The organism is Brucella lupini (genome assembly GCF_002252535.1).
Lineage (GTDB): Bacteria > Pseudomonadota > Alphaproteobacteria > Rhizobiales > Rhizobiaceae > Brucella > Brucella anthropi.
Genome location: NZ_NNRN01000030.1, coordinates 57,672 through 115,342 on the forward strand (window position 1 = coordinate 57,672; position 57,671 = coordinate 115,342).

Genomic DNA, 57,671 nt, shown 5'->3' on the forward strand with positions numbered 1-57,671 from the left:
TGGAAACCGAAAAACGCCCGGTCAATGCGGTCGCGGACAATAATGAGGTCAAATCGGTCAGGGCTGTTACCGTGCGGGAAGCACCGAACAGCCAGGTGGCCATCCTCTTTGATCGAAATCATTCCTGGGACGAGCGCATCTTGACAGAACAGTTCAGGCATTAGGTTCAGCGTATAAGTGGCGCGTAATTCAGCTACGCAAATGCTCTTTGGCTTTTGATAATTTGAGTAAATTTGTTCAAGTTCCGCATTGATTTCGATTGTCGCAACACAATTGAAGCAATTTGATATCTTTCGATGGTATTTTGGTTGACTTTTGCACGCTGTGGACGTACGCGATGCTGCAAGAAAACGCATATTGCGTTGCAGACGCCTTATTCTGCCTTCGTTCCTGCGCCCGATGACGCGGCTGCAATGACAGGATGGGTGGAAATCATTTCCAAACCAAGAGAGCTGCGCCTCCATTGACGACATTTGCCGAACTCGGTCTTTCCCCGAAAGTGCTCGCTGCTGTAGAAGCGGCGGGATATTCTGCGCCCACACCCATTCAGGCAGGAGCCATTCCTCCAGCCCTTGAACGCAAGGATGTTCTCGGTATCGCGCAGACGGGAACCGGAAAGACTGCGTCTTTCGTGCTTCCGATGCTCACGCTTCTGGAAAAGGGTCGGGCGCGGGCGCGCATGCCGCGTACGCTCATTCTGGAGCCGACCCGCGAACTCGCAGCGCAGGTCGAGGAGAACTTCACCAAATACGGCGTCAATCATCGGCTGAACGTGGCCCTTCTGATTGGCGGCGTGTCGTTCGATGAACAGGAGCGCAAGCTGGAACGCGGTGCCGATGTTCTCATCGCGACACCCGGTCGCCTGCTCGATCATTTCGAGCGTGGCAAGCTGCTCCTGACCGGTGTTGAAATTCTCGTCATCGACGAAGCAGACCGTATGCTCGATATGGGCTTCATCCCGGACATCGAACGCATCTGCAAGCTCATTCCGTTTACGCGTCAGACCCTTTTCTTCTCGGCCACCATGCCGCCGGAAATCACCAAGCTGACCGAACAGTTCCTGCATTCGCCAACGCGCGTTGAAGTTGCAAAGGCTTCGTCTACGGCCAAAACCGTGACCCAACGCCTGGTGAAATCCAGCAAGAAGGATTGGGACAAGCGCGCGGTTCTGCGCGATCTCGTCCGTGCGGAAGGCGATACGCTCAAGAACGCGATCATCTTCTGTAATCGCAAGAAAGACGTATCCGAACTGTTCCGCTCGCTGACGCGGCACGAGTTCAACGCTGGCGCTTTGCATGGCGATATGGATCAGCGCGCGCGCATGACCATGTTGGCGAACTTCAAGGAAGGCAAACTGCAGCTGCTGGTGGCTTCCGATGTTGCCGCGCGCGGTCTCGACATTCCCGATGTGAGCCACGTTTTCAATTTCGACGTTCCGATTCACTCGGAAGACTATGTTCACCGCATCGGCCGTACCGGTCGCGCGGGGCGTTCTGGCAAGGCATTCACTATTGTGACGCCTTCCGATACAAAGTATCTTGCAGCCATCGAAAATATGATCGGCGAGAAGATCGAATGGCTCGATGGTGATCTGTCCACCCTGCCAGCCTCTGATGAGGCAGACGATCCGCGCAAGAGCAAGAATGCACGCGGCAAAGGCAAGGATGCCAAGGGCAAGGACAAGCCGAAAGACAAGGCAAAGGCGAAGCCTGCCGAAGTTCTCGATCCTGCCGAACAGCCGCAACCAGTCATCGAAGCCAGCGAGCGCCGTGATGCGATCCGCGCTTCCAATGACGAGCGCCGCGGCAAGCCGCAGCACGAACAGAAACGCCGTCGTGATCGTGACGATGACGGCCCGACGCCTGTTGGTTTCGGCAATGACATTCCGGCCTTCATGCTGATTCCGACTGGAATCTGACCGAAGCAGTAAAAAAATGAATCAATCGGCTGCGAGGCTAGCGCTTCGCAGCCGATTTCTTTTTGGGCTTGGTTTTTTCGCTTCGTAGCGCTGCATCATAAGCAAGGCGCGCCCAATGCGTCATCACTTCCGGATCATCGAAAGCTTCACTTGGCACGCTCCAGTAAGGCATGGCGATTGGATCACCGCCCTTGCGACCTTCATAGGTCCATTGGGTGGCGCCTGCGTCAATGAAATCCGGGATGGTTATTTCGTCAGCCTTGAAGAGCAACTCGTCGCGAACGACGAGTGCAAAGATCAGGCCCTGATGATAGATGCCCTTGCCGCCAAACATGCGGCGGATGCTGATGGGGCCGAAGTCCTGCAACAGATCGCGAAGAGCTTCGTCATCCATTAGCTGACGGACCTTGTCTTGAGTTAGGCTGCGCCCTGCATCTGGCGGAGGCTTTCCGGGGAGGCCGCTTTGATTTCGACGGATTCGCCGCAGCCGCAAGCCGATGTCTGGTTCGGGTTGTTGAAGACAAACCCCGTCCGCAGCGTCGTTACTTCAAAATCCATCTGGGTGCCGAGCAGGAAAAGAACGGCTTCAGGCGCGATGAAGACTCTCGCGTCATCCTTCTCGATCACATCGTCGCCTGCCTTGGCTTCCGTGACGAGATCGATGGTGTATTCCATTCCGGCGCAGCCGCCTTTCTTCACACCCACCCGGATACCAAGAGCGCCGTCCCGCGATGCGATGATCTCGCGAACGCGATCAGCTGCCTTGTCAGTTAGCGTAATGACTGCGAAACGGCCCATTTTCTCTCTTCCGGTATCGTGCTGGCATATGGACGGAGAATCGTCCAATCATGTCGCAACAGGCTGAGTTTCCTCTGCGCCTGCCACGTTTTCACTATAGTTAGTGTTGTAACATCATTACTGCAATACACCAAATCGGGAGCGCCCTCGACGCGTTCCGCAAAAACTTTGCTAGGAAGAGGAGAAGCGAATGTCGAATGACCGGATGAAACCTCTGATGCTGGCTGCTGTGATCGGCCTTCTGGGCACGGGGCTTGCAGGCATTTCGGCTGACAGCGCTTTTGCGCAAAATCCGCCGAAGGCTGCGCCCGAAGAAACGCCGAGAAACGTTCAGGAAAAGCATGACAATGCTTCCAAGCCTGTGGAGGAAACCAAGCCTTCCGAGCAGACGCAGGATGCTGCCGGAGGCGTGACAGTTCCCGATTATCGCGACGATCGCTCGACGCCACAGGCCCTGATCGAATCCTATTACAATGCGATCAATCGCAAGGAATATACCCGAGCCTACGGTTATTATTCCGAGGAAGGGCGCGAGCCGGATTTCAAGACCTTTGTAAAAGGCTATGAGAATACCAAGAGCGTGAAAGTCGCGCTGCGCAAGACTGATCCTGATCCAGGCGCCGGACAGATCTACTGGAGCCAGCCACTGGCCATCGAAGCCGAAACGGCGGATGGCAAGAAGGAAGTCTTTACAGGCTGCTACACGATTCACCTCACAAATCCGGGCATGCAGGAAGAGCCGCCGTTCAAGCCGATGCAGATCATGACAGGGTCTTTGACCAAGTCACCGCTGGCATTGGAAAAGAGCGTGCCGGAGACCTGCGAAGCGCCATAAGAAGAATGGCAGAATAGCCCTTGACCTTACCACGATGGGAAGCCCCATCTTATGTTCAGTCCTAGTGGTCTGATTCCGACATTTGCATCCCTCGGATATGAGTGCTGAGCAAATGTCGGAGCAAAAAGACCACTAGTAACTTTGTGAATCTAGTGGGTTTTTCGAATTTGACGTTTGAAACGGGATTAATATCGGACGGATATCAAACGTCAAATTCAATCCACTATAAGGAGTGACTGAGTTGATGAAGTTTTCCATTCCCAAGATGAAGTGCGGCGGTTGCGCCGATAGCGTTACCGTCGCACTGCGCAAGCTCGATGCAACCGCACCAATTGAAATCGATCTCGACAAGAAAGAGGTCGAATTCGGCGGCAAGGTTTCGCAGGACGCCGTTCTTTCTGCACTGGCTGAGGCCGGTTATCCGGCATCGAACGCTCAATAATGTGATTTGAGGGGCGCTTGTTTCAAAGTGCTGCGAACGATAGAGCCCATCCCGAAAAGCGTAAAACGGTTTCGGGCAGGCTGTGTGTCAAAACAGGCACCGAGATGCCGGGACTCGGAAGGCTTTCCGGCATCTTCATATCCAGATGCCGACAACTGTAGTGGGTATCAGTGAGCATAAATGCCGCAAATGCTGTGTTTCATTGACTGGACCCCCGATTTTTGCCACATCAACGGCAAATCTCGTTTATGGTGCTCTTTGTGCGTCCAAAAGGATGCACGGCGCTCCAATGGCATGAAACATCGCATTCCGCGACAAGGAAGGGTTTAGGGCTATGGCAGCCGATTTCCAGGATCTTCGCACAAAGATGGTCGACAACCAGATCCGTACGACGGACGTAACCGATCTGGCAGTTATCGATGCTTTCCTGACCGTCCCGCGCGAGGCTTTTGTTTCCGCAGCCCGTCAGGTTCTCGCCTATATCGATGAAGACCAGCTTCTGGAAAGCGAAGGCAAGCAGCCTCGCTACCTTATGGAACCTTCGCCATTCGCCAAGCTCGTGCAGCTCGCCCGTATCAAGAACACCGACGTGGTTCTCGATGTCGGTTGCGGCACCGGATATTCGGCAGCCATCCTCTCCAAGCTTGCTGGCTCGGTGATCGGTCTGGAAAGTGATTCCGTATTGTCGGCTGCTGCGACTGCCCGTCTCGCTGAATTCGGCTATGACAATGTTGTGATCGTTTCAGGCGAACTGCAGGCAGGCTATCCGTCGGAAGCGCCTTACGATGTGATCGTCATTGAAGGCGCTGTCGATTTTGTTCCGGACGCACTTCTCAGCCAGTTGAAGGACGGCGGACGCCTCGTTGCCGTTGAAGGCCGGGGGAACGCCGGAGTTGCGCGGATTTACGTTAAAGAAAATGGTGTTGCATCGGGACGCGGTGTGTTCAACACTGCGGTTCGTCCGCTACCGGGATTCGAGCGCGTTCCGCAGTTCGAATTTTAATTTTAGTGGATGATACAATTCTGCAACGCTGCGGAATTTGTTTGTGCAAGCTCTGGCGGGGGCAATGGAAATAACCGAATTTAGAGGTTATTAGGATTTGCCCGAACCGATCGGTTCGATAGTTGGATTCGTTTGTTCTTAATATGAGGTACCCGGTGTTCAAAACGTGCAAAGGACTGGTAGCGGCCGCAGCATTGTTGTCTGGCACCATTTTAACGGGGCAGGCGGCGTTCTCGGAGACGTTAACCGGCGCTCTCGTGAAGGCCTACAAGAACAATGCTAACCTGAACTACTCCCGCGCAGGCGTCCGCGTCACGGATGAAGGCGTGGCCATTGCCAAGTCCGGTTATCGTCCGCAGATTACCGGTTCTTATAACGTAGGGCGTGGCAAGACACCTTCAAGTCAGGGTTATCGCACAACAGGCACGTTCGGCATCGAGCTGAACCAGATGCTGTTCGATGGGTTTCAAACCAAGAACAATGTCGCCGCCGCAGAAACACAGGTCTTCGCCCAGCGCGAAAATCTCCGCAACGAAGAGCAGAACAGACTCTATGAGGCGGTAACAGCCTATATGGATGTCTATCAGGCTCGCCAGATCGCTGTTCTGCGTGAACGCAACCTTGCAGCTTTGAACGAACAGGTTCGTGCGGCTCGTGCCCGTCTCGACGTGGGTGAAGGTACGCGTACCGACGTTGCGCAGGCAGATGCCAGCCGTTCGACCGCTGTAGCGGCGTTGAATTCCGCACGTGCGGATGTCAAGTCGGCAGAAGCAACCTATGTGCAGGTTATCGGCGTTCAGCCGGACAAGCTTGCGACCGCAGCCGCAGCCAAGAACCTGCCGAGTTCGCCAAATCAGGCTTTCTCCATTGCGACTGCCGGACACCCGGGCATTCTTGCGACCCAATATGCCGTTAATGCCGCTGGATATAACGTGAAGGCCAAGGAAGGCGCTCTGCTTCCGTCCGTCGGCCTTACGGCAAGCGCCAGCCACCTTGATACTTATTCCGGCGAGGGCGGCTCGCAGACCGATGGCAACTCGGCGTCCATCGGCGTCGGCGTCAGTATCCCTATCTATACCGGTGGCCGTAGTTCGGCTCAGGTTCGCCAGTCCAAGGAACAGCTCGGTCAGGCACGTATCGAAGTCGACGTCGTTCGCGATCAGGTTCGTCAGGCAATTGGTTCGGCATGGTCGCAGCTTGAAGCTGCCCGCGCATCGGTCAAGGCAAATCGTGACGGTATTTCCGCCGCACAGCTTGCTCTCGATGGCGTCATTGAAGAGCGCAAGGTTGGACAGCGCACGACGCTGGACGTTTTGAATTCGCAAAACGATCTGATCAATGCACAGATCGCTCTGGTCGAATCCGAGCGTAACGTTATTGTCGCCAGCTATGCTCTTCTTAATGCGACCGGTCGCATGACTGCCAGCCAGATGGGCTTGCAGGTCGCTCAGTACAAGCCGGAAGAGCATTACGAAGCCGTCAAGGACAAGTGGTTTGGTCTGCGCACACCGGACGGTCGGTGATTGCTTGCAAGCATAGTGAGAATTGAAAAGGCACCTTCGGGTGCCTTTTTGTTTGCTGCGATTCGATTTTGCAGCGCCCGCAATTCTTAACAAATCCATAAAGCTGTGAGTTTGATCCAGCTTGCCTTGGCCGGGGATTCTCAAACGGAGGATCGTCCGCTACCCTTAATCCATTGATTCTCTGTCTTTTGCAGACAATGTCGCAATACAGGAAAGCGGATAGTAGCCATGGCACAGACATCCAGCGCAGCGCGTGAACCGTCGATGGAGGAGATTCTCGCTTCCATCCGCAGGATCATTGAAGACAGCGATGTCACCCGTCAGCCAGCGCCGGTGGCAACGGCCTCTCCGGCTCGTGGAGAGGTTGCGGAGTTCCGTCGCCCGGTTGCCGAGCAACCTGTCGCACAGCCGGAAAAGCCAGCAATGATGCGCAACGTGTTCCAGGACGAACCGACATTGCGCGGCCCGATTGGCGAACCGGCGCAGGCAGCGCCGGAACCTGAAATCGAAGCCGATGACGAGGATGAAGTTGTTCTCAATGCCGAGAATGACGATCATTCTCACGCCAAGGCCACGCAGTCTTTGGAACTGCCTGCAGAGGCGGACATATCTCTGGAAGAAATCGACCTTTCCGTTGAGGCGGAAATCGCCGAAGCAGTCGACGCCTTGCTCGAACCGGAACTCGATGCGGACATGGAGCAGGAACCTGCAGCTATTGCCGAGCAGGAAACCCCGGTTCAGCCCGAGGCGGTAGCGCCAGTTACTGAGCCCGCTGCAAAGATGCAGCCTGCTGCTCATATGCTGTCGCAGATTGCCGAACGTCAGGTAGCTGCCGCATTTCAGGATTTGAACCATGTGGTTCGGGCCGAGCCACGCCGTTCGTTCGACGATATCGCTACGGAACTGTTACGTCCGATGCTGCAGGACTGGCTCGACAATAATCTGCCGACGCTTGTTGAGCGGCTTGTCCGGGAAGAAATCGAACGTGTGGTGCGTGGCGAGCGATAAATGGTATCAAGCCGATCCATTGAAATATTACCCGCCTGTGCAGCAGGCGGGTTTTCACTTTTAAAGTGACCGAAAGTGGTGCTGTCACTTTTAAAGTGATTTGTCTGCTGTTAGTTGCTATTGAGCCTTCAATCCATTCATCGCGCATAAAGACCGGATAATTCCATGCTTGAGAAGACCTATGACGCCGCGGCGATAGAGCCGAAAATTGCTGAACGCTGGGAAGAAGCGGGTGCATTCAAGGCGGGTGCAGGCGCGAAGCCGGGAGCCGATCCGTTCGCAGTGGTCATTCCTCCGCCGAACGTTACCGGATCGCTGCATATGGGCCACGCGCTCAACAACACGATCCAGGACATTATGGTTCGCTTCGAGCGTATGCGCGGCAAGAACGTGCTGTGGCAGCCCGGCATGGACCATGCGGGCATTGCAACGCAGATGGTTGTCGAACGCCAACTGGCTGAACGGCAGGAGCCAAACCGCCATACCATGGGCCGCGAGAAGTTCATTGAGCGCGTCTGGCAGTGGAAGGCCGAATCCGGCGGCATGATTTCCAACCAGCTGCGCCGTCTTGGTGCCTCGTGTGACTGGTCACGCGAGCGCTTCACCATGGACGAAGGACTGTCGCGCGCGGTTCTGGAAGTTTTTGTCTCGCTCTACAAGCAAGGTCTCATCTATCGCGATAAGCGTCTGGTCAACTGGGACCCGAAGTTGCTGACGGCAATTTCCGACATCGAAGTCGAGTCGCGCGAAACGAAAGGTCATCTCTGGCATTTCCGTTACCCGCTTGAGAACGTTCCATTCGATCCAGAGAACCCGCATACCTACATCGTCGTTGCGACGACGCGCCCGGAAACCATGCTGGGCGATACCGGCGTTGCGGTTAATCCGAAGGACGAGCGCTACCACGCTCTGGTTGGCAACGATGTCGTGCTGCCGCTTGTCGGTCGCCATATCCCGATTGTTGCAGACGATTACGCTGATCCGGAAGCCGGTTCCGGCGCTGTCAAGATCACGCCCGCGCACGATTTCAACGATTTCGAAGTGGGCAAGCGGAATGAGCTGCGCGCTATCAACATTCTGACGACGAATGCGTCGATCACGATCAAGGACAATGTTGATTTCCTCGAAGGGCTGCAGCTGACGCCTGAATTGAAGGCGCTGATCCACGAACTCGAAGGGCAGGACCGCTTCGCAGCCCGCAAGCGCATCGTCGAGCTGATGGACGAGCGCGGTTATCTGGAAAAGGTCGAGGACCACACGCACGCCGTCCCACATGGTGATCGCGGCGGCGTTCCGATCGAGCCTTATCTGACTGACCAGTGGTATGTAAACGCCGGCGAACTGGCCAAGCCAGCAATGGCGGCGGTGCGCGAGGGCAAGACAAAGATCGTCCCGACGAATTGGGAAAAGACCTATTTCGACTGGATGGAAAACATTCAGCCATGGGCGGTTTCACGCCAGCTCTGGTGGGGACATCAGATACCGGCCTGGTACGGTCCAGATGGCCAGTATTTTGTCGAAAAGAGCGAAGAGGAAGCGAAAGCCGCCGCACGCGCTCACTATGGCGAAGACGTTGCACTTGAGCGCGATACTGACGTTCTCGATACGTGGTTCTCGTCGGCGCTTTGGCCGTTTTCGACGCTCGGCTGGCCGGACAAGACGCCGGAACTCGCAACCTATTATCCAACCAGTGTTCTGGTTACGGGTTTCGACATTCTGTTCTTCTGGGTTGCCCGCATGATGATGATGGGCCTCCATTTCATGGACGAAATCCCGTTCCATACGGTCTATCTGCATGCTCTCGTTCGTGACAAGCACGGCGCGAAGATGTCGAAGTCTAAGGGCAATGTCATCGATCCGCTCGAGCTGATGGATGAATATGGTGCTGACGCGCTGCGGTTCACCCTTGCCATCATGGCTGCTCAGGGTCGTGACGTTAAGCTCGATCCGGCGCGTATTGCCGGCTATCGCAATTTCGGCACCAAGCTCTGGAACGCAACGCGCTTTGCCCAGATGAATGGCGTGAAGCTTGATGCCGGTTTCAAGCCGGAAAACGCCAAGCTTGCCGTCAATCGCTGGATTCTGACGGAACTGACCAAGGCAACGCGAGCCGTGACGGAAGGTATCGACACCTACCGCTTCAATGAAGCTGCGGGTGCTGCCTATCGCTTCGTGTGGAACCAGTTCTGCGATTGGTATCTAGAGCTGCTGAAGCCGATCTTCATGGGTGACGATGAAGCTGCGAAGGCAGAAGCACAAGCCACGGCAGCCTATTGTCTGGATCAGGTTTATAAACTTCTGCATCCGTTCATGCCTTTCATGACCGAAGAGCTTTGGACCCTGACTGCAGGTGAGGGACAGAAGCGCGATACGGTGCTGGCGCTTGCTGCCTGGCCGGAACTGTCGTTTGAGGACGAGGAAGCCGCGGCTGACATCAACTGGCTCGTTGATCTCGTCACTGGCATTCGTTCTGTCCGTGCGGAAATGAATGTGCCCGCCGGTGCGATTGCCCCGGTTGTCGTGCTGGATGCCAACGCGACAAGCGTAGAACGCTTCGCTCGTCACGATGCTGCCATCAAGCGCCTTGCCCGCGTGGAGAGTGTCTCGTTCGAGGCACAGGCTCCCAAGGGCTCAGCCCAGATGCTGCTTGGTGAGGCGACAATCTGCATCCCGCTAGGCAATCTGATTGACCTCAAGGCTGAAGCAGCACGTCTCGCCAAGGAAGCCGGCAAGATTGCCGCTGAAATGGATCGTATCGAGAAGAAGCTCTCCAACGAAAAATTTGTTGCGAACGCGCGCGAGGAAGTCGTTGAGGCAGAGCGTGAGCGGTTGGCTGAGCTGAAGGAATCGGCGCAGCGTGTAGCAACTGCTGAATCACGCATCCGTGATGCAGGCTGATTTGACCTGACATCAGAAAACGACTCCCTATCGAATCAAACGCCCGACAGTGCATTTCACTGTCGGGCGTTTTTCATGCGGCTGGACGGAGTTTGGACCCGTTTCAAGGGTTGGACCGGTAGATCGAACTCTGGTTTCGATTGTTTTCGACCAATGTTGCGCTTTCGCAACAAGGCAAAAAAGAGGCGGAAAATTGGCCGATTTGGGCCTGATTTGCCATGTGTCGGGCGATTTTTGCTAATGAAGTGGCACGATATTTGATGTTTTAGCCATTTTTGACGAATGCTCCGAAAGTACGATGATGCTAATCCAAATTAATGCGACTTGCGGCCTGAATCCTTCCTGATTTACGTTTCCGTCAACGTTAATACCGTTGCTGTTTGGGAGGACATTATGAGTGTACAGCGCGTGAAAATGGCAGGAATGGTCGCAGCTCTCCTCGGAAGCGCGGTTGCTGCCAATGCAGGCGGCTTTGAGCGTAGCTCGCAGGATTTCGATATTCTCTTCGAAAAGGGAACAGCTGTCGAAGCTGGTGCGACGGTAGTTATGCCTCAGCGTAAACTGAAAAATATTCGTGCGAACCCCGGTGTTGCGACCCCGCCACTCGTTCCTTATGGACCGGATCGGGGCAAGCCTTGGTCAACTTCAGTCGACGAAGCGAAGACTTACTGGGTACCAAAGGTATCTGCCAAGTTCGATTTGACCGACGATCTGGCTTGTGCCGCCCAATACCGGGAGCCATGGGGAATCGAGACCGATGTAGGCCTCAATACCCTTCGCTCCTTCACTGCGATTGAACAGAAAATTTCGTCGCGCGACTTTGGCTTAAACTGTTCGTACCGGTTTGCCGTCGGCGAAAAGTCGTATTTCAGAATTCTGGGCGGCGTTAGCTATCAGGAACTTAAGGGCTATCAAACTCGCCTGATCCCTCCGACGACCGCATTCAGAGGCAATTTCCGCGTCGCTACACTTGATGTAGAAGACGGCTCGGTTGGCTGGCGTCTGGGCGCGGCCTACGAAATCCCTGAATATGCGATGAGAGCGTCTCTCGTCTATCAGTCTGAGGTCAAGTACAACCTCGACGGTACGATTGACAATCTCATGCTGAACCCGCTCACAGGACAGGGCGTACCCTTGAATGTGACGAACGATATTGCTGCTCCACAGTCGGTTGAATTCAAGTTCCAGACGGGTATCGCACCAGATTGGCTAGCTTTTGGTTCGGTTAAATGGACCGACTGGAAGAGCATCCAACAGGCGACCTTCGTTTCGAATGGTAATCGCGGCCTGCCGGATGGAACCAAAATCACCTCGCTGGATCTGTACTATCAGGATGGCTGGACCGTTTCGGGCGGCGTGGGCCACAAGTTCAATGAACAATGGTCGGGTGCAGCAACCGTGACGTGGGATCGCGGCACCAGCACGGGATGGACATCTCAGACCGACGTTTGGCTGTTTGGTTTGGGAGCCAACTACAAGCCGAATGACGTCGTTGATGTGCGTTTGGCTGGCGCTATCGGTTGGCTCGGCTCAGGCGAGTTGAGAGATTCGATCAGCACCGGCGATTTCGGTAATGATCTAGTCAGCGCTCTTTCGCTCACTGCAAAGGTCAAGTTCTAAGCTTGATGCATAGAAAACGAAAAGCCCGGCATTGCCGGGCTTTTTTGTTTAGGATCGTTTGTCTCAGGGCTGTTCCAGCCGCGCAAGCAACGAAGATGTGTCCCAGCGGCTGCCACCGATCTTCTGCACTTCCTTATAGAACTGGTCCACGAGGGCGGTCACAGGCAGAAGCGCGCCATTACGGTCAGCTTCCTCAAGGCAGATGCCAAGGTCTTTGCGCATCCAGTCGACGGCAAAGCCGAAATCATATTTGCCCTGGTTCATGGTGCCGGACCGGTTTTCCATCTGCCAGGAGCCAGCGGCGCCTTTCGAGATCACCGAGATCAGTTTTTCGATATCGAGACCAGCTTTCTTGCCGAAATGGATACCTTCGGCCAGTCCCTGAACGAGACCGGCAATGCAGATCTGGTTGACCATCTTGGCAAGCTGGCCCGAGCCGACCGGTCCCATGAGGCCGACCATACGCGCATAAGCATCGATAACTGGCCGGGCCCGCTCGAAAACGGCTTCCGGCGCGCCGACCATTACCGTGAGAATGCCGTTCTCGGCGCCGGCCTGACCACCGGAGACGGGGGCGTCGATGAAATGAAAGCCGCGCTTCTGTGCTTCGATATCCAGTTCACGAGCAACCTCCGCAGAGGCTGTTGTGTTGTCGATGAAGATCGCGTCCTTCTTCATGGTTGAGAAGGCGCCATCTGGGCCGATGGTTACGGAACGAAGGTCATCATCGTTGCCGACACAGGCAAAAACAAAATCTGCATCGCGCACGGCTTCGGCAGGTGTCGCGGCAAAGTTGCCCCCGAATTCCTTGGCCCATTTTTCGGCTTTTGCCGTCGTGCGGTTATAAACCGTGACGTCGTGACCGCCCTTGTTCTTGAGGTGAGCTGCCATGGGATAACCCATGACACCCAGGCCCAGAAAGGCGACTTTAGCGGATGTCGTCATTCGTTCATTCCTCTGGATATTTCTAGAAATCAGGTGAGAGGCGTCATAACGGCCGCCTGATAGGCCGGACGCTGTTTGAGGCGGCCATACCAGTCTTCAAGATGCGGAAGAGATGGGCGCTCAATTGGAAACTCAAACCAGGCATAGGCGTAGCATCCGGTGGGAATATCACCGATACCGAAGTTCTCGCCCGAGAACCAGGGAGCTTCCTTCAAGCCCTCGTTGGCAATCTGCATTGATTGCGCAAGGCCCTGAAGACCTTGTTCCAGAATGGCTGGATCGCGTTCAGCTTCCGGCAGCCGGATCAGATGCTTCATGACGTTGCTGAAATTGGTGTAGAAGGATGCGGAAGCCCAATCCATCCATTTTTCGGCCTGCGCGCGCTTGGCTGGATCTTCGATCCACAGTGTGCCTTTGCCGTAAGCTGCCGCGAGATACCGCGTGATGGTATTGGATTCCCACAGCACTGTGTCGCCGTCTTCCAGCAAGGGGATCAGCCCATTCGGATTGCGTGCGAGGTAAGCCGGATCTTTCAATCCACCGAACTGGCCACCGACATTGATCTGTTCATAGTCGAGATTGAGTTCGCGCGCTGTCCAGAGCGCCTTCTTCACATTCGTGGAATTGATACGACCCCAGATTTTCAGCATGACTCAACCTGTTACCTTACTGTTGGAAGCTGTATTCTAGAGCGCATCCCGAAAAGTGTGAAACGGTTTTCGGAAAAGATGCGCGTTAAAACAAATATTTAGAGCGCCGATCTGATCCAATCAGATCGAAATGCGCTCTAAACAGATCGCCCCCGGAAGCTGCAAGACTGCCGGGGGCGATATTTTGGTTTTATGCCGGTTTAGTGATCTCTAACGAATGAGATGGCGGGTCAGCCTTCGTTCGAGGAAATCCCAAACGTGCCGCAGGCATTCGACGATAAGCAGATAAATGACTGCAGCCCAGAGATAAGTCTGGAAATCGAATGTCCGCGAATAGGCGCGGCGCGTTTCACCCATCAGGTCAAGTACGGTGATGATAGCTACAATGGCCGAGCCCTTGATCATCAGGATGATTTCGTTGCCGTAAGGACGCAACGCCACGATGAGCGCTTGCGGAAGAATGACCTTCCAGAACGTCACACGCTTCGAAATGCCAAGCGCTGCAGCGCCTTCCCATTGGCCCAGCGCCACACTCTGGATAGCGCCGCGCAGGATTTCAGCCTGGTAGGCTGCCGTGTTGAGCGAAAACGCCAGAATGGCGCAATTCCACGCATCGCGGAAAAACACCCAGAGCCCGATGCTTTCCAGAAAAGGACGGAAGGTGCCGAAGCCATAATAGATAAGGAATGTCTGCGCCAGCAGCGGCGTGCCGCGGAAGAAATAGACATAGCCGAAAGCAATTCCGCGCAGCCAGCGATTGTTGGACATGCGCGCAGCCGTGATCGGTAGCGAGAGCAGGGCGCCTATGACAATCGATACGGCAACCAGTTTCAGCGTTATCAGAAGCCCGGACCAGTAGCGTGGCCCATAGGTTTCAAACAGATCGATACGCCATGCATTGTAGAGATAGATCGCAAGGCCAGCGAAAAGAAGGAACCAGAAGGCAACGATGATATGGCCGGCAACGCGCATCCGCGTCCATTGCTTGATGACGGGTGGCGGAGCCATCGCGGGAATTGTCGTAGTGGAAACAGTCTGGCTCATATCATGCACCTCGCGACCGGTTGGCGCCCGCATCAGCCCAGCGGGCAATGCGATTGATGAAGTAGGACGAGATGATTGCGAGAACCAGATAGAGCAGGCAGGCTATGCCGAAGAACAGAAATGGTTCCTTGGTCACGCGTGCCGCGATGGAGGTTTGCCGCAGAATATCGGACAATGTGATAACCGAAACCAGCGACGTATCCTTGAGCAGCACCAGCCAAAGATTGGCAAGGCCGGGCAGGGCGATGCGGATCAGCTGCGGCAGGATGACCTTGCGCATGGTCTGCCAGTGCGACAGGCCAACTGCATAACCGCCTTCATACTGCCCGCGCGGAATTGCGCGAAACGCCGAAAGGAAGACTTCGCTCGAATAGGACGAGAAGACGAAGCCCAGCGCAACCATACCGGCGCCGAACGCATTGATTTCCACATTCGCTTCGATGCCGAACAGACTGAGAAGCCGTTGCAACCCGAGAGAGGCGCCGAAATAAACGAGAAAGAGGGTTAGAAGCTCAGGCAAACCACGAAAGATTGTCGTGTAAATGTTTGAAGCGAGCCGGATCGATGGTTCGGTGGACTGCTTGCCGATAGCAACTAGAAATCCGAGTGCGAGACCAACGGGGAGTGTTGCGAGAGCCAGCGAGACGGTTACCAGAAGCCCCCAGGCAATACTGGCACCCCATCCGTCGGGGCCGAAACTCAACAAAGTGGCGTAGTGTTCCATGCGCCTATTCTTTTTCCTAAAGGCATTTGCCTATGTTTTTATCGCCTGCGAGGTTTTTGCCCGGCAAGGCTTGTACGGCATGCCCATACAAATGTTTTGCGCCGATTTGCGGAAAGCAAACCGGCGCATAGGTGTCAGTTTTGATTAATTTTCGGCGCCATAAGCATCGAAGTCAAAGTACTTGTCGTTGACTTCCTTGTATTTGCCGTTTGCGCGGATCGCCTTGATGGCTGCGTTGAATTTTTCAACCAACTCCGGACGGCCCTTCTTGAAGGCAACGCCAGCGCCCGGACCGTGGATCTCGATAACCGGCGGGAAAGTGCCGACCATCTTGCAGCAGGCGCCATCCGGCGACTTCAGCCATTCGGCCAGTGTCACGCTATCGTCGTTGACGGCGTCGAGACGGCCATTGGCGAGATCAAGACGGTATTCCTCAGCAGTCGGATAGGCCTTGATCGTGCTGTCGGTAAAAGTCTTTTCCGAGTAGTTGGAGTGTGTGGTGGAAACCTGAACGCCAATGGTCTTGCCAGCGAGGTCTTCCTTGGTCACACCCTTGATGACGGTATCCTTGGGAGCTGCGATGCCGGGAGGTGTGTTGTAATATTTGTTGGAGAAGTCGACCTGCTTCTTGCGCTCGTCCGTGATGGACATGGAGGCGATGAAGGCGTCGAACTTGCCAGCCTGAAGGGCAGGAATAGCGCCGTCCCATTCCTGGGTGACGAATTCGCACTGCGCTTTCATTTCTTCGCAGAGCGCCTTGGCGATATCGACGTCGAAGCCCGAGAGGGTGCCGTCTGGCTTGATGAAGTTGAATGGAGGATAGGCGCCTTCGGTGCCGATCTTGAGCTTGAGTGGCTCTTCTGCATTTGCAACACCGGCAGTCATGCTACCGATCGTAATTGCCAGCGCTGCAACAGATGCCGCAGCGGCGATACGCTTCAATACGCGCATTTTCAGTCCTCTCGTTTTGTTCTGGCTGGTTCCCTGATTATTTCTTCTGGTTCAGCCGCTTAAGGGGTAGTCACGACCGTGAAACTTTAAATTGCACGTTTGGTAGCGGATTCCCCCCGGCCACTACCAATAGATGGTTGAGCCGATCATGCGCAATATTTTTTCGCGCTTCCGTCCCCACCATCAGATCTGCAAACGATATTCCCACCATTTTGAGACGATTGGCAAGATGGTCTGCGTAATTAAATTGTGTGTCCAAGGGGGGAATTCCTCGGCGTTTTCTGCATGCCTTCACCGGAAAGCGGTGAATTGTGTTGTCAAAGAGGAGAATTATAGAGAGTCTCTCAGAGACCCATAACGCCTTCGATGAAATCGGCTATTTGCTCTATTTCATCGATGCCGAACACCGGCACTTTTTCGCCGGGTTGCTGCTGGTCGCTGGCAATGGCGACGATGGCGGGATCGTCAACGGAGAGAGCTGGCCCGGCATGGCCGCCTTCGCGACGCAGTTCGATTTTCTTGTGCGTTTCCCGCTTGTAGCCCTCGACCAGAATCAGATCGCAAGGCGCCAGCTTGGCCGCAATCTCCCACAGAGAAGGTTCTTCTTCGCCGAGACCTTCATGCATGATTGCGTAGCGCTGCGACGAGACGATAGCCACTTCCGCTGCTCCGGCCTTTCGATGACGCCAGGAATCGGTGCCTTCATGGTCGATATCGAAATTATGATGGGCGTGCTTGATGGTGGCGATACGGTATCCACGTGCCGTAAGGCATGCGACCAGACGTTCGGTCATTGTCGTCTTGCCGGAGTTTTTCCAGCCGGTAATGCCGAAAAGCTTCTGGTTCATTCCATTGCCTCAACCAGTTTTCGGGCGGCGACAAGATCGTCGGGCCGATTGATATTGAAGAACGGATCATATGTTTCCGGGCTATCGCCAACGAAGGCAAGCGGAAAATCGACGGTTTCAAATCCGATATGTTCGGCGAATGCGAAGACGCTGGCCCTGCTGGTATTGGTAAGCCAGACGGTGAGTTCGTCAGCCAGTCCGGTTTCCCATAGTCCGAAAATCGGATGGACCCGGTTAAGGGAACTGGCGAGAACGATCCGCGCCCCGGTTTGGTTCCGACGTGCAAGAAGGCGGTCCGCGAGGTCGCGAGGCAGGAATGGCGTATCGGCTGCTGTCGTTAGCAGCAATGAGGACTCTTGTGCCTGCGTCAGCGCGGTCAGAATGCCGATCAGCGGGCCGCCATGTTCCGCTGGCAGGTCCTTGATCACCGGCACGCCGAGATCAGTCAGGCGGGGATCATCGCTATTCGCATTGATGACGAGCGCTTCGACCTGCGGTTTGATCCTTCTGACGACATGGGAAATGATAGTGCCGGTGCTGCCGAGCGGCTGAAGGAATTTGTCACCCGCAACGCCGCCTTGCTGCATGCGGCTGGAGAGCCCACCAGCGATGATTGCGCCTGCAATCATGAGGGTTCCACGCCGGTCGGGATCGTCGCCAATGTGCTTTTGTTGCGCTCCCGCTTCTTCAACACGTTTTCACGATAGACCATATAGACGCCACTTCCGACCACCAGAACCGATCCCATGATCGTATATATGTCGGGCGCTTCGCCAAAAATCAAAGTGCTGAGGCCGATCGCCCAAAGCAGGCTGGAATAGCGGAACGGGGAAACAAACGATACTTCACCTTCGCGCATGGCCAGAATGATGAAGTGATATCCGACGAGGAGAAGGACAGCGGCAATGGCCATGGCGCCGACTGCTGTAATTCCAACGGGCTGCCATCCACCCATTGGAACGGTCAGCGCGCCGCCGGTCAATGTTATCGCGCCTGCGGTCAATGTCGAGAGATAGAGGGTCGGCACGTGAGCGGGCACACGGCGTGTGGCGATATCCCGCGTGGCGGCAAAGCCTACGCTGGCAAGAAGTACAGCGACGGCAGCAAGGCTTGCAGCACCATCCGTTCCGGGCCGGATGATGATGAGGACCCCGACAAGACCGACAAGAATACAGGACCAGCGACGCCAGCCCACTTTTTCCTTCAGGAAGAGTGCCGCTCCAAGCGTCACGACAAGCGGCGTTGCCTGAAAGACCGCCGAACAGAACGCCTGCGAGAGATGGCCGAGCGAATAAATATAGGTGATGGTGGCGACAACTTCGCCTACGACGCGCAGGATCGTCATCTTTTCAAGCGACAGATTGCGCAATGCACCGTGGCGCCAGGCGAGCAAACCGATCAGCACCGTGGCGAATATGCCTCGGATCAGCATGTACTGTCCGCTGTTCATCTCGGTCAGGAGGTATTTTGTGATCGTATCGCCGATGGTGAAGGTGCCCATGGCGAGAAGCATGAAAATACTTGCGCGAAAATTTGCTGACTGCGGCACGATACAGAATCCAGTTTAAGATTGCATACCGTTTTAAAGTCGATCTCGCGACAATTATTTCGGGTTGTGTGCTTTTTTAAGTATAAATCGCTCAGCCGCCGGTAAGACTCATGTGGCGAGCAACCGCCGGGCGATTATGATCGCGGTCGATGATGAAATCATGGCCTTTCGGCTTGCGCGAAATAGCTTCATCAATGGCCTGGCTGAGCAGCAGGTCGCTTTCGCTTTCCCGCAAGGCCTTGCGCAGATCGGCGTCATCATTCTGGCCTAGGCACATATAAAGCATACCGGTGCAGGTAAGCCGGACGCGGTTGCAGCTTTCGCAGAAATTATGCGTCATCGGCGTGATGAAGCCGAGCCGTCCGCCTGTTTCCTCAATCGTAACATAGCGGGCAGGGCCGCCTGTGCGGTAAGGAATATCTGAAAGCGTGAATTGCTGCGACAGGTCCTCGCGCAGCTGCGAGAGCGGCAGATACTGGTCCGTACGGTCGAACTCGATCTCGCCCATCGGCATTGTTTCGATGAGCGTCATGTCCATGCCGCGGCCATGGGCCCAGCGGATCAGTTCGGGAATTTCGTGATCGTTGAAATCCTTCAACGCGACTGCATTGATCTTGACGCGGATACCGGCGCGTTGTGCGGCTTCAATACCCTCAAGAACCCGGGGAAGATCGCCCCAGCGGGTGATCTGGTGGAATTTTTCAGGATCGAGCGTATCCAGCGAGACATTGATACGGCGTATACCGCATTCTGCCAGTTCGTCGGCAAAGCGTGAGAGCTGCGATCCGTTCGTGGTCAGCGTCAATTCATCCAGCGCACCTGATTTCAGATGGCGCGACAGCTGCCGGATCAGGTGCATGATGTTTTTGCGCACCAAAGGCTCGCCACCGGTCAGGCGCAGTTTCCTGACACCCTTGTCGATAAAGGCGGTGCAAAGCCGGTCCAGTTCCTCAAGCGTCAGCAAATCCTTCTTGGGCAGGAACGTCATGTGTTCCGCCATGCAATAGGTGCAGCGGAAATCACAACGATCCGTCACTGAAACACGAAGATAGGTAATGGCACGCCCGAAAGGATCAATCATGGGTCCAGTCGGGGAAACAAGTGGCTGGGCTTGGTTTGTGTACATCATTAAGCCGTTGTTTCCACAGGATGCGGAGGAATATCCGCGTCGTCTACCTAGAAATAGGATCTGCGAGCCTCAATGTCCAGTTTCACGCACGCGAAGCTCTTTCAATAATGACCGCGACTATTGCGATATTTTAACGCGGGGCCTATCAAAAGCTGGCGAAGAACCAAGCTGGAGAATGGTAATGAGTGAGGTCTGGCCGACTGAATTGCGTGTCTCACACGACCGCAAACTGCTGACTGTGGCGTTCGATGATGGCCAGAAATTCGAGCTGACCGCCGAGTTGCTGCGTGTCCTGTCGCCCTCGGCAGAAGTGCAGGGTCATTCGCCGGCACAGCGCATCACAGTTGGTGGCAAGCGGACCGTCGAAATCATGAAGATGGAGCCGGTCGGCAACTACGCCGTCCGCATAACGTTTGACGACATGCACGATACCGGCTTGTTTTCGTGGACCTATCTCCACAAGCTCGGCACCGAGAAGGACATGTTATGGCAAACTTATCTCGATGAGCTTGCCGAAAAAGGCCTGAAACGGGATCGTTGATCCCGCCTGCCGGTCAGTCTTTCTCCAGCATTTCGGATATGCGCCGCATCACATCGCCCATCGCGTTGCATTGCGCATTTGTCGATTGCGCCATGACGCGGTCAATCAGGTCGGTATAGATCGTCAGCGCATGTCCCAGAAGCTTTTCGCCCTTGGCGGTTAGCGTCAGTCGCATCACGCGCTTGTCTGCCGGGTCCCCCTCACGCACCAGCAGTCCGCGCTTTTCAAGCTTCGGCAGCAACATGGTAATGTTCGAACGCCCGACGAGAATGCGGCGCGCAAGATCATGCTGGGATTCGCCGGGGTGGCGATAAATATTCATCAGCACATCGAGATCGGCGATCTTGAGATCGAAGGTCGACAGCCCCTGGGCGAGGGCGCGTTCCACCGCTTTGCCGGCACGCGCAACGGCAATCCAGTTCTTGAAGCGCGGATTGTCCCACGGCAGTTTTTGAGTCTTGTCTTGCATTTTGTTCATTCTTGTACAATTATTTGTTCAGGATTGAACATAATTGAGGCCCTGTCATGACATCGATTTCTTTGCAGGTTACGCGATTCGGTCTGGGTGTGCTTGGCCGCATTGATGCCGACAAGGCAGGTCGCGCCGCGTTCAGGATTTTCTGTCGAACGCCGAGCCGCAAGCCGAAGACCAAGGCCTATGCCGCACGGCTTGAACAGGCGAGCAACGAACTCAGTCAGGCAAAGCGGCTCGATCTGATTATCGATCGCGGACTTATCGCAACCTATTTGTTCGAACCCGATGTTTATGTGGGAAGAACGTCGCTTGTCGTTCATGGCTGGGGATCGCGCACAGCGGATATGATAGCGATCATTCGCGAGCTTGTTGCGCGTGGGGAACGAGTTGTCTCCATCGACCTGCCGGGGCATGGCGCATCGGCAGGCCGCACCCTCAACATGATACAGGCAATCGCCGCCGTTGATGTTGCGTGGCGCCAGTATGGTCCGTTCGATGCGATGATCGGTCACTCATTCGGCGGTGCGGTCATCGTCAATGCCGCAGCGGGTTCTCTCGGGTGCTACCAGTCACATCGCCCGGCAAAGCTGGTGACAATTGCTTCCCCGCACTCCATGGCAGGCGTCTTTGACGGTTTCGGCAAAGTGCTTGGGCTTGGTCGTGACGTGCGCAACGCAATGAAGGAGCAAGTCCGTCATCTCGCAGCGCGCCCGATCACGGATTTCGATACCGACGTTCATCTGCGCCGCATGACAATTCCGACGCTGGTCATCCACGCGCATGACGATAAGGAAGTTCCCGCCATCTGCGCGGAAATGGCCGGCAAGGCAGGCTCTCATGTCAGGGTGCACTGGGCGGATGGCCTTGGGCATCGCCGCATCATTGCGAGTGCTGAAGTGGCGTCCCTGGTAGCGGATTATCTTGATGACGGTCCGCGATTAAGGCTGGTTGCCTGATGATGTTTCGGTGAGAACAAGTTTCTCCCAACCTGCCATGGCGCCCAGTGCCGTTGCGGTGAGATCTTGCCGCGTTCCGCCATCGCGTGCGAGAATGGACATGCCGTTCTGGACTGTCGCGTAAAAGGTCGCAACCGCTTCGCAATTGACGGATGCGGGAATATTGCCGTCACGAATGCCGCGTTCGAGCCGCTTTTTCAGGATTTCGATATTGGTCTGGCGGTGATTGCGCAGCACGTCGCAGACTTTGTCGCTTGAATGCGTCCGATGAAGCGCATCCAGAGCAATCATGCAGCCCCGCGGCACGGATTCCTCGCAATAGGCATCTATCGTGGCAAGCAGAAAACGCTCGAAAGCCGCGCGAACATCCGGCGTTTCATCCAGTGTCGACCAGATTTCAATGCCCACTTCACCGGCATAAAGGGTGAGGGCTTCGAGATAGAGTTCTTCCTTGCTTCCGAATGCCGCATAGAGGCTTGGCGCATTGATGCCCATAGCCGTCGTCAGATCGGCCAGCGACGATCCGTCGAAGCCTTTTTCCCAAAATATCAACATTGCAGCACGAAGCGCTGTTTCGCGGTCGAAGCTGCGGGGCCGTCCTTTTTCTGCCACGTGCGAACCTTTCTGTATCGATCATTAAATAAATCGCTTGACGGTTCTGTGCAAGCCTGTCAGCAATTATGTATCAATCGATACAGAAAGGAAATGGTATGTCAGCCGAAGGTTTGAACGGAAAGGTTGCCTTCATCACCGGCGGAAGTCGCGGCATCGGTGCAGCGATTGCACGACGGCTCGCGAAAGATGGCGCGGCAGTTGTCGTCACTTATGTGAACGGCAAGGAAAAAGCTGAAGCTGTGGTTTCCGAAATCGTAGCCAATGGTGGCAAGGCTCTGGCGCTGAAGGCCGACAATCGCGACGCGAGCCAGATTGCGGCGGCAATCGAGAAAGCGGTCAAGGATTTTGGTCGTCTGGATATACTGGTCAACAGTGCTGGCATCTGGCATGCGGCCCCGCTGGAAGAGGTCACACTTGCCGACTTCGATGAGGTTATGGCTGTGAACTTCCGGGCTGTCTTTGCCGCCGTTTCAGCGGCCACACCACACCTCGGTGCTGGTGGACGCGTCATAACCATCGGCTCAAACCTCGCCGAAAGCGTGCCGTGGCCGGGCATCAGCCTTTATGCGGCAAGCAAGGCGGCGCTGATCGGTTTGACGAAAGGTCTGGCGCGCGACCTTGGTCCAAAGGGCGTCACGGTCAACGTCGTTCAGCCTGGCTCCACCGATACGGATATGAATCCGGCGGCTGGAGAACATGCCGAACAGCAGCGGGAGCTTATCGCAACCGGCAGTTTCGGTTCGCCTGACGATATTGCAAGTCTGGTGGCCTGGCTTGCCAGCCCCGAAGGGCGTTTCGTATCTGGAGCTACGCTCACGATCGATGGCGGCACAAATGCCTGAAACAGAAAGGGCGGCTTGCGCCGCCCTTTTTTTGCTTAGAGCTCTGATATGATTGAATCAGATTTGTGTTCTAAGCGTTTGTTTCGTCGCATTATCCTACGCAAAACCGCTTCGCACTTTTGCTGGAAATGCTTTAACCCAGATTGAGTTCCTTGAAGAAGTCATTGCCCTTGTCATCGATGACGATGAAGGCCGGGAAATCTTCCACTTCGATACGCCAGATCGCTTCCATGCCGAGTTCCGGATATTCGACAACCTCGACCTTCTTGATGCAATCCTGGGCCAGACGGGCAGCCGGGCCACCGATGGAGCCCAGATAGAACCCACGGTGCTGGCCGCAGGCTTCGCGCACCTGACGCGAACGGTTGCCCTTGGCGAGCATCACCATCGAGCCGCCAAAGGACTGGAACTGGTCCACATAGGAATCCATACGGCCTGCCGTGGTTGGCCCGAACGAGCCGGAAGCATAACCGGCAGGCGTCTTGGCCGGGCCTGCATAATAGATCGGATGGTTCTTGAAATAGTCCGGCATGGCTTCGCCGTTTTCAAGCCGCTCGCGAATTTTGGCATGGGCCAGATCGCGCGCCACGATGATTGGACCGGAGAGCGACAGGCGCGTCTTGACCGGGTGTTTCGACAATTCCTTGAGAATGTCCTGCATCGGCTGGTTGAGGTCAATCTTGACCACATGCGACGACAGTTTTTCCTCGTCGATATCCGGCATGTACTTGGCCGGGTTGGTTTCCAGCTTTTCCAGAAAGATGCCGTCCCTGGTGATCTTGCCCTTGGCCTGACGGTCGGCCGAGCAGGAAACACCGATGCCGATTGGCAACGAAGCGCCGTGGCGCGGCAGGCGAATGACACGGACGTCATGGCAGAAATATTTGCCGCCGAATTGCGCGCCGACGCCGAGAGACTGTGTCAGTCTATGGATTTCAGCTTCCATTTCGAGATCGCGGAAAGCATGTCCGGTTTCGGAACCCTCGGTCGGCAAGCTGTCCAGATAGCGCGTTGAGGCAAGCTTGACCGTCTTGAGGTTCATCTCAGCCGAAGTGCCGCCGATGACAATTGCCAGATGGTAAGGCGGGCAGGCAGCTGTGCCGAGGCTCAGGATCTTGTCCTTGAGGAAGTCGATCATGCGGTCATGCGTCAGGAGCGACGGCGTTCCCTGATAGAGAAATGTCTTGTTCGCCGAACCGCCGCCCTTGGCAACGAAAAGGAACTTGTAGGCGTCTTCGCCTTCTTCATAGATATCGATCTGGGCAGGCAGATTGTTCTTGGTGTTCTTTTCCTCGAACATCGAAAGAGGCGCCAGCTGCGAATACCGCAGGTTCTTCTTGTTGTAGGCGTCGAGCACGCCAGCGCCGAGCGCATCGGCATCACCGCCTTCGGTCCAGACACGACGGCCCTTCTTGCCCATGATGATGGCCGTGCCGGTATCCTGACACATGGGAAGCACGCCGCCTGCTGCGATATTGGCGTTCTTCAGAAGATCGTAGGCGACAAAACGGTCGTTATCCGTTGCTTCCGGGTCTTCAAGAATATGGGCAAGCTGCTGCAGATGGCCGGGGCGCAGCAGATGGTTGATATCGGCAAAGGCCGCTTCCGAAAGTAGGCGAAGCCCTTCCGGATCGACAGTCAGGACTTCCTGTCCCTTGAACGTATCGACAGAGACATGATCGGAAGTCAGCTTGCGGTAAGGGGTGTCGTCTTCACCAAGAGGAAAAAGATCGGCGGCGCTTGCTTCTGCCATCGCGGTACCTCGCTTGCTTGCCAGCTACGCCAGCCGGACGTCGTTATCGTTTCCGGCTCGCGCGATATGTGTTGATCGAAGTTCCGAAGAAATGCTTCAGAACCATAGTCTGTGGGGCTTTTAGCGCGATGCGGAGTGGATGCCACTGCGTCACTTTGTTCATTAAGGCATTCCGGGTTTGTCTCCCGAGAAGAAGCCTCAAACAATTGTGATGAACGCAAAACAGAAAATTGCTTCAGGAAACAATAGCGTTAAAAGTTTCTATACGAGATTGGTAAATTCTACGGGTGAGATTCGGACGGATTCGCTTTTGAGCGAACGCATTAACTTTGGCGGTTTGAAATGCAGTTTTCCAGACACTCGCAGATGGATGAAAAGAGCAGCGCCGCACGCGGACAAAATATCCGCCGCGCAGCCGCGATAGCTCTGGCAGCTTCGGTGTTTCTCCCCACGGCACAGGCTCAAGCCGCAAATTCGTTGATGGAACTTTTCCAACAGCGTCGCCAGCAGCAGGTGCAGCCAGCCCAGCCTGTTCAGCCGCAAGTCACTCCTCGCGCACCTGTAGCACCGAAGGCCGTTTCTGCTCCTCGTGCCGCTGTGCGCAGCCTTCCGCCAGTCCAGCGCGTGACCGTCAAAGGGCCGCAGATTTACGACTACAAGCCGGATACTCTGGTCAATATCGATTTCAGCGCGCTCGATATGCAGGTAACTGCAGCAACCGAACCAGTGACCGTCGATCCGCTGACATCGGGCATGTCGCAGATCCGTCCGCAGATTCGCGAAGAAACGCCGGGGCAGCGTGCCTTCGATGCAGCGACGAATTATCTGAAATCCGTGAATGTCAAAGCCGAGAAAGAGATCGCTCAGGCGATCGTCGACTATTATTCAAGTCAGCGCTCTTTCATGTGGTCGGCCGACGATAAAGTGCTCGACCGCGCCAAGAATGTTGCGGCTTTCTTTGCCCGTGCGGACGAAGATGGGCTCAACCCGGATGAATACGCAGTCACGATCCCGGCTGACAATTTCGACGGCGCTGCTGAATCAGAGCGCCAGCAGAAACTCGCAGAATTTGAAATTCGCATGTCTGCCCGCGCGCTGCGCTATGCCATCGATGCGGGCGAGGGACGTGTAATCGCAGACCGCCTCAGTGGTTTCCACGATCTGCCGCGTAACCGTGTCGATCCGAAAGCCGTTCTCGAAAAGCTGGCATCGGAAAGCGATCCGGCTGCCTATCTGCATGGTTTCCAGCCGAGCAATGAGCAATATGCGGCGTTGAAGCGCGAGCTTGCGAATACCGAGCCGCCATCTGCCGAGCCAATCCGCATCTCGCTGAATGGCATCATCAAGCCGGGCGATACCAATGACCAGCTCAGCAAGGTGGTTGCGCTGATTTCGAGACATGCGCCTGCTGGCTATCTGGCACAGCACAAGCAAGTGCTGGACACGCATGCGAGCGGCGACGTCTATGATCCGGAACTGGTTTCTGCAATCAAGGATTATCAGAAGCTTTCGGGCAGTACGCCGGACGGCGTCATCGGTCGCAATACGCTTTCCGCACTTCAAGGCGAGCAATCTTCCATCAAACGCGACCGGATCCTTTATTCCATGGAGCGCCTGCGCTGGCTGCCGCATGATTTCGGCACGCGTTACGTGATGGTCAATCAGCCGGCTTACCGTGCCGAATATTTCGAGGACGGAAAAGAGAAGCTGGCCATGAATGTGGTTATCGGCTCTCCAACCCATCAGACCTACTTCTTCTACAATAAGGTCCAGACGGTCGTTTTCAATCCGTCATGGGGCGTGCCGCGCTCCATCATCCTGAACGAGATGCTACCCAAGGTCATGCGTGATACGAGCTATCTCGACCGCAATGGTTACGAGGTCTATGCAGGCGGCAAGAAGGTTTCCGCCAGCGCCGTCAACTGGAGTGCAGTTGCCGCGGGCAAAGCCCATGTCGGTATTCGCCAGAAGCCGAGCCTCGACAATGCGCTGGGCGAACTCAAAATTCTGTTCCCGAATGCGCATGATATCTACATGCACGACACTCCGGCCAAATCCTATTTCAGCCGCAATATGCGTGCCCTGAGCCATGGCTGCATTCGTCTGGAACGCCCACGTGACATGGCGGCGGCGGTTCTGGGGACATCGGTGACGGATCTGGAAAAATATTTCGGCAAGAATGAGCGCGGCATCAAGGTCAAGGAACCTGTGCCTGTCTTCATTTCCTATTTCACCGCATGGCCGGAAGCAGATGGAAAAATCCATTATTACGGCGATGTTTACGACCGTGATTCCGGATTGCAGAAAGCATTCGACAAGACGGCAGGTTCGCGCCTCGCAGCGCTCTGAAATCCCTCCCGTATCAAAACAGAACGGTAATCATCGATGGGTGATTGCCGTTTTTCTTTGCGATCAGAAGCTGTTGGGGAGAAGATCGAAATCTCTTTGGAAACAGGCTTGCGAGACGCTTGACTTATGCAGCCGCTGGCCAGTATATCCGCACCACCTTGATCGAGCTTGGCTCATCGGGCGTGTAGCTCAGCGGGAGAGCACTCCCTTCACACGGGAGGGGTCACAGGTTCAATCCCTGTCACGCCCACCATTCACTTCATTGAAATTAAAGAAAAATCCCGATCCATCAAATTTTCCAACTCGGCAATGGTTGGAAATCGATGCCGCCTGATTTTATCAAAGTACCAATGGCACAAAAAAGAAGATGCCGAGGCAGCGGTTCTGAGGTAATGCTCCTCGCGATTGACAGCTGTATGGAAATATTCAGAAGATGGAATGGATTCCGATATTCTTCGTGGTGTTCAAGGTTCTCGTGTTAGGCGTGGCCATGTTCTTCGCCATCAAGTGGCATTACGACGAAGATAAAAAGAAAAAGAATAACGAAATGAGCGGGTCGTAAGAGCCCGCCTCATCACGTACAGCCACCGCACTTATTGCCTAAACAAAAACCCGCTGAAGCGGGGTAGTGACTGCTGATCCTGCGTCAGCAGCACAGGATCGGTTTTCTTCTGCGCCTCGATAACGACGTGTCTACGCCAAAACCAGTTGTGAAGGCGAATATCAGTTCCAGAACAGATAACGATCCTGCCAGACAACTCGGCACTGAGTTTCTATTTCGGCAGTGGATCGATGTGGGAATTCGTCGTGTAGTCGTTCGGCAATCGGATTTAGCGAAAGGGTCTTGGGTATAATCAATTCGGCCCGGTCGGCCTGGGCGCTAATAGCATTCAGCAACAGAGCGTCTTCTGATCTCATCATAGAGTATCCTTATGGTGATGGGCATAAGCCAGTCTTGAAAAATGCAAAGCAGGAAATGTTCGCAAAGGAATTGGCTGAAGGTCTGACAGCAGACGGGCATATCAGCGAGCCGGATTTGAGCCTAATCTTGGCAATAAAATGCGTCTGAAAGCAAATGAAAACATTTTGAAGCGAATTGATGAAATACGCGCCAAGGTGACTGAAAAAGCCGAATGGAAGGCCGTGGGCAGGCTGCGCATGCTCGCTGACATTGCCGAAAAAGCGAAGACGGAAGCTCCACGTATCACCGTATCTGCAATCGCGGAAGCGAACAAAATGCAGGGCAATCAACCGAAATAGGCCAGGCTATTATTGGATTCGACTGTCGAAGTGGGCCAGTCGCCACGCCCACTCTTGCTGTGGGAAATTTCAGGGACGTTCATATCTCCAAAGCATGATGCACGCCGCAATTACCACCGCAGACGTCAGCACGCCCATGACAATAGAGAATAGAACCATTGCATTACCCCTGCTGCCTTCGTTTTCTTTATTGGGTCAGAGAATGACCGAGGAAATTCACTTCGTCAGGTCGACAATGACGAATCAACATTCCATGCATTTGAATTGACGAGTCGCGGTTTATGGCTTTCCAGCGTGAACTGGAAAACACGGGCAATTATCCGCCTCGCGACGTATATTTCTTGTTGCTGTTATAAAACTTTCACCGTTGCCGGATAGGCGAGGGCGTCCGCTCGTTACGCGGATTGGAAGGGCATAAGGGGCTGAATAAAATTATTGCTGATATGGTGGATTCGTTGCGTGGAGCGGCGATGACAGGAGTTACGTTATTCTTATTCTGAATAATTTTGTATTTATAAAATATATATGAAGTAACTTTTATATCAAATATAAATAATTCACAAAACTTACATTGAATAAACATTGATCAAGTTATTGTGAGTAAATATATCGGTGGCGTCTAACTCATCTACTGGAGACGCATTTATGAATATCAGAAAAGTTCTTCTCGGTTCGGCAGCATCGCTCGTAGCGATTTCTGGCGCGCAAGCAGCCGATGCGATCGTGGCACCTGAGCCGGAAGCAGTCGAATATGTCCGCGTATGCGATGCATATGGTGCTGGCTATTTCTACATTCCGGGAACGGAAACCTGCCTTCGCATTCATGGTTATGTTCGCTACGACGCAAGCGGTGGCGACAACAATTATGCTCGTACCCCCGCACAGCTGGAGCGCGACACCTGGAACAAGCTGGCCCGCGTCAGCCTTCGTTTCTCGACCGCTTCCGAAACAGAACTCGGCACGCTCAAGACCTATAGCGAACTGCGTTACGACTGGAACGGCGACGGCAACGGCAAAGCCAACAATTACAATGGCGGCTCCACCAGCACCTCGCTGCGTTACGCCTATATCCAGCTTGGCGGCCTGCGCGTCGGTCTGGATGAATCGGCTTTCGTCACTTTCACCGGTTACCTCGGCAACGTCATCAGCGACGACGTGATCCTCGCTGGCGGCTACCGTACCAACCTCATCAGCTACACCTTCAAGGGCGGGAACGGTTTCTCGGCCATTGTCTCCTTTGAAGAAGGTGGCAACACCGACTCGAACGTAGACGTCACCATCAAGGATTACATGCCGCATGTGGTCGGTGGCCTGAAATACGAGCAGAGCTGGGGCAAGATCGCCGGTGTCGTCGCCTATGACGCCCGTAACGAGGAATGGGCCGGAAAGGTCCGCGGCGATGTTAACATCACCGATCAGTTCTCGGTCTGGCTGCAGGGCGCATACAAGTCCAACGACGATCATTACGGCACGTCGGGCGGTTATCGCGTCCGTATCATCGACTCGTTCTACGGCACCTGGGGCGGTGACTGGGCAGTCTGGGGCGGCGCAGCCTACAAGGCAACCAGCAAGGCCACTTTCAACGTACAGGCCGCTTATGACGACAGCGAAACCTTCGCTGCAACGGCAAACGTTGCCTACCAGATCGTTCCTGGCTTCACCATCACGCCTGAAGTTTCCTACACCAAGTGGCAGGACAAGAACACGAGCATGGACGGCAAAGACGCCTGGCAGGGCAAGATCCGCTTCCAGCGCTCGTTCTGATATTCTGGCTGATACGCTGGCTAATAGTGCCCGCTTCAGCACACGCATTGTCGTAGAACTATGATGACCTCCAGTCCATGTTTCTAGCGACAGAGGCGGCGGCCCATTCGGTCGCCGCTTTTTTGTTTTATAGTGAAACACCTGTTTCACCCTCTGGCTTCCGCCTGACAAAAACCTGTTCGAACTCTGCCTGTCCGGACAAGCTTGGCTTGCTGTCGAGGTTCTCATCACTATCTATATCCAAAAAGGGAGCATAGATGACGGTGAGAATGATGAGCATGGATGCCTATAGTTCGATGACGGAAAAGAAGCCTTTTTCGGTTCCCGCCAATGAAGTCGAGCGACTTGAAAGCGTCCGTAGCCTTGTTTCCGTGTCCAGCCTTGGGCTGCCTGAACTGGATACCCTTGTATCGCTTGTGAAAGACGTTTTTGACGTCAGCACATCTGCTCTCAATATCATTGACGAGGACTGGCAGCGTGTTGCTGCCAATGCTGGCGAAAAGGTCAGCAGTTGTCCCCGCGAGTTGACTGCCTGCACCTTCGTGGTGGAAAGCGGTGAGCTCTTCGTGATTGAGGATATGGTCGAGAACGATTTCTTTTGCAGCATGCCTTATGTGACCGGCGAACCGCGTTTCCGCTTTTATGCTGGTGCACCGGTGTCTGTCGATGCCGGATTGACGGTCGGCTCCCTGTGCATTGTCGATAGCAGGCCGCGAAAGATTTCCGATACGGAACGTGCCAAGCTTGAGGATTTTGCCCGCATTGCGAGTGGATTGCTGCGGTTGCAAAAGACCAACAAATTCCTCACTGACGATTCCACCGCTCTCAAGCGCCTCGCACTGACCGACCGCCTGACCAAACTTTATAATCGCGGGGCTCTCACCGAACTTGCCATTCCGATGATCGAAAAAGCCTTGCAGCAGGGCAAGCCGATTGGTGCGCTGCTGATCGATCTCGATCGGTTCAAGGCGGTCAACGACACCTACGGTCACCTGATGGGCGACGCGCTTCTGATCGAAGCGGCTCAACGTTTGCGTTCCGCCTTAAGGGAAACGGATATTCCGGTGCGTGTGGGAGGTGACGAATTCGCCGTCATTCTTCCTGATGAAGATTGCATGGAAATCATCGAGACGGTGGCAGGAAGGGTGGTTGAGGCTTTTCGTGAACCTTTCCTCATCCACGGCGTCAATCTGGATGTTTCGGCAAGCGTAGGGGCAGTTCTCGCACCGCGCGACGGCACAACGCCGGACACGCTCGCCCGCAATGCGGACATTGCGCTCTATGAGGCAAAGGGCAAAGGTCGTAACTGCTATAGTATTTTCGGTGAAGCTGGAAACAAAGTATAATAAAAACAGCGTGATATGTATATTTTCGAGATTCTGCATTAGCTAGATAGAAAAAGCCCGGACTGATCAGTCCGGGCTTCTATATTCTTACGTCCGACTCTTAATCGAGTACGTAGCAGGCTTTAGCCTTACCGCGTGCGGGATCGCCGAAGGCGCGATTGTCACATTGGACGCCATTGCGGAAGACGCCTTCCGTGAACCGGCCGTTTGCGCCGTAGCGGACGCGCTTGCGACCGTAAAAATCGCAGAACCCGCCTTCCTTCGCACAACGGCTCCAGTCGCGGTCGCGGTCATCATAGCGGTCATACGGATCATACCGATCCGGGCGTCCGGGGCGATCAGGGCGACCCGGACGGCCAGGCCTGTCTTCCCAGCGATCCTGAACCACGAAGGAGCAGCTTTTCTTTTTGCCCGGCGCCGGGTCACCGAAGACGCGGTTCGAACAGGTGACCTGTGGCCGATCAATGAAGCGCGACGTATTTTGTCCGCCGGTGCCATAGACCACTTCAGCCGGGTAGGGCAGCTGGCAGACTCCGTTCTCGCTTGCGCAGCGCTGCAACTTGGCTGCGGACGCCGGCGTTACAAGCGGGGAGAGGACGGCCACCAGGCCGCCAAGGCATAGTGAAGCAACAGTCGTCTTGAGTGCAGGTGTCATGATGAGTCCCTCTGATATCGATGAAATATGCTTTAGTTCCGATATCTTGAACAGAGGATGAATGCGCAGTTCACAAAGAGCTGCAAGCTTGCAACGCCTGACAGGAATTTTGCGGGTGTCGAAGAGCTGGAACGAATGTGGGGTCGACAATCATTTCCTGCTCTGGTTTGCTTGGAGCTGGAGTGAGGACCAGAAATGCACCATCTGCCGTTCAGTTTCAAATCGATTGTCGTTGTTCTGGCGGCCATGATTGCCACTGGATTCTATGTCGGCCACAAGACCAAGGAAGTGCGCCAGACCTCGCTTGATCAGCACGTCGCGCCTTCTGAAGCTGGAATATAATCCGGCGACCACTCCTGAACCGCTTCCTTTCCCGCAGCTTTCATGAAATGAGAGTGAAACACTCACGTTCACTCTTTGGAAGGCTGCCCATATGCACGGCGAATACAAAGTCCACGGCGGAAAACTTGTCGTTGTCGATCTGGTTGTTCGTGACGGGCGCCTGAGCAATGTGCAGGTGGCGGGCGACTTCTTCCTGGAGCCGGACGAGGCTCTGGAGGATATCCGCAACGCTGTCGAAGGTCTCTCTGCCGATGCGTCGTCGGAGCAGATTGCCGACGCTGTGAGGGCAGGTCTTCGGCCCGACGCCATGATGCTCGGCTTCAGCCCCGAAGCGGTTGCGATTGCCGTCCGGCGGGCTTTGGGTGTTGCTCGCACATGGCGGGATTTCGAATGGCAGATCGTTGAAATGCCTCCGGTTTCCCCTGCCATGCATCTTGCGCTTGACGAGGTTCTGGCGCAGGAGGTTGCCGCCGGACGCCGCGCGCCAACATTACGCTTCTGGGAATGGGAACGTCCCGCCATCATCATCGGCGCATTTCAATCGCTGCGCAATGAAGTCGATATGGACGCAACGCGGGAATTCGGTGTTGAAACCGTCCGTCGCGTTACCGGTGGCGGCGCGATGTTCGTGGAACCCGGCAGTACCATCACCTATTCGCTTTATGCGCCGGGCGAACTCGTAGGGGATATGAGCTTCGCCGATTCCTACGCATTTCTGGATGATTGGGTGTTGAAGGCGCTCAACTCGCTCGGCATCGATGCTTTCTATAAACCGCTGAACGATATTTCGAGCTCCAAGGGCAAGATCGGCGGTGCGGCGCAGAAACGCTTTTCCAAGGGAACAGTTCTCCACCATGTCACCATGGCTTATGACATGGATGCCGATAAGATGGTGAAGGTCCTGCGTATCGGGCGCGAGAAGTTGAGTGACAAGGGCACGGCCAGCGCGGTCAAGCGTGTCGACCCGGTTCGCAGCCAGACAGGACTGCCGCGCGAAGAAGTCATCAAGCGCATGAAGGATATGTTCGTGTCGCTGAATGGCGGCGTGAGCAGCAAGATTACGCCGGAAGAATATGCAGCTGCGGAAAAGCTTGCAGTCGAGAAATTCTCGACCCAGCAATGGTTACGTAATATTCCCTGAGCCTTCCGTCCGACACTTGATCGCGAAGCGGGGTGACTTGCCCGTGCTGTCATGGCATAGGGAGGCCGCAACGCGACAACCTTACGCTCCATTCCACTCAACAAAGTCCTCCCGTTCCATGATCCGCATCGACAATATCAGCAAGTCCAACAGCCATCGCATTCTCTATATCGAGGCTTCCGCCGCTTTGAACCGTGGCGAAAAGATCGGCCTTGTCGGTCCCAACGGTGCGGGCAAGACAACCCTGTTTCGCATGATCACCGGCGATGAACTGCCGGACGAAGGCCAGGTTTCCGTCGAAAAAGGCGTGACGGTCGGTTATTTCGACCAGAATGTCGGCGAAATGGGCGGTCGATCAGCCGTTGCGGAAGTGATGGAAGGTGCGGGGCCCGTCAGCGTGGTTGCGGCTGAACTTCGCGAGCTGGAAGCCGCGATGGTCGATCCGGCCCGTATGGACGAGATGGATGCGATCATCGAGCGCTACGGTGAAGTGCAGGCGCGCTACGAAGAGCTGGACGGCTATGGTCTCGATGGCCGTGCGCGTGAGGTTCTGGCAGGCCTTAGCTTTACGCAGGAAATGATGGATGGCGATGTCGGCAAGCTCTCCGGCGGTTGGAAAATGCGTGTTGCGCTGGCGCGCATTCTGCTGTTGCGCCCGGATGTGATGCTGCTCGACGAACCGAGCAACCATCTTGATCTCGAAAGCCTCATCTGGCTGGAAGCATTCCTCAAGAACTACGACGGCGCGTTGCTGATGACTTCGCACGACCGTGAATTCATGAACCGCATCGTGACCAAGATCATTGAAATCGATGGTGGTTCGCTCACGACCTATTCCGGCGACTATGCCTTTTACGAGGGCCAGCGGGCGCTGAACGAAAAGCAGCAGCAGGCGCAGTTTGAGCGCCAGCAGGCCATGCTTGCCAAAGAAATCAAGTTTATCGAGCGCTTCAAGGCGCGCGCGTCCCACGCTTCGCAGGTTCAAAGCCGCGTAAAGAAGCTGGAGAAGATCGACCGCGTGGAGCCGCCACGCCGTCGCCAGACGGTCGCTTTCGACTTCGCGCCGGCACCGCGTTCGGGTGAGGACGTTGTTAGCCTGAAGGGTGTGCACAAGACCTATGGCAGCCGCACGATCTATGACGGTTTTGACTTCATGGTTCGCCGCCGCGAACGGTGGTGCATCATGGGCATCAATGGTGCAGGAAAATCGACGCTGCTAAAACTGGTTGCAGGCGCTGCCGAGCCGGACAAGGGCAACGTCAATGTTGGCGCTAGCGTCAAGCTCGGCTATTTCGCGCAGCATGCGATGGATGTGCTCGACGGCGATGCAACGATACTGGAATGGCTGGAAGAGCGCTTCCCGAAGGCAGGGCAGGCCCCACTTCGCGCACTGGCTGGCTGCTTCGGATTCTCCGGTGACGATATCGAAAAGAAGTGCCGGGTGCTTTCGGGCGGTGAAAAGGCGCGTCTGGTGATGGCGGACATGCTGTTCGATCCGCCGAATTTCCTGGTCCTGGACGAGCCGACCAACCACCTTGATCTCGATACGAAGGAAATGCTCATCAAGGCGCTTGCTGCCTATGAGGGCACGATGCTGTTCGTATCGCACGACCGGCATTTCCTCGGCGCTTTGTCGAACCGGGTTCTGGAGCTGACACCGGAAGGCATTCACCAATATGGCGGCGGCTATACGGAATATGTGGAGCGGACGGGGCAGGAGGCTCCCGGGTTGCGTTCATAGGGCGCTTCAACTGTCTGTTCTGGTGCGCATCCCGAAAACCGTTTCACACTTTTCGGGATGCGCTCTAACGGCAAAATTTGCGCCGCTTAATCAAAATAAGCCATTGATGCATATGCGCGGTTCAGTTAGAAACGCGCATGTAAAGGCTTCGAGCCTTCCGGCAATGCACCCGTAGCTCAGCTGGATAGAGTGCTGCCCTCCGAAGGCAGAGGTCACAGGTTCGAATCCTGTCGGGTGCGCCATTTTTCTCCACAAATCCTTTAAATATCAATGGTGTCTATGATTTCTCGACCTTTCCGGTCCATAAACGGGTCCACGGAAGGTGCGCAATGGGCTTGCATTGAAGCATATCGTTATTACCCAAGCAGGGACATATCACTATCGCCGTCGATTCCTGCGAGACGTTGCACAGGTATGCGCCCGACGGGGCGCCACACCACTGTCGTCCCTCCTGGCGTTAATTGGATTGATTGGGTCGCTGGCCCCTGTGTTTCAAGCATCTGAAATTCACTGTGGAATTTCTGCGGGACAAGCTCCATTCTTGTGGCGACTGGCTATCTCGCCGGCGTGAAGGCCGTCAACTGCGCGGCCGAATGAAGGAAACGAGCAAGCTTCTCGATCCGGTACGGGCAGCATCACGTTCTTAAAGAGTTTTTTCCGTCCTGGCCAAGCTGCCTGCGAACAAACTCAACGACATTTCGAAGGGGAGCTGTGAGCTTCCAACAAGTTGAATTGCGGAGTTGGTCTATCTCATTCATATATTTCATTACATCTTGCTGGGATTTTGAAAGTGCTTCCAAATGGACGTTGCTTTCCGCCTTTTGATTGGCAAGCTGGTCGGAAAGTACGTTATTGCGTTCAGTTAGTGTGCGTAATTCTTCAGATAGTACTTCGATCCTCCTGGCATCGTCGTGTAAAAATCTAATGTTGTCCCAGGCAATCCTATTAATTAAATCGGTTGCGGCACGACGTATTTTTGCCGGCCACAAGACTGGCTCTTCAAACAGCATTGATGCGAATACACTCTGCTCGTTCATTGAAGCTGTTACGTTGGGCCTGAGAGCGGTGGGCCACCAATCAGCGCTGTCGGCGATATCAAGAAAATTGGCAAATTGAGGCATGCCTGAACTTCGTGACTGTTTCCAGTGTGCCGAAAAATGAAGTACTGTCGGCAAGCGCCGATAAGTCAATGGATCGTCAGAGTTCTTTTGGATAATTTCGTGCCATAGCCGCCAGTCGCCGGCGGAAGAAACATCTTCTGGCCAAACATCCCTTCGCGACAGCGCGTCTGCCCGGTAAGCGAAGCAACTGGCTGGTATAGAGTTTTGATGCAGCATAAAGAATTCACGTTCATCTTCGAACTCAAGATTTGTCAAAAATGGTGCCGCAATTCCATCTGTCGAAATCCAAATTGCCTGAGTATACGCGAGCGCGCTTCCTCCGCGTAATGCCTCCTCCAATACCTCCAGATGATCTGGCAATATTAGGTCATCGTCCGCCATGAAGGCTATGAATTTACCGCGCGATTCTTTCAATGCAATATTACGATTTGCATAGCCAAAATGCGGCGCCTTAGGCAGGTCAAAAAAGCGAATCCGAGGGTCGTTGAAGCCTTGCAAAATTGTACGCGTTTCGGGCGGGCATCCGTCCCCGACAACGAGTAGTTCAAAATCCTTAACTGTCTGATTTAATACTGATTGCACCGCATAGCCGATTACATCGATCCGGCTATGGGTAGGAAGCAATATCGAGAACAGAGGATCGCTTACCATCCCTTTGCTGCTCCGAAGTCATAAGGTATCAGATCCGTATCGAGAGGGAGGCGATATTTATCTGGTTTTGAATGATCATATTGTATCGTTGGGAAATTTAGCACTACGAGTTCGGAGTTACCTATGTTGTGATCTGCGTGCCAAACAAACTTAGGTACATTTACAAGCCTCGGCTGGTTTCCGGATAAATATACTTTGCAAATTTTATTGTAAGTGCTCGATTCCGGCCTTGGATCAAATAAGACAAGCTCCAATTCTCCGCTGATCACAAAGTATCGATCTTCGTGCTCCTTATGTAGTCCCCAGCCTTTTACCATGCCGGGGCGTATCGTGAACATATAGGAGAACACCAGCGGATCTGGATGCCAGTTCCAGCGCGGGTCATATATTTCCGTTACGCTGCCACGGTCATCATTATGACGGATACTTTCATAGAAAGACATCCCGTCCAGCAGAGGAGCAACGCTGCGGCGATTATCGTCAACTGTTCTCTGGTCTTGTTTTGCTGCGTCAAGAGTCACATCAAGTAGGCTATTCATTGCACACCTTTGGCAATATTTGCGTGTTATGTTTAATATATTCTATTATTTTCCATAATTTCGCGCCAGTGTTTGGAACGATTTATGTTTATTTTAGTTAGCCCTCCCGCTGGGAACATCAACTCGTTAGCTTTATCCTAATCGCTTATCATGATTACTTTTTTATCGTTGAAAAGGTCTATTTTGTATCGATCTTATCTATTGTCGGCGGTAGCTGTACGGTAGTTTGCAAAATAGGTTTTAGTGCTTGCCTAATTGATGAAGACACCGAAGGCAGAGGGCACAGGTTCGCATCTCGTATCAGGTGCGCCATCTACTTGATGAACAGCGTTTGTGCGTGCAATCAGGACAGAATCGAGAACTATTTCCGTATTCAAAAAGACATTGTGCAAGCTCCATCGAACCATCTATTGATAGCGGCGGGGGAGAAATCATGACGAGTCGGCGATTTGCATTGCCTGCTTGAGCCTCCCCTTGTCAGGGGCTTAACCAGAAGATCAATTCTGGAAAAGCCAAAATGAAATGGGAGGGATTTGAATGCGCGTATTAAAGCGTATCGCTGTGGCAGCTTCGATTGTGGGGATCGCGGCAACGGCAAGTGGTTTGGTGATCGGCGCGGCAACTGCCGAAGAGCCATTGAAACTTGTAATCGGAACGGAAGGCGCCTATCCGCCGTTCAATTTCACCAATCCGGATGGCTCGCTGTCGGGCTTTGATGTCGATATCGCAAGGGCACTCTGCGAGGAAATGAAAGCCGAGTGCACATTCATCACGCAGGAGTGGGATGGCACTATTCCGGCACTTCAGGCCGGAAAGTTTGACGCTTATGTATCCTCCATGTCGATCACGGATGAGCGCAAGAAGCAGGTCGACTTCTCCAATAAGTATTACAACACGCCTCCCGGCATCGCGGTCCCCAAGGATAGCGACATCAAAGGTGTGACCAAGGAAGATCTTGCGGGCAAGACGATCGGTGTTCAGGTGTCCACGACACACGCCAACTATGCCGAACACGCTTTTACCGACAGCACGATCAAGGCCTATCCGACTGCCGAAGAATATCGGCTTGACATGGCAAATGGCCGCCTGGATGCCGTCAACGACGACAGTGTAACGCTGAGCGAATGGCTGAAGACGCCGGATGGTGCCTGCTGCAAGATGGTCGGCACTTATCCGTCCGACGACAACATCCATGGCGTTGGCGTCGGCGTTGCCTTGAAGAAGGGCCGTCCTGAACTGGTCGAAAAGTTCAACAATGCCATCAAGGCGATCCGTGCGAACGGCAAGTACAAGGAAGTCAACGACAAGTACTTTGATTTCGACGCTTACGGCGCTGAAAACTGATCGCGCAGAACGAATGGGTCGTTCGGCATACTGAATTTTGCAACACCGCCCAATTTGGGCGGTGTTGCTGTGTCAGAAGGGCTACTCGCGCACGCGCAATAGCTAATCCATATAATTACGAGGCATTTGTTGGCGTTGAGAAATTCTCCGCCAGCAAGGACAATGTTGATCTTCCGGCGCAAGGGAGATCAAAATGTATCAAATATTGTGCCTGACGATTTCAGGCTTCGTACTTGTTGCAATTTATTCATTTTACGACCGGGAAAAGCCCGGACTATCCTATTCCGCGTCAAACGGTTGTATCTGCGATAAAAATCGCCAGCCAATCTCAGCATGTCTGGATGTTTGCCAGCCTGCGAACTGAAGATTGCCGGAACACTGAAATCAGGAGTCCAAATGCGACCTGAAAATCTCGTCATTCGCGCAGTAGAAGCTACGGATGCTGAAGGTCTCACCCGCCTGCAGAACATGCCGGGATTTCGGTTCGGCACTTTGCGCACGCCGTTCCAGCGCCTTGAGACCACGAAGAAATGGCTGGATTCGCTCGGACCGGAATCGACGGTGATTGTTGCGACGATCAATGAAGAGATCGTCGCAAACGCTGGCTTGCTGCGGCGCACCGGAAGACGGAGCCATACCGCAGGTATTATAATGGGAATAGACGACCAGTATGTCGGCAAGGGGATAGGCACGGCACTTATGACCGAGCTGATCGAGATCGCCGATAACTGGCTCGGTCTGAAGCGGCTTGAGCTGACCGTCTATGTCGACAATGTCGCCGCGATCCATCTCTATGAGAAGTTCGGTTTCGTCCCGGAGGGCATTCACGTGAAGGATGCTTTCCGAGCCGGAGAGTTTGTCGATTCACTTGCAATGGCCAGGCTCAATTTCTGATGCATTGCGCCAAAAATTGAGCGCCGAATGTTGTCTCCATTGGGTTGACTGATGAGTATCCGCATGGCCGCTGAACGAGAGTTACCCTTCGTCAACAACTGAGTGCGAAACAAACGTTGCATTTTCGCCACAATGCGTTGCATAGATGCAACGCTATTGGGTAACATGGTTAACATGAGCACGGCGAATCTGACGACGGACATGAACGGCGAGAAACAATCATCGCAAGGCGGCGAGGGGCGCAGGCTTCTGGCGCTGCCGGGTATCATCACTGTTGTTTCAGCGCTGATTACAGCATCGATATCCTTCGCCATTCTGATTGGCATCACCCCGATCACGCCTGACCGGACAGTAACGCTGGCATTGGTCATCATCAATGTCGCGTTGATTCTGTTCCTCATTCTGCTGATTTGCCGCGAAGTCTATCGCATCGTCATGGCCCGCCGGCTTGGAAAGGCCGCTTCGCGCCTGCATGTCCGCATCGTCGCGCTGTTTTCGTTGATTGCAGCGGTTCCTGCCATCGTGGTGGCCATCGTTGCTTCCGTAACGCTCAATCTGGGTCTTGATCGCTGGTTTGACACCAATACCCGCGACATTGTGAGTTCATCACAGAGCCTGACCACCGCCTATATCCGCGAAACCGCGCTCAACCTGCAAAGCACGTCCTATTCGATGCTGCAGGATCTCGATGCGCAGCGCACCATCTACAGTCTTGATCGTGGCGGCTTCGTCCAGTTGATGACGTTGCAGACGCGCGGTCGCGGTCTGCTCGGTGCGTTCCTGGTGCGTGAAAATGGTGAAGTGGTCGTCAAGAGCGATACCGGTGTCGAAGATCGCTTGCCCCCGCCGACTGAAGATGCACTGAAGACGGCACCGGACGGCAAGCCGGTTATCATCCCGCCGGGAAACAGTAATTTCGTCGGCGCAATTATCAAGATGCGCGAAATACCGGACGTCTATCTCTATACGGTTCGCGCCGTGGATTCTCAGATTCTCGACGCCATGCGCCTGATGGAAGCCAACACCCAGCGCTATCAGGAAATGGATGCGAACCGCATTCCAACGCAGATCGCGTTCGCGCTGCTCTATTTCGGTCTGACTCTGATCGTTCTGCTTTCGGCGATCTGGACCGGTATTGCTGTTGCTGACCGGCTGGTGCGCCCGATCCGTCTGCTGATCGGTGCGTCGGACGACGTGGCGGCTGGTAACCTCGATATCTCGGTTCCGGTGCGCGCTTCGGACGGTGATGTCGGCGCATTGTCCGGCACTTTCAACAACATGGTCGCGGAACTTAAGAGCCAGCGTAACGAGTTGATTTCCGCCAAGGACCAGATCGATGAGCGCCGTCGCTTCTCTGAAGCCGTGCTTTCCGGTGTGACGGCAGGCGTCATCGGCATCGAAACAGATGGCTGTATCTCCATTCTGAACCGTTCCGCAGAGCATATGTTCGGTGTCACATCGGATGATGCTGTTGGCAAAAGCCTTACCAGCATTGCGCCAGAGATCGGGCAGGCTTTCGAGGTCGCCCGTTCAACGGGACGTGCCGTACACCGCGAGCAGGTCAGTATGACCCGCGGCGGCGTGGCGCGCACGTTCAACGTGCAGGTGACCGTCGAGGATACGGAATCCGAAGATCATTCCTATGTCGTGACCGTGGATGACATCACCGATCTGGTGCAGGCACAGCGTTCGTCGGCCTGGGCGGATGTCGCCCGCCGCATTGCGCATGAGATCAAGAATCCGCTCACGCCGATCCAGCTTTCAGCCGAACGCATTCGCCGCCGTTACGGCAAGGTGATCACCGAGGATCGCGAGGTTTTCGACCAGTGCACGGATACGATCATCCGCCAGGTGGGCGATATCGGGCGCATGGTCGATGAATTCTCCGCCTTTGCCCGCATGCCGAAGCCGGAAATGCGGCTTATGGACATGCGCGAGGCATTGCGCGAAGCCTCCTTCCTGATCGAAGTCAGCCGCAGCGATATTCGTTTCCAGAACGATTTCGGGGCGGAAAAGCTGGTCGGTTCCTTCGACAGCCGCCTGATCGGGCAGGCGTTCGGCAATGTCATCAAGAATGCCAGCGAAGCCATTGACGGACTTCCGAAGGAAGATCGTGCCAAGGAAGGTGAAGGCGGGCATATCCTCATCCGTTCCTATCAGGCGGATGGGCAACTGATTGTCGATGTTATCGACAATGGCAAGGGCCTGCCGGGCGACGACCGCCAGAAGCTACTCGAACCTTATATGACGACGCGCGAGAAGGGCACTGGCCTTGGTCTCGCGATTGTCCGCAAGATCGTCGAGGATCATGGCGGGCATCTGGAATTGCATGACGCGCCTTCGGATTTCCACGGAGGCCGAGGCGCGATGATACGCATGGTCTTCCCGCAAGCGCCTGCCAACGAAGCTGGTGCGAATGCGGGACCTGCCGGCGAGGCTGGCACCAATGCGGAAAATAACGAAAAGAACATAGCTGGACAGGTGATTTGATATGGCTGCCGATATTCTTGTAGTTGATGACGAAGCGGATATCCGGGAACTTGTTGCAGGCATTCTGAGCGATGAAGGCCATGAAACCCGCACGGCTTTCGATGCGGACAGCGCGCTCGCGGCGATCAACGATCGCGTTCCCCGGCTGGTTTTCCTGGATATCTGGCTGCAGGGCAGCCGTCTGGACGGTCTGGCGCTGCTCGATGAAATCAAGAAGCAGCACCCCGAACTGCCGGTGGTGATGATTTCCGGTCACGGCAACATCGAAACGGCGGTGTCTGCCATCCGGCGCGGCGCCTATGATTTCATCGAAAAGCCGTTCAAGGCTGATCGTCTGATCCTCGTTGCGGAACGGGCGCTTGAAACCTCAAAGCTGAAGCGCGAAGTCTCGAACTTGCGCAAACGTACTGGCGACCATCTGGAATTGATCGGTGCATCACTGGCGTTGAACCAGTTGCGCCAGACCATTGAACGCGTAGCGCCAACCAACAGCCGCATCATGATCACTGGCCCGTCGGGTGCGGGCAAGGAACTTGCCGCGCGTGCCATCCATGCGCAGTCGAGCCGCGCCAGCGGTCCGTTCGTGACGGTTAATGCCGCAACCATCACGCCAGAGCGGATGGAGATCGAGCTTTTCGGTACTGAGATGGACGGCGGCGAACGCAAGGTCGGCGCTCTGGAAGAAGCCCATGGCGGTATTCTCTATCTCGATGAAGTTGCGGATATGCCGCGCGAGACGCAAAACAAGATACTGCGTGTGCTTGTCGACCAGCAGTTTGAGCGCGTTGGCGGCACCAAGCGCGTGAAGGTGGATGTGCGCATCATCTCCTCGACGGCACAGAACCTCGAAGGCATGATTGCGGAAGGCACGTTCCGCGAAGACCTGTTCCACCGTCTGTCGGTTGTCCCTGTGCAGGTGCCGCCGCTTGCATCCCGGCGCGAGGATATTCCGTCTCTGGTCGATTACTTCATGAAGCAGATTGCCGAACAGGCTGGCATCAAGCCGCGCAAGATCGGGCCGGACGCGATGGCGGTTCTGCAGGCGCATAGCTGGCCGGGCAATCTTCGCCAACTGCGCAACAATGTCGAACGCCTGATGATTCTGGCACGTGGCGACGATCCAGAAGAGCCAGTGACAGCCGATCTTTTGCCGGCTGAAATCGGCGACACCCTGCCACGCGCACCAACGGAATCCGACCAGCACATCATGGCGCTTCCGTTGCGCGAGGCGCGCGAGCGTTTCGAGAAGGAATATCTGATCGCCCAGATCAACCGGTTCGGCGGCAATATTTCACGCACGGCGGAGTTCGTTGGCATGGAGCGTTCGGCGCTGCATCGCAAACTGAAGTCTCTGGGCGTATAAGCATTTAGGGCGCTCCAGCCAAAGAGGAGAGGCTGGAGACGCTCTAGATACCTGTTTTGTTGCATTATCCTACGCAAAACCGCTTCGCACTTTTGCTGGAAATGCTCTCATTATCTCGGACGGAGCAGTCATGCGGGTAATCGTTTGCGGAGCAGGGCAAGTCGGATACGGCATCGCTGAGCGGCTTGCCGCCGAAGAGAACGACGTCTCCGTCATCGATACATCGGCACGCCATGTCGAGATCGTGCGCGACACACTTGATGTGCGAGGATTTGTCGGTCACGGATCGCAGCCCGATGTGCTTGCGGCTGCGGGCGCAGACGAAGCGGATATGATCATCGCCGTCACATTGTCCGACGAGGTCAATATGGTGGCCTGTCAGGTGGCGCACTCGGTCTTCAACGTGCCGACAAAGATTGCCCGCATCCGTGCGCAGTCCTATCTCAAGGCCGAGTATCAGGACCTGTTCCTGCGCGAAAACCTGCCAATCGATGTTATCATTTCGCCTGAGCTGGAAGTGGGCGAGGTGGTTCTGCGGCGCATCGCGTTGCAGGGCGCGACAGACGTGTTGCGCTTCGCGGATGACAAGATCATCGGCCTCGCCATCGAATGTCTTGATGAATGTCCGGTCATCAATACGCCGCTGAAACAGCTGACTGATCTGTTTCCCGATCTTGCAGCGACTGTCGTTGGCGTGGTGCGCAATGATAGCCTGTTTATCCCGCGCTCATCCGACGAGCTGAATGCGGGCGATCTGGCCTATGTCGTGACAACGCGCGAGCAGGTTCGCCGCACGCTTGCCTTGTTCGGGCACGAGAAACCGGAAGCCAGCCGCATCGTTATTGCAGGCGGCGGCAATATTGGTCTCTACGTGGCCAAGGCCATCGAGGACCGCAAGTGGAATACGCGCGTCAAGATGATCGAGAGCGAGCATGATCGTGCGTTCGCGATTGCCGATCAGCTGAAGCGCACCATGGTCCTGCACGGCAGCGCACTGGACCAGAATCTCCTGCAGGAAGCCGATATTCAGGATGCCGACCTGATGGTGGCACTGACCAATCAGGATCAGGTCAATATCCTGTCGAGCATCATGGCCAAACGCCTGGGCTGCAAGTCCAACATGGCCCTGCTCAATACGGTCGCCTATCAGGATTTCACCCACATGGTGGGGATCGATGCCTACATCAATCCGAAAGCGGTCACGATCTCGAAAATCCTGCAGCATGTGCGCCGGGGCCGCATTCGCGCGGTCTATAGTGTTTATCGCGACATGGCCGAATTGATCGAAGCCGAGGCGCTGGAAACGTCATCGCTCGTCGGTGCGCCGCTGCGCGATCTCGACTTGCCTGAAGGCTTGCGAATCGGGGCAATCTATCGCGACGGGCAGGTGATCCGCCCCAATGGCGATGTGCGGATCAAGCCTAAGGATCGTGTCGTCATTTTCGCAACGTCTGACGCCGTAAAGCATGTGGAGCAGATGTTCCGCGTAAGTCTGGAGTTCTTCTGACGCATTGGGGCATCAAACTCCTGCCGGATTGGAACGCTCGTTTCGCTCCGGCCCGGAAGTTTTTGGATCGCACGATAGATTTCACGCAGCCACTGCTTGAATCTCTATAAAATGAAGAGCTTGTCGTGGCCGATTGAGATAACGAAACCATCTCGCCTGACGGAATTTGCCGGGCGACTAATGAAATTGACGGTTGCGCAAAGATTCCCATCCTGTTAACCGAAGCTAAATAGCGAAGCAGTTGTCTTTCCACAGCAATTGCAGTCGAGCCCCGGTTTTGCACGCTCCGGTGCTTGATTTATGTGCATGCGCGTGTTCGTTTAACACATCGCGAGCTGGCTGCTGATCGATTAAAGGAATAAAAACAATGGCTGAACGATCGCAAAATCTACAAGACCTTTTTCTGAATTCTGTACGTAAGCAGAAAATTTCCCTGACGATTTTTCTTATCAATGGCGTGAAACTGACCGGCATTGTAACGTCGTTTGATAATTTCTGCGTGCTTTTGCGCCGTGACGGTCATTCGCAGCTTGTCTACAAGCATGCGATTTCGACGATCATGCCAAGCCAGCCTGTGCAGATGTTCGAAGGCGAAGAAGCCTGACGCTTTGCGAATTCCACTGGAGCGCGATGACTTAGAGCTTTTCCTGTTTTGATTGAATCATTGGAAATGCTCTATAATTTTTTTACGCATGTCTTTGTTCCGAAACCGGTTCCCACTTTCGGGAGACATGCTCCAAGTCGTTTCGCTCCAGTTTTGTTTCTGCTGATGATAACCGGACACGCTCTGCCTGTCCGGTTCGTCATGTTTAAACAATCCGGGGCGTCTTTCATTTGAAACAGCTTTAGCGGCGACTTATCTGCATTGGCAGATAGTGCATTAACCTGATTTTCTCAGCCAAATGCATCCACAATAGGTTCCGCGTCCCGGAGTGAATATATTTGTCCAAGTTCAAGGATAAAAAGCCGACATCTGCCGATGCAGACAAGGCTTTCGAGCTTTCAGAACCAGAGCCCACAAGGGCAGCCGTCATCGTTCCCGTCCTGCCGGAGCGATATAATACGGGCACGTCGGCGGAAGATGGGGCTCGCCCCGAATTTCAGCGCTCGAACGAGGCGCGCCTGGAGGAAGCCGTCGGGCTTGCCCGGGCAATCAATCTCGACATCGAACATGCCGAAATTGCGATTGTCGCCAATCCACGGCCTGCGACCTTGCTTGGCGCGGGAAAGGTGGAATCCATCGCCGAAACCGTCAAGGAAAAGGCTATCGGGCTGGTCATCGTCGATCACGCACTGACACCGGTACAGCAGCGCAATCTCGAAAAGGAATGGAACGTCAAGGTCATCGACCGCACCGGGCTCATTCTCGAAATTTTCGGTGAACGCGCGCGCACCAAGGAAGGTGCCTTGCAGGTCGAGCTGGCGCATCTGAATTATCAGAAGGGCCGTCTGGTCAGAAGCTGGACCCACCTTGAGCGTCAGCGCGGTGGTGGCGGCTTCCTCGGAGGTCCGGGTGAAACCCAGATCGAAGCCGACCGCCGCTTGCTGCAGGACAAGATTCTGAAGATCAAGCGCGAGCTTGAAACGGTGGTGCGCACACGCACACTGCATCGTCAGAAGCGGCGCAAGGTGCCGCATCCGATCGTGGCACTTGTCGGTTATACCAACGCCGGAAAATCTACGCTTTTCAACCGCATGACGGGTGCGGAAGTGTTGGCCGAAGACATGCTCTTCGCCACGCTCGATCCGACATTGCGGCGTATTCGCCTTCCGCATGGTGAAACGGTTATCCTGTCGGATACGGTCGGGTTCATTTCGAACCTGCCGCATCATCTCGTCGCTGCCTTCCGCGCCACCCTTGAAGAAGTGGTGGAGGCGGATCTGATCCTACATGTCCGCGACATTTCCGATCCGGACAATGCCGCGCAGGCGGAAGACGTGGAAAGCATTCTTTCTGGGCTGGGCATCGAGCCGCAGGACCGTAAGCGTGTCGTCGAAATCTGGAACAAGATCGACAACCTTGACGAAAGCGGGCGCGAAGCCGCCCTGCGTCTGGCCGCCGCCGGTAGTGAGGAGGGGCGCCCGATCCCTCTGTCAGCCATTACCGGTGAAGGTGTTGACAGGTTGCTTTCACTTATCGAAACCCGGATAGCGGGCTCGCTCGGCCCGGTCGATGTTGTGCTGTCACCATTCGAGCTCCATCTTCTCGACTGGATTTACCAGCATGGCAGCAGCGTCGAACGCGAGAATCTGGAAGATGGCTCCGTTCGCATCAAGGCGCGACTGACCGAAGTGGCCCGCAAAACGCTGGACGAGAAGCGCGGCATTCGCCCCGAAAAGCCGGAGTCGGATTGGGAGTGAGGCAGGTAGCGCTACGCCACTTGCGGAACAGGGGCGCAACGCCCTATGTATGGAACACTTACGATTCAGAACTATTCACTTCGCCATAAATATATCCAGAGGCCCATAATGAGAGATCCGATCGAAACCGTCATGAACCTCGTCCCGATGGTGGTTGAGCAGACCAACCGTGGCGAACGGGCCTATGATATTTTCTCGCGCCTTCTCAAGGAGCGCATCATCTTCGTGAACGGACCGGTTGAAGACGGAATGTCGATGCTGGTTTGCGCACAGCTTCTCTTTCTCGAGGCAGAAAACCCGAAGAAAGAGATCAACATGTACATCAATTCGCCTGGCGGCGTCGTAACCTCCGGCATGGCGATCTATGACACGATGCAGTTCATCCGTCCGCCGGTTTCCACGCTTTGCATGGGGCAGGCTGCTTCGATGGGCTCGCTGCTCCTGACCGCCGGTGCGACAGGCCAGCGTTATGCGCTGCCGAATGCCCGCATCATGGTTCACCAGCCATCGGGCGGTTTCCAGGGACAGGCTTCGGACATCGAACGTCATGCGCAGGACATCATCAAGATGAAGCGCCGCCTGAACGAGATCTACGTCAAGCACACGGGCCGCGATTACGAGACGATCGAACGCACGCTCGACCGCGACCATTTCATGACCGCGCAGGAAGCGCTCGAATTCGGCCTTATCGACAAGGTGGTTGAATCGCGTGACGTGGGCGCGGACGAATCGAAGTAAGAGCCGGAATCTCCGGCTCGCACCCGTTTTTAGCGCCCTTTGCCACAAAAGGGGCCCAATTCTTGCAACTACGTGATGGTTAACGCGCCACGTTAAGCATCTATTGGGGTTCGGGGCGCTAAACTTGGTCAGATTATGCCGAATCTTTGCCGGGAACTTATTTTTCATTTGTTCGACGGTGCAGCTTCTGCAAAAGTCGCCAAATGGCTCCTTCGGTCGGGGAGCCATACGGTGACAGGAATCCTGAGACTACAGGCCCTACATGACAGGCAGCGCGTATCTGCTGCCGTTGTGACCGGCGGGAGGCGCGTTTCTCCTCCAGCACTGGGTCCGAACCGGAAGAAACGATCGATATGAACGCCCAAGGTTCATTTCGGTCAATTGAAAGGAAACTGCGATGAGCAAAGTCAGCAACAGCGGCGGCGATTCCAAGAATACGCTTTATTGCTCGTTCTGCGGCAAAAGCCAGCATGAAGTGCGCAAGCTGATTGCAGGCCCGACCGTTTTCATCTGCGACGAGTGCGTCGAACTCTGCATGGACATCATCCGCGAGGAAAACAAATCCTCGATGGTGAAGTCGCGCGAGGGCGTGCCTACGCCGCAGGAAATCATGGCCGTCCTTGACGATTACGTCATCGGTCAGAAGGATGCCAAGCGCGTTCTGTCGGTTGCGGTACACAATCATTACAAGCGTCTCGCCCATCAGTCCAAGAGCAGCGATATCGAGCTTGCGAAGTCGAACATTCTTCTCGTCGGTCCGACGGGTTGCGGCAAGACCTATCTTGCCCAGACGCTCGCACGCATCATCGATGTGCCATTCACCATGGCCGATGCGACGACACTGACGGAAGCAGGCTATGTCGGTGAAGATGTCGAGAACATCATCCTGAAGCTGCTTCAGGCCGCCGATTACAATGTGGAACGTGCGCAGCGCGGCATCGTCTATATCGACGAAGTCGACAAGATCAGCCGCAAGTCGGATAACCCGTCCATCACGCGCGACGTGTCGGGCGAGGGCGTCCAGCAGGCGCTTCTGAAGATCATGGAAGGCACCGTCGCTTCCGTGCCACCGCAGGGTGGCCGCAAGCATCCGCAGCAGGAATTCCTGCAGGTGGACACGACGAACATCCTCTTCATCTGCGGCGGCGCATTTGCCGGTCTCGACAAGATCATCTCCGCACGCGGCGAGAAGACGTCCATCGGCTTCGGCGCTACCGTTCGTTCGGTCGATGAGCGCCGTATCGGTGATGTCTTCAGGGAACTGGAGCCGGAAGATCTTCTGAAGTTCGGCCTCATTCCGGAATTCGTCGGTCGTCTGCCGGTGATCGCGACGCTCGAAGACCTCGATGTCGATGCTCTGGTGCAGATCCTGACCGAGCCGAAGAATGCGCTCGTGAAGCAGTATCAGCGCCTGTTCGACATGGAAAGTGTCGAGCTGAGCTTCCACGACGACGCCCTGCGGGCGATTGCCAACAAGGCGGTCGAGCGCAAGACGGGTGCACGCGGTCTGCGTTCGATCATGGAAAAGATCCTGCTCGACACGATGTTCGAGCTTCCGACGCTGGAAGGCGTGCAGGAAGTTGTCATTTCCGGCGATGTGGTGGATGGCAGCGCCCGTCCGCTCTATATCTATGCCGAGCGCCAGGATGAAAAGGGTAATGTTTCCGCTTAAGCGGGGGCACCTAATCCATAAAAAGGCCGCGTAAGCGGCCTTTTTCATGTGCAAACTTGCGCCGGGCTGATCCTGTCACTATTGCAGGCGCAGCAATCGGGTTACAGCCTAAGCTAGATATTGTACTTAATGACGGTACAGCGCAGGATAGATGACGATTCTATGAAAGCCGTCCCGATCGAGGCTATTGAATTGCCGGGTTCGGCTCTCCAAGTATGGAACGAAGCACATTCGTGACCTGCCTCATGATGAAAGGGGGCGCGGACGTGGCAGTCAGGTTGAAAGACCTGAGAAAGGACTTGAGTTATGACGGGTACTGAACAGAAGACCCCATTGGGTGGTTCTGAAGCGGGCGGTTCGGACGGGCTCTATGCCGTTTTGCCGTTGCGTGACATTGTCGTTTTCCCGCATATGATCGTTCCGCTTTTTGTCGGCCGCGAAAAGTCCATTCGCGCGCTGGAGGAAGTGATGGGCGTGGACAAGCAGATTCTGCTTGCCACCCAGAAAAACGCTGCCGATGACGATCCGGCACCGGACGCGATTTATGAAATCGGCACGATTGCCAACGTATTGCAGCTCCTGAAGCTGCCGGACGGCACCGTCAAGGTGCTGGTCGAAGGCACGGCGCGCGCCAAGGTTTCCAAGTTTACCGACCGCGAAGATTATCACGAGGCCTATGCTGCGGCTTTGCCGGAGCCTGAAGAAGATGCCGTCGAGATCGAGGCGCTTGCCCGCTCGGTGGTTTCCGACTTCGAAAACTACGTCAAGCTGAACAAGAAGATTTCGCCGGAAGTGGTTGGCGCTGCCAGCCAGATCGACGACTATTCGAAGCTTGCCGACACGGTTGCCTCGCATCTCGCGATCAAGATTCCCGAGAAGCAGGAAATGCTGTCGATCCTCTCGGTGCGCGAGCGCCTCGAGAAGGCACTTTCCTTCATGGAAGCCGAAATTTCGGTTCTTCAGGTTGAGAAGCGTATCCGCAGCCGCGTCAAGCGCCAGATGGAGAAGACGCAGCGCGAATACTATCTCAACGAGCAGATGAAGGCGATCCAGAAGGAGCTTGGCGATGGCGAGGATGGTCGCGATGAAGCGGCTGAACTCGAAGAACGCATCAACAAGACCAAGCTTTCCAAGGAAGCCCGCGAAAAGGCCCAGGCTGAGCTGAAGAAGCTGCGTAGCATGAGCCCGATGTCTGCCGAAGCAACGGTCGTCCGCAACTATCTCGACTGGCTGCTGTCCATTCCGTGGGGCAAGAAGTCGAAGATCAAGCAGGACCTGAACTTTGCCGAAGGCGTACTTGGCGACGATCACTTTGGTCTTGAAAAGGTCAAGGAGCGCATTGTCGAGTATCTCGCGGTGCAGGCTCGCTCGACCAAGATCAAGGGCCCGATCCTCTGCCTCGTCGGACCTCCCGGCGTCGGCAAGACCTCGCTTGCCCGTTCGATTGCCAAGGCGACCGGCCGTGAATATGTCCGTATGTCGCTCGGCGGCGTGCGTGACGAGGCTGAGATCCGCGGTCACCGCCGCACCTATATCGGTTCGATGCCCGGCAAGGTCATCCAGTCGATGAAGAAGGCGAAGAAGTCCAACCCGCTCTTCCTGCTCGATGAAATCGACAAGATGGGCCAGGATTTCCGCGGCGATCCGTCATCGGCCATGCTTGAGGTGCTGGATCCGGAACAGAACTCGACCTTCATGGATCACTACCTTGAGGTGGAATATGATCTGTCGAACGTCATGTTCGTGACGACGGCAAATACGCTGAACATCCCCGGTCCATTGCTGGATCGTATGGAAGTCATCCGTATCGCCGGCTACACCGAGGATGAAAAGCTCGAGATCGCCAAGCGGCACCTGTTGCCGAAGGCAATCAAGGATCACGCCCTGCAGCCGAAGGAGTTTTCGGTCACGGACGATGCGCTGCGCAATGTTATCCGCCTCTACACGCGGGAAGCAGGTGTGCGTAGCCTCGAACGCGAATTGATGACTCTGGCACGTAAGGCCGTGACCGAAATCCTGAAGTCGAAGAAGAAGTCGGTGAAAGTCACCGAAAAGAACCTCTCCGACTATCTGGGTGTCGAGCGGTTCCGCTTCGGTCAGATCGACGGCGAAGATCAGGTTGGCGTTGTGACAGGTCTTGCCTGGACGGAAGTTGGCGGTGAATTGCTGACCATCGAAGGTGTCATGATGCCCGGTAAGGGCCGCATGACCGTCACGGGTAACCTCCGCGACGTGATGAAGGAATCGATCTCCGCAGCGGCTTCCTATGTCCGCTCGCGCGCCATCGATTTCGGCATCGAACCTCCGTTGTTCGACAAGCGCGACATCCACGTGCACGTGCCGGAGGGTGCAACGCCGAAGGACGGTCCGTCCGCCGGTATCGCCATGGTCACGGCGATCGTATCCGTGCTGACCGGCATTCCGGTTCGCAAGGACATCGCAATGACGGGTGAGGTTACCTTGCGCGGTCGTGTCCTGCCAATCGGCGGCCTGAAGGAAAAGCTCCTCGCAGCTCTGCGCGGCGGCATCAAGAAGGTTCTGATCCCGGAAGAAAACGCCAAGGATCTGGCGGATATTCCGGACAATGTGAAGAACAGTCTTGAGATCGTTCCGGTGTCTCGCGTGGGTGAAGTCCTCAAGCATGCTCTGGTTCGCGAACCTGAGCCGATTGAATGGACCGAGCCGGCAACCCCGGCGACCGTGCCTTCGGTCGAGGAAGAAGCAGGGGCCACGACCGCTCATTAAGGCATTTCCGGCAAACGTGCGAAGCGGTTTGCTTACAGGTAATGCACCGAAATGAACGTCCAGCGGGCGATTCTGTTTCAGTCAGATTGCCCCGCTGGAAGGCGTCTATCAGGACCAACAATTGAAATGCCGGGCAATTTGCCCGGCATTTCTGTGTTTAACCCCGGTTTTCCGGGGGTTTTTCACGTTGACAGGCTTGGTTTGTGAAACGATTTGAATAAACTCCGACCAATCCGGTCACGTTATCCGTTCCGGTAGATAAAGAAAGGAAATGCCAATGAACAAGAACGAATTGGTTGCCGCAGTTGCGGAAAAGGGCGGTTTGACGAAGGCTGATGCCGGTACTGCAGTTGACGCCGTACTCGCCGCTGTTACCGGCGCCCTGAAGGCTGGTGAAGAAGTCCGTCTGCCTGGCTTCGGCGTTTTCTCCGTTTCGCATCGCGCTGCCTCGACCGGCCGTAACCCATCGACCGGCAAGGAAGTTGCTATTCCGGCTCGCAATGTGCCGAAGTTCTCGGCTGGCAAGGGCCTGAAGGACGCCGTAAACGGCTAATCATGATCTGGAGAGTGAAAGCTCTTCGAACGGATCGTGACGTTAAATTTCCAGCCATCGCGGCATGATCGCGAATGGCTGTCGAGAAGGCCCGGCATTGCCGGGCTTTTTTCGTAAGTGTAGTAAGCGTGAATGAGTGCTTGCAACTGGATGTTGGTTTCTAAGAACCAAAAATATCCGTCAGGATTCTGGCCAGTGCGAAAACGGCTGCCAATGGTAACAGCCAGTCGAAAAATATATCCGGGTTTTTCATGAGTGAAAGAATGCTCGGCTGATCTTGCGAGATTACACCGCCAAATGACACCATTGGCGGCTCAATGGACTAGCGGACGATCTTCAGCAGGGAAGTGCGCTTCCCGAAGATCATATCGGTGCACAATGTGCCTTTACGAGAAAGTCTGTAGGTAGCAGCAGGCCGCGTATCACAAATGGACTTCACAAAACGCAGTGCTGATACGCGATCTGTGAAAAGTCCCCCGACAAGTCCCAGCCGGTCATAGACGACCCAGCGCCGTGCGGCTTCCTTGTCGACGATAAAGCGCGGCAGTGGAACGGCGGCGTTTCTCTGGTTTTTTGTGGTCATAGCGAGTGCTCCATCCAGAGACGCAACCGCATTCACTGTGTAAGTTGCATGATGAGGAACGTCACCAGAACGCCGGCTCCAATCACGGTCATCAAGCGGAGCAGTATGCTGATGTCCTGGCGCAATTCTTCCTCGGTAATGGCTGAACTGATGTTCCGGGACCCTGCATGCGTACGCTTTGCTTTGCTTAGGTGTAAAAACAGGCCCAATTTTCCGTACATGATCGAAACCTCACTTCTGATGGTTACACGAATGTTTCAATTGCTGGGGGGCTAGGCTGGCGGTGTTTCAGCGCGCCGCCAGTGTGATGGAAAGTACCGCTTGCTGATGCTGCGCTATGAGCGCCGAGGGTGTTTCTTCCACATGGTCAATGACAGCACAGGCCCGACGAATGGCGCTGGCGGTTTCTTCGCTGACGCCAACCAACGGCAGCCGTACATCTGGCGAGAGACCGCGCCGATGGTGCAAGGCGTACTTCACCGGAACGGGATTGGTATCCTGTTCCATGGCAGTCAGAAGAGGCTTCAATTTGAAGCCGAGCGTTCTGGCAGCGCAGGCATCGGCTCGCTTACAGGCTTCGTAAAGTTCGACAGTGGTTGCTGGAAGCACATTCGATATGACTGAAATCATTCCGTCTCCCCGCTCAAGATTGAAGGAAACGGCGGTCGCGTCATGTCCTGATAGTTGTATCAGCCGATCGTCTATACGACGAACGATGCGTTTGGGCCGGTCGAGTTCACCAGTCGCGTCCTTGATACCAATGACGGTCGGGAGTTCACTCAGCCGTTCGATAGTTTCCAGAGAAAGATCGACGCCGGTTCGCTTCGGGACATTATAAAGGATGATTGGTATCTGAACATTGCGAGCCACGGCTTCGAAGTGGCGATACAAGCCTTCCTGAGACGGACAGTTATAGTATGGCGTCACAATCAGGGCGGCGTCAGCACCGCAGGCAGCTGCAGCGCTCGTCAATGCAATTGTCGATACAGTATCGTTGGTGCCTGTTCCCGCAACAATGGGTACACGTCCTGCAGAGACGTCAACACAGGTTTTGATGAGGCTGATCTTTTCCGCCGTATTGAGAGTTGGGGCCTCCCCGGTCGTGCCACAGGGAGAAAGAGCATGGATGCCTTCTCCAATCTGCCACTCCACCAACTCGGCGAAAGCCTTGTGCGCCACTTCTCCGTTTTCAAATGGGGTAACAAGAGCGGTTGTTACTCCGCGCAATCTGGTTCTGAGTTCGTCATAAGCCATTGTTCTGGATCTCCGTTACCCGAACCTCCGACTGCAAACGAACCTCGCATATGTCGCAGAAGCCATTCAGAACGCAGTCTTGCCGGGCGTGAACAAGCTATGAGTCCCGGCGTATAAATTCGAGATCGGGAACAGACCCGGAGTATTAGAAAGTCGTATATTGCCTCAGGGCATGATGCGACCGCGCTGGCCGTTAAAGCGACTAACGTTTTTATTCTCAGGTCCTTGCCCGCTCAGACAGAGGAGTATCCGCAAAAAAGCCGGGCACTGGGCCCGGCTTCCAATAACTCTCTTTGCCTGCCGCTTATTCAGCAGCCTCTGAACTGCGCTTGGGGCGGCGTTCCAGCAGTTCCTTGAGGAAGTGGCCGGTGTAGGAGCGTTTCTCCTGCACGATGTCTTCCGGACGGCCCACGGCAACAATCTCGCCGCCGCCATCGCCACCTTCCGGTCCAAGGTCAATGACCCAGTCGGCAGTCTTGATGACTTCAAGATTATGCTCGATCACTACGACCGTGTTGCCCTGTTCCACCAACTCGTGCAGCACTTCGAGCAGCTTCGCCACATCGTGGAAGTGCAGGCCGGTTGTCGGTTCGTCCAGAATATAGAGCGTGCGGCCCGTTGCGCGGCGTGACAGTTCCTTGGCAAGCTTCACGCGCTGCGCTTCACCACCCGAAAGCGTCGTCGCCTGCTGGCCGACCTTGATATAGCCGAGACCCACCTTAACGAGCGTTTCCATCTTGTCGCGCACCGCAGGCACGGCTGAGAAAAACTCCGCGCCTTCCTCGACTGTCATATCCAGCACATCGGCGATGGACTTGCCCTTGAACAGGACTTCCAGCGTTTCGCGGTTGTAGCGTTTGCCGTGACAGACATCACAAGTCACATAGACATCCGGCAGGAAGTGCATCTCGATCTTGATGACGCCATCGCCCTGGCAAGCCTCGCAGCGTCCGCCCTTCACATTGAACGAGAAGCGGCCCGCCTGATAACCGCGCGCCTTGGCTTCCGGCAGACCCGCAAACCAGTCGCGGATCGGCGTGAAGGCGCCCGTATAGGTTGCCGGGTTGGAACGAGGCGTACGACCAATCGGCGACTGGTCGATATCGATCACCTTGTCGAGGAACTCCAGTCCCTCAATACGGTCATGCTCAGCCGGATGCTCACGTGAACCCATGATGCGGCGCGAAGCGGCCTTGAACAGGGTTTCAATCAGAAAGGTGGACTTGCCGCCGCCTGAAACGCCGGTGACAGCGGTAAAGGTTCCAAGCGGAATATCCGCCGAGACATTTTTCAGATTGTTGCCGCGCGCGCCGACGACCTTGATGCGCTTGGACTTTGAAATCTTGCGGCGTTCCGCCGGAACGGCAACTTCCATCGCGCCTGACAGATATTTGCCGGTCAGCGAGTTCGCATTGGACATCACGTCCTGCGGCGACCCTTGAGCGATGATCTTGCCGCCATGGACACCTGCCGCAGGGCCGATATCGACCACATAGTCGGCAGTCAAGATCGCATCTTCGTCATGTTCGACCACGATGACCGTGTTGCCGAGATCGCGCAGATGGCGCAGCGTGTCGAGGAGACGCGCATTATCACGCTGATGCAGGCCGATGGATGGTTCATCCAGTACGTAAAGCACGCCGGTCAGGCCAGAGCCGATCTGCGAGGCAAGACGGATACGCTGGCTTTCACCGCCCGACAGCGTGCCGGAATTGCGCGCCAGCGTCAGATAGTCGAGGCCGACATCGTTGAGGAACTGCAGGCGCTCCCGGATTTCCTTGAGGATGCGGGCGGCAATCTCGCGCTGCTTGTCGTTAAAGCTGCTATCGATGTCGCGGAACCAGGCGTCGGCCTTGCGGATCGACATTTCCGTGATCTCGCCGACATGCTTCATGCCCACCTTGACCGCAAGCGCTTCCGGCTTCAGGCGGTAGCCGTTACAGGAAGGGCAGGGAGTCGAGGCCATGAAGCGCTCAATATCTTCGCGCGACCAGGCGGAATCGGTTTCCTTCCAGCGGCGTTCCAGATTGGGGATCACGCCCTCAAAAGGCTTCGTCGTCTGGTAGGAACGCAGGCCGTCATCATACTGGAAGGTGATTTCCTTGCCCTTGGTGCCATAGAGAATGGCCTGCTGGGCTTCTTCCGAAAGATCAACCCAGCGCGCACCGATCTTGAAGCCATAGGCTTTGCC

Annotated in this window: 51 protein-coding genes, 2 tRNA genes and 1 pseudogene (2 of these 54 cut by a window edge); 34 read left to right on the forward strand and 20 right to left on the reverse strand. The window is 55.2% G+C overall.

Annotation, left to right across the window (positions count from 1 at the left end; genetic code table 11):
• A protein-coding gene (locus CES86_RS03410) for an NAD kinase (protein WP_012092129.1) crosses the window boundary here: on the forward strand, positions 1–164 show its final stretch. It extends 610 nt beyond the left edge of the window; the window shows 164 of its 774 coding nt (coding positions 611–774); the start codon falls outside the window, past its left edge; it ends in the stop codon at positions 162–164.
• A gap of 299 nt (positions 165–463) precedes the next feature.
• Positions 464–1,918, forward strand: a complete 1,455-nt coding sequence (locus tag CES86_RS03415; protein ID WP_040129327.1) for a DEAD/DEAH box helicase — start codon at positions 464–466, stop codon at positions 1,916–1,918.
• A gap of 37 nt (positions 1,919–1,955) precedes the next feature.
• Here the strand turns inward: CES86_RS03415 and CES86_RS03420 are convergent, their stop codons facing one another.
• Both CES86_RS03420 and sufA read right to left on the reverse strand, forming a co-directional pair.
• Positions 1,956–2,312 (reverse strand): TfoX/Sxy family protein, encoded by a 357-nt coding sequence (locus tag CES86_RS03420; RefSeq protein WP_012092127.1) that lies wholly within the window; start codon positions 2,310–2,312, stop codon positions 1,956–1,958.
• 23 nt (positions 2,313–2,335) lie between these two features.
• Complete coding sequence (gene sufA / locus CES86_RS03425; protein WP_012092126.1) at positions 2,336–2,716, reverse strand: Fe-S cluster assembly scaffold SufA; 381 nt, start codon at positions 2,714–2,716, stop codon at positions 2,336–2,338.
• A gap of 190 nt (positions 2,717–2,906) precedes the next feature.
• Between sufA and CES86_RS03430 the strand changes: the two genes are divergently transcribed.
• From CES86_RS03430 to CES86_RS03460, 7 genes are all read left to right on the forward strand, one after another.
• Complete coding sequence (locus tag CES86_RS03430) at positions 2,907–3,551, forward strand: hypothetical protein (RefSeq protein WP_012092125.1); 645 nt, start codon at positions 2,907–2,909, stop codon at positions 3,549–3,551.
• A 241-nt stretch (positions 3,552–3,792) separates the two neighbouring features.
• Positions 3,793–3,993: a heavy-metal-associated domain-containing protein gene (locus tag CES86_RS03435; RefSeq protein WP_010661294.1), complete on the forward strand. Its 201-nt coding sequence runs from the start codon at positions 3,793–3,795 to the stop codon at positions 3,991–3,993.
• 334 nt (positions 3,994–4,327) lie between these two features.
• Positions 4,328–4,996, forward strand: coding sequence for a protein-L-isoaspartate O-methyltransferase family protein (locus CES86_RS03440; RefSeq protein WP_012092123.1), 669 nt, complete (start codon positions 4,328–4,330; stop codon positions 4,994–4,996).
• Between the two features lie 143 nt (positions 4,997–5,139).
• Positions 5,140–6,519, forward strand: coding sequence for a TolC family outer membrane protein (locus CES86_RS03445; RefSeq protein WP_010661296.1), 1,380 nt, complete (start codon positions 5,140–5,142; stop codon positions 6,517–6,519).
• 228 nt (positions 6,520–6,747) lie between these two features.
• Positions 6,748–7,527: a PopZ family protein gene (locus CES86_RS03450; RefSeq protein WP_012092121.1), complete on the forward strand. Its 780-nt coding sequence runs from the start codon at positions 6,748–6,750 to the stop codon at positions 7,525–7,527.
• 165 nt (positions 7,528–7,692) lie between these two features.
• Positions 7,693–10,425 (forward strand): valine--tRNA ligase, encoded by a 2,733-nt coding sequence (locus CES86_RS03455; RefSeq protein WP_094513722.1) that lies wholly within the window; start codon positions 7,693–7,695, stop codon positions 10,423–10,425.
• 423 nt (positions 10,426–10,848) lie between these two features.
• Positions 10,849–12,045, forward strand: a complete 1,197-nt coding sequence (locus CES86_RS03460; protein ID WP_407922996.1) for an OmpP1/FadL family transporter — start codon at positions 10,849–10,851, stop codon at positions 12,043–12,045.
• Positions 12,046–12,108: 63 nt separating this feature from the next.
• Here CES86_RS03460 and CES86_RS03465 read toward each other — a convergent pair whose 3' ends face one another.
• From CES86_RS03465 to moaA, 9 genes are all read right to left on the reverse strand, one after another.
• Complete coding sequence (locus CES86_RS03465; protein WP_012092118.1) at positions 12,109–12,990, reverse strand: NAD(P)-dependent oxidoreductase; 882 nt, start codon at positions 12,988–12,990, stop codon at positions 12,109–12,111.
• Positions 12,991–13,019: 29 nt separating this feature from the next.
• Positions 13,020–13,640: a glutathione S-transferase family protein gene (locus CES86_RS03470; protein ID WP_012092117.1), complete on the reverse strand. Its 621-nt coding sequence runs from the start codon at positions 13,638–13,640 to the stop codon at positions 13,020–13,022.
• 210 nt (positions 13,641–13,850) lie between these two features.
• Entirely contained in the window at positions 13,851–14,684 is an 834-nt protein-coding gene (locus CES86_RS03475) for an ABC transporter permease (RefSeq protein WP_094513724.1), read from the reverse strand.
• A 1-nt stretch (position 14,685) separates the two neighbouring features.
• Positions 14,686–15,408, reverse strand: a complete 723-nt coding sequence (locus tag CES86_RS03480; RefSeq protein WP_010661303.1) for an ABC transporter permease — start codon at positions 15,406–15,408, stop codon at positions 14,686–14,688.
• Positions 15,409–15,552: 144 nt separating this feature from the next.
• On the reverse strand, positions 15,553–16,359 hold the full coding sequence (locus tag CES86_RS03485; RefSeq protein WP_094513725.1) for an ABC transporter substrate-binding protein: 807 nt from the start codon (positions 16,357–16,359) through the stop codon (positions 15,553–15,555).
• A gap of 344 nt (positions 16,360–16,703) precedes the next feature.
• The gene (mobB, locus tag CES86_RS03490; RefSeq protein ID WP_043062073.1) at positions 16,704–17,207 is read right to left on the reverse strand and encodes a molybdopterin-guanine dinucleotide biosynthesis protein B; all 504 of its coding nucleotides are present in this window, start codon (positions 17,205–17,207) and stop codon (positions 16,704–16,706) included.
• Entirely contained in the window at positions 17,204–17,836 is a 633-nt protein-coding gene (gene mobA / locus CES86_RS03495) for a molybdenum cofactor guanylyltransferase (protein WP_012092114.1), read from the reverse strand. The genes mobB and mobA overlap by 4 nt, the downstream gene beginning before the upstream one ends.
• Positions 17,833–18,720 carry a DMT family transporter gene (locus tag CES86_RS03500; RefSeq protein WP_012092113.1) on the reverse strand — a complete coding sequence of 296 codons (888 nt, stop codon included), beginning with the start codon at positions 18,718–18,720 and terminating at the stop codon, positions 17,833–17,835. Before CES86_RS03500 ends, mobA begins: the two co-directional genes overlap by 4 nt.
• Before the next feature lie 127 nt (positions 18,721–18,847).
• Positions 18,848–19,837 carry a GTP 3',8-cyclase MoaA gene (gene moaA / locus CES86_RS03505; protein WP_029924909.1) on the reverse strand — a complete coding sequence of 330 codons (990 nt, stop codon included), beginning with the start codon at positions 19,835–19,837 and terminating at the stop codon, positions 18,848–18,850.
• A 229-nt stretch (positions 19,838–20,066) separates the two neighbouring features.
• Here moaA and CES86_RS03510 point away from each other — a divergent pair, with 229 nt between their 5' ends.
• Entirely contained in the window at positions 20,067–20,426 is a 360-nt protein-coding gene (locus CES86_RS03510) for a gamma-butyrobetaine hydroxylase-like domain-containing protein (protein ID WP_012092111.1), read from the forward strand.
• A 13-nt stretch (positions 20,427–20,439) separates the two neighbouring features.
• Here the strand turns inward: CES86_RS03510 and CES86_RS03515 are convergent, their stop codons facing one another.
• Positions 20,440–20,904, reverse strand: coding sequence for a MarR family winged helix-turn-helix transcriptional regulator (locus CES86_RS03515; protein WP_094513727.1), 465 nt, complete (start codon positions 20,902–20,904; stop codon positions 20,440–20,442).
• Between the two features lie 47 nt (positions 20,905–20,951).
• Here CES86_RS03515 and CES86_RS03520 point away from each other — a divergent pair, with 47 nt between their 5' ends.
• Complete coding sequence (locus tag CES86_RS03520) at positions 20,952–21,857, forward strand: alpha/beta fold hydrolase (RefSeq protein ID WP_010661311.1); 906 nt, start codon at positions 20,952–20,954, stop codon at positions 21,855–21,857.
• On the opposite strand, the gene CES86_RS03525 is transcribed toward CES86_RS03520, so the two are convergent.
• Complete coding sequence (locus tag CES86_RS03525; RefSeq protein WP_043062078.1) at positions 21,840–22,469, reverse strand: TetR/AcrR family transcriptional regulator; 630 nt, start codon at positions 22,467–22,469, stop codon at positions 21,840–21,842. The two genes, CES86_RS03520 and CES86_RS03525, sit on opposite strands and share 18 nt — an antisense overlap.
• A gap of 98 nt (positions 22,470–22,567) precedes the next feature.
• On the opposite strand from CES86_RS03525, the gene CES86_RS03530 reads away from it, so the two are divergent.
• Positions 22,568–23,314, forward strand: coding sequence for an SDR family NAD(P)-dependent oxidoreductase (locus CES86_RS03530; protein WP_043062079.1), 747 nt, complete (start codon positions 22,568–22,570; stop codon positions 23,312–23,314).
• Between the two features lie 133 nt (positions 23,315–23,447).
• Here CES86_RS03530 and CES86_RS03535 read toward each other — a convergent pair whose 3' ends face one another.
• Complete coding sequence (locus CES86_RS03535; protein ID WP_094513728.1) at positions 23,448–25,067, reverse strand: fumarate hydratase; 1,620 nt, start codon at positions 25,065–25,067, stop codon at positions 23,448–23,450.
• A gap of 366 nt (positions 25,068–25,433) precedes the next feature.
• Between CES86_RS03535 and CES86_RS03540 the strand changes: the two genes are divergently transcribed.
• The 6 genes from CES86_RS03540 (at position 25,434) to CES86_RS03570 (ending at position 31,786) form a co-directional block, all read left to right on the forward strand.
• Entirely contained in the window at positions 25,434–27,416 is a 1,983-nt protein-coding gene (locus CES86_RS03540) for a L,D-transpeptidase family protein (protein WP_373418763.1), read from the forward strand.
• A gap of 178 nt (positions 27,417–27,594) precedes the next feature.
• Positions 27,595–27,669: transfer RNA gene (locus CES86_RS03545), tRNA-Val, on the forward strand.
• Between the two features lie 180 nt (positions 27,670–27,849).
• Complete coding sequence (locus CES86_RS28105) at positions 27,850–27,978, forward strand: hypothetical protein (protein ID WP_010660176.1); 129 nt, start codon at positions 27,850–27,852, stop codon at positions 27,976–27,978.
• Between the two features lie 524 nt (positions 27,979–28,502).
• A complete protein-coding gene (locus tag CES86_RS27430; RefSeq protein WP_167387094.1) occupies positions 28,503–28,676 on the forward strand; it encodes a hypothetical protein in 174 nt (57 codons plus the stop codon).
• Between the two features lie 645 nt (positions 28,677–29,321).
• The gene (locus CES86_RS03565) at positions 29,322–30,440 is read left to right on the forward strand and encodes a porin (RefSeq protein WP_010660173.1); all 1,119 of its coding nucleotides are present in this window, start codon (positions 29,322–29,324) and stop codon (positions 30,438–30,440) included.
• Positions 30,441–30,697: 257 nt separating this feature from the next.
• Positions 30,698–31,786 carry a sensor domain-containing diguanylate cyclase gene (locus CES86_RS03570; RefSeq protein WP_051686615.1) on the forward strand — a complete coding sequence of 363 codons (1,089 nt, stop codon included), beginning with the start codon at positions 30,698–30,700 and terminating at the stop codon, positions 31,784–31,786.
• 100 nt (positions 31,787–31,886) lie between these two features.
• Here the strand turns inward: CES86_RS03570 and CES86_RS03575 are convergent, their stop codons facing one another.
• A complete protein-coding gene (locus CES86_RS03575) occupies positions 31,887–32,441 on the reverse strand; it encodes a hypothetical protein (RefSeq protein WP_029376114.1) in 555 nt (184 codons plus the stop codon).
• Between the two features lie 195 nt (positions 32,442–32,636).
• On the opposite strand from CES86_RS03575, the gene CES86_RS27435 reads away from it, so the two are divergent.
• The 4 genes from CES86_RS27435 to CES86_RS03590 all read left to right on the forward strand — a co-directional run bounded on the left by CES86_RS27435 (position 32,637) and on the right by CES86_RS03590 (position 35,907).
• The gene (locus CES86_RS27435) at positions 32,637–32,783 is read left to right on the forward strand and encodes a hypothetical protein (RefSeq protein WP_155243322.1); all 147 of its coding nucleotides are present in this window, start codon (positions 32,637–32,639) and stop codon (positions 32,781–32,783) included.
• Between the two features lie 91 nt (positions 32,784–32,874).
• A complete protein-coding gene (locus tag CES86_RS03580; protein WP_094513732.1) occupies positions 32,875–33,924 on the forward strand; it encodes a lipoate--protein ligase family protein in 1,050 nt (349 codons plus the stop codon).
• 118 nt (positions 33,925–34,042) lie between these two features.
• Positions 34,043–35,665 (forward strand): ABC-F family ATP-binding cassette domain-containing protein, encoded by a 1,623-nt coding sequence (locus tag CES86_RS03585; protein ID WP_094513734.1) that lies wholly within the window; start codon positions 34,043–34,045, stop codon positions 35,663–35,665.
• A 165-nt stretch (positions 35,666–35,830) separates the two neighbouring features.
• Positions 35,831–35,907 (forward strand) — tRNA-Arg (locus CES86_RS03590).
• Positions 35,908–36,300: 393 nt separating this feature from the next.
• Here CES86_RS03590 and CES86_RS03595 read toward each other — a convergent pair.
• Both CES86_RS03595 and CES86_RS03600 read right to left on the reverse strand, forming a co-directional pair.
• Entirely contained in the window at positions 36,301–37,437 is a 1,137-nt protein-coding gene (locus CES86_RS03595; protein ID WP_094513736.1) for a glycosyltransferase family 2 protein, read from the reverse strand.
• Entirely contained in the window at positions 37,431–37,976 is a 546-nt protein-coding gene (locus CES86_RS03600) for a polysaccharide biosynthesis C-terminal domain-containing protein (RefSeq protein WP_094513737.1), read from the reverse strand. The genes CES86_RS03595 and CES86_RS03600 overlap by 7 nt, the downstream gene beginning before the upstream one ends.
• Positions 37,977–38,513: 537 nt before the next feature.
• Here CES86_RS03600 and CES86_RS03605 point away from each other — a divergent pair.
• From CES86_RS03605 to CES86_RS03660, 12 genes and pseudogenes are all read left to right on the forward strand, one after another.
• Positions 38,514–39,320, forward strand: coding sequence for an ABC transporter substrate-binding protein (locus tag CES86_RS03605; RefSeq protein ID WP_010660151.1), 807 nt, complete (start codon positions 38,514–38,516; stop codon positions 39,318–39,320).
• Between the two features lie 396 nt (positions 39,321–39,716).
• A complete protein-coding gene (locus CES86_RS03610; RefSeq protein WP_012092095.1) occupies positions 39,717–40,214 on the forward strand; it encodes a GNAT family N-acetyltransferase in 498 nt (165 codons plus the stop codon).
• A gap of 132 nt (positions 40,215–40,346) precedes the next feature.
• Positions 40,347–42,704: a sensor histidine kinase NtrY-like gene (locus tag CES86_RS03615; RefSeq protein WP_094513738.1), complete on the forward strand. Its 2,358-nt coding sequence runs from the start codon at positions 40,347–40,349 to the stop codon at positions 42,702–42,704.
• Position 42,705: 1 nt separating this feature from the next.
• On the forward strand, positions 42,706–44,067 hold the full coding sequence (ntrX, locus tag CES86_RS03620; RefSeq protein WP_010660147.1) for a nitrogen assimilation response regulator NtrX: 1,362 nt from the start codon (positions 42,706–42,708) through the stop codon (positions 44,065–44,067).
• A 130-nt stretch (positions 44,068–44,197) separates the two neighbouring features.
• Complete coding sequence (gene trkA, locus CES86_RS03625) at positions 44,198–45,574, forward strand: Trk system potassium transporter TrkA (protein ID WP_010660146.1); 1,377 nt, start codon at positions 44,198–44,200, stop codon at positions 45,572–45,574.
• A gap of 149 nt (positions 45,575–45,723) precedes the next feature.
• Positions 45,724–45,936 (forward strand): annotated as a pseudogene (locus tag CES86_RS03630) (hypothetical protein).
• 5 nt (positions 45,937–45,941) lie between these two features.
• Entirely contained in the window at positions 45,942–46,178 is a 237-nt protein-coding gene (hfq, locus tag CES86_RS03635; protein WP_002964239.1) for an RNA chaperone Hfq, read from the forward strand.
• 338 nt (positions 46,179–46,516) lie between these two features.
• Complete coding sequence (gene hflX, locus CES86_RS03640) at positions 46,517–47,935, forward strand: GTPase HflX (protein ID WP_012092092.1); 1,419 nt, start codon at positions 46,517–46,519, stop codon at positions 47,933–47,935.
• 108 nt (positions 47,936–48,043) lie between these two features.
• The gene (gene clpP / locus CES86_RS03645; RefSeq protein ID WP_010660144.1) at positions 48,044–48,673 is read left to right on the forward strand and encodes an ATP-dependent Clp endopeptidase proteolytic subunit ClpP; all 630 of its coding nucleotides are present in this window, start codon (positions 48,044–48,046) and stop codon (positions 48,671–48,673) included.
• A 397-nt stretch (positions 48,674–49,070) separates the two neighbouring features.
• Positions 49,071–50,345: an ATP-dependent Clp protease ATP-binding subunit ClpX gene (clpX, locus tag CES86_RS03650; protein WP_010660143.1), complete on the forward strand. Its 1,275-nt coding sequence runs from the start codon at positions 49,071–49,073 to the stop codon at positions 50,343–50,345.
• 306 nt (positions 50,346–50,651) lie between these two features.
• On the forward strand, positions 50,652–53,090 hold the full coding sequence (gene lon / locus CES86_RS03655; protein WP_029924884.1) for an endopeptidase La: 2,439 nt from the start codon (positions 50,652–50,654) through the stop codon (positions 53,088–53,090).
• 277 nt (positions 53,091–53,367) lie between these two features.
• Positions 53,368–53,643, forward strand: coding sequence for an HU family DNA-binding protein (locus CES86_RS03660; RefSeq protein WP_006470422.1), 276 nt, complete (start codon positions 53,368–53,370; stop codon positions 53,641–53,643).
• Positions 53,644–53,965: 322 nt separating this feature from the next.
• Here CES86_RS03660 and CES86_RS03665 read toward each other — a convergent pair whose 3' ends face one another.
• The 3 genes from CES86_RS03665 to uvrA form a co-directional block, all read right to left on the reverse strand.
• The gene (locus tag CES86_RS03665; RefSeq protein ID WP_010660141.1) at positions 53,966–54,226 is read right to left on the reverse strand and encodes a hypothetical protein; all 261 of its coding nucleotides are present in this window, start codon (positions 54,224–54,226) and stop codon (positions 53,966–53,968) included.
• A gap of 288 nt (positions 54,227–54,514) precedes the next feature.
• Positions 54,515–55,480 carry a 4-hydroxy-tetrahydrodipicolinate synthase gene (gene dapA, locus CES86_RS03675; RefSeq protein ID WP_094513740.1) on the reverse strand — a complete coding sequence of 322 codons (966 nt, stop codon included), beginning with the start codon at positions 55,478–55,480 and terminating at the stop codon, positions 54,515–54,517.
• Positions 55,481–55,784: 304 nt separating this feature from the next.
• Positions 55,785–57,671: the 3' portion of an excinuclease ABC subunit UvrA gene (gene uvrA / locus CES86_RS03680; RefSeq protein ID WP_094513742.1), read on the reverse strand. The gene runs 1,038 nt beyond the window's last position; only the last 1,887 of its 2,925 coding nucleotides appear in the window; its start codon lies off the right edge, out of view — the gene reads right to left on this strand; the stop codon is at positions 55,785–55,787.

What these genes read in the sequence shown, in the direction of transcription:
- CES86_RS03420 (WP_012092127.1), bottom strand. Translation starts at nt 2,312, where the DNA reads ATGGATGACGAAGCTCTTCGCGATCTGTTGCAGGACTTCGGCCCCATC.
- sufA (WP_012092126.1), bottom strand. Translation starts at nt 2,716, where the DNA reads ATGGGCCGTTTCGCAGTCATTACGCTAACTGACAAGGCAGCTGATCGC.
- CES86_RS03430 (WP_012092125.1), top strand. Translation starts at nt 2,907, where the DNA reads ATGTCGAATGACCGGATGAAACCTCTGATGCTGGCTGCTGTGATCGGC.
- CES86_RS03440 (WP_012092123.1), top strand. Translation starts at nt 4,328, where the DNA reads ATGGCAGCCGATTTCCAGGATCTTCGCACAAAGATGGTCGACAACCAG.
- CES86_RS03445 (WP_010661296.1), top strand. Translation starts at nt 5,140, where the DNA reads ATGAGGTACCCGGTGTTCAAAACGTGCAAAGGACTGGTAGCGGCCGCA.
- CES86_RS03450 (WP_012092121.1), top strand. Translation starts at nt 6,748, where the DNA reads ATGGCACAGACATCCAGCGCAGCGCGTGAACCGTCGATGGAGGAGATT.
- CES86_RS03455 (WP_094513722.1), top strand. Translation starts at nt 7,693, where the DNA reads ATGCTTGAGAAGACCTATGACGCCGCGGCGATAGAGCCGAAAATTGCT.
- CES86_RS03460 (WP_407922996.1), top strand. Translation starts at nt 10,849, where the DNA reads ATGGTCGCAGCTCTCCTCGGAAGCGCGGTTGCTGCCAATGCAGGCGGC.
- CES86_RS03465 (WP_012092118.1), bottom strand. Translation starts at nt 12,990, where the DNA reads ATGACGACATCCGCTAAAGTCGCCTTTCTGGGCCTGGGTGTCATGGGT.
- CES86_RS03470 (WP_012092117.1), bottom strand. Translation starts at nt 13,640, where the DNA reads ATGCTGAAAATCTGGGGTCGTATCAATTCCACGAATGTGAAGAAGGCG.
- CES86_RS03475 (WP_094513724.1), bottom strand. Translation starts at nt 14,684, where the DNA reads ATGAGCCAGACTGTTTCCACTACGACAATTCCCGCGATGGCTCCGCCA.
- CES86_RS03480 (WP_010661303.1), bottom strand. Translation starts at nt 15,408, where the DNA reads ATGGAACACTACGCCACTTTGTTGAGTTTCGGCCCCGACGGATGGGGT.
- CES86_RS03485 (WP_094513725.1), bottom strand. Translation starts at nt 16,359, where the DNA reads ATGCGCGTATTGAAGCGTATCGCCGCTGCGGCATCTGTTGCAGCGCTG.
- mobB (WP_043062073.1), bottom strand. Translation starts at nt 17,207, where the DNA reads ATGAACCAGAAGCTTTTCGGCATTACCGGCTGGAAAAACTCCGGCAAG.
- mobA (WP_012092114.1), bottom strand. Translation starts at nt 17,836, where the DNA reads ATGATTGCAGGCGCAATCATCGCTGGTGGGCTCTCCAGCCGCATGCAG.
- CES86_RS03500 (WP_012092113.1), bottom strand. Translation starts at nt 18,720, where the DNA reads ATGCTTCTCGCCATGGGCACCTTCACCATCGGCGATACGATCACAAAA.
- moaA (WP_029924909.1), bottom strand. Translation starts at nt 19,837, where the DNA reads ATGATTGATCCTTTCGGGCGTGCCATTACCTATCTTCGTGTTTCAGTG.
- CES86_RS03510 (WP_012092111.1), top strand. Translation starts at nt 20,067, where the DNA reads ATGAGTGAGGTCTGGCCGACTGAATTGCGTGTCTCACACGACCGCAAA.
- CES86_RS03515 (WP_094513727.1), bottom strand. Translation starts at nt 20,904, where the DNA reads ATGAACAAAATGCAAGACAAGACTCAAAAACTGCCGTGGGACAATCCG.
- CES86_RS03520 (WP_010661311.1), top strand. Translation starts at nt 20,952, where the DNA reads ATGACATCGATTTCTTTGCAGGTTACGCGATTCGGTCTGGGTGTGCTT.
- CES86_RS03530 (WP_043062079.1), top strand. Translation starts at nt 22,568, where the DNA reads ATGTCAGCCGAAGGTTTGAACGGAAAGGTTGCCTTCATCACCGGCGGA.
- CES86_RS03535 (WP_094513728.1), bottom strand. Translation starts at nt 25,067, where the DNA reads ATGGCAGAAGCAAGCGCCGCCGATCTTTTTCCTCTTGGTGAAGACGAC.
- CES86_RS03540 (WP_373418763.1), top strand. Translation starts at nt 25,434, where the DNA reads ATGGATGAAAAGAGCAGCGCCGCACGCGGACAAAATATCCGCCGCGCA.
- CES86_RS28105 (WP_010660176.1), top strand. Translation starts at nt 27,850, where the DNA reads ATGGAATGGATTCCGATATTCTTCGTGGTGTTCAAGGTTCTCGTGTTA.
- CES86_RS03565 (WP_010660173.1), top strand. Translation starts at nt 29,322, where the DNA reads ATGAATATCAGAAAAGTTCTTCTCGGTTCGGCAGCATCGCTCGTAGCG.
- CES86_RS03570 (WP_051686615.1), top strand. Translation starts at nt 30,698, where the DNA reads ATGACGGTGAGAATGATGAGCATGGATGCCTATAGTTCGATGACGGAA.
- CES86_RS03575 (WP_029376114.1), bottom strand. Translation starts at nt 32,441, where the DNA reads ATGACACCTGCACTCAAGACGACTGTTGCTTCACTATGCCTTGGCGGC.
- CES86_RS27435 (WP_155243322.1), top strand. Translation starts at nt 32,637, where the DNA reads ATGCACCATCTGCCGTTCAGTTTCAAATCGATTGTCGTTGTTCTGGCG.
- CES86_RS03580 (WP_094513732.1), top strand. Translation starts at nt 32,875, where the DNA reads ATGCACGGCGAATACAAAGTCCACGGCGGAAAACTTGTCGTTGTCGAT.
- CES86_RS03585 (WP_094513734.1), top strand. Translation starts at nt 34,043, where the DNA reads ATGATCCGCATCGACAATATCAGCAAGTCCAACAGCCATCGCATTCTC.
- CES86_RS03595 (WP_094513736.1), bottom strand. Translation starts at nt 37,437, where the DNA reads ATGGTAAGCGATCCTCTGTTCTCGATATTGCTTCCTACCCATAGCCGG.
- CES86_RS03600 (WP_094513737.1), bottom strand. Translation starts at nt 37,976, where the DNA reads ATGAATAGCCTACTTGATGTGACTCTTGACGCAGCAAAACAAGACCAG.
- CES86_RS03605 (WP_010660151.1), top strand. Translation starts at nt 38,514, where the DNA reads ATGCGCGTATTAAAGCGTATCGCTGTGGCAGCTTCGATTGTGGGGATC.
- CES86_RS03610 (WP_012092095.1), top strand. Translation starts at nt 39,717, where the DNA reads ATGCGACCTGAAAATCTCGTCATTCGCGCAGTAGAAGCTACGGATGCT.
- CES86_RS03615 (WP_094513738.1), top strand. Translation starts at nt 40,347, where the DNA reads ATGCGTTGCATAGATGCAACGCTATTGGGTAACATGGTTAACATGAGC.
- ntrX (WP_010660147.1), top strand. Translation starts at nt 42,706, where the DNA reads ATGGCTGCCGATATTCTTGTAGTTGATGACGAAGCGGATATCCGGGAA.
- trkA (WP_010660146.1), top strand. Translation starts at nt 44,198, where the DNA reads ATGCGGGTAATCGTTTGCGGAGCAGGGCAAGTCGGATACGGCATCGCT.
- hfq (WP_002964239.1), top strand. Translation starts at nt 45,942, where the DNA reads ATGGCTGAACGATCGCAAAATCTACAAGACCTTTTTCTGAATTCTGTA.
- clpP (WP_010660144.1), top strand. Translation starts at nt 48,044, where the DNA reads ATGAGAGATCCGATCGAAACCGTCATGAACCTCGTCCCGATGGTGGTT.
- clpX (WP_010660143.1), top strand. Translation starts at nt 49,071, where the DNA reads ATGAGCAAAGTCAGCAACAGCGGCGGCGATTCCAAGAATACGCTTTAT.
- lon (WP_029924884.1), top strand. Translation starts at nt 50,652, where the DNA reads ATGACGGGTACTGAACAGAAGACCCCATTGGGTGGTTCTGAAGCGGGC.
- CES86_RS03660 (WP_006470422.1), top strand. Translation starts at nt 53,368, where the DNA reads ATGAACAAGAACGAATTGGTTGCCGCAGTTGCGGAAAAGGGCGGTTTG.
- CES86_RS03665 (WP_010660141.1), bottom strand. Translation starts at nt 54,226, where the DNA reads ATGACCACAAAAAACCAGAGAAACGCCGCCGTTCCACTGCCGCGCTTT.
- dapA (WP_094513740.1), bottom strand. Translation starts at nt 55,480, where the DNA reads ATGGCTTATGACGAACTCAGAACCAGATTGCGCGGAGTAACAACCGCT.